Here is a 57,465-nt window from a genome sequence, read left to right on the forward strand (position 1 = left end):
CGTAGCGGTCGTGCCAGCACGCCCTCAAGCGCCTTGGAACATGCGCTGATCGCACGTTTTGGCACCTTGGGGCGAGTCGCCGAGCCATTTCTGCTCAGAAGCGACAATGGCCGGGTCTTCACGAGCCGTCGTTACACGGCGCTGGTACGTAGCTACGGATTGCGCCAGGAGTTCATCACCCCGCATTGCCAGCAGCAAAACGGCATGGTCGAGCGAGTGATTCGTACGTTGAGGGAGCAATGCGTGCACCGGCATCGCTTCGAGACATTGCAACACGCCAGCCGTGCAATCGCGGACTGGATTCAGTTCTACACCTATCGACGGCCTCATCAGGCGCCGAAGATGAAGACCCCGGCTGAGGCATTCGCTTTAGCCGCTTAACCTGTGCAGGTTTTGCTAGGTCAATACAGGGGGCGCTGCGGGGGCCGCTGCGATGGACGCTTCGGGGGCCGCTGCGCGGGCCGCTTCGGGGGCCGCTGCGATGGCCGCTGCGTGGGACTCTGTGAGGGCCGCTTCGGGGGCAGCTGCGGGGGACGCCGCATGGGCCGCCATTGAACCCACCGTTAAAACCTTGCAGATCAGCGCGCACGAGTTGTTCGCACGCATGATCGCCGCGGAGTGAGGTTGACATGAACGCACCCCTACCGCACCCCGCGGCACGACGCCCAGCGAGCTTCAAGCCGGTCATCCCAAGCCCGCAGTCTCCCGAATTCGCCGCGCTGGTCGATGAGCGTGTGTCGCTGATCGAGCGCGCGTGCCTCGTCGCTGACGTTGTCGAAGTGCTTGGCGCCCTTCCCGATCCGGCCGACATGACGGTGATCTGCTCGGCTTACCGCGCGGGTTGTCCTGACATCGCGCTTGGCCCGGTTTTGCCTCGCATTCTCGACCGCGAATGGAGGCAGCTTGCGGACAGCGAGATCACGGCCGAGCTGAACAAGCGCGCATCCGGCCTTGTCGCCGACGACTGGATTCCTGGGTATGTGACGGCCCGCGAGATCGCTATCGCGCAGATGGAGGTGAAGCATGAAGGTATGTCGCGCCGCGACTACTTTGCAGCTCAAGCACTCATCGGCTGGATGGCTTCGTCGGAGCCGCATCGAGACCTCACACGCAAAGCCGACGAAATGGCGAGGGCTTGCTTTCTGATAGCTGACGCGATGCTTGAGGCCAGCGAGGAGGCTGACGCATGAACTTCTTCCGCTACCTCGACCGATTCGCGGACCGTCGCCCGAAGACTGCGGGCACGCTCGCCGCAATCCTGCTCATCGTGCTGTATGGCGTGGTCGGCACCAATGACCTCGAAGACGCCATGCGCGCCGCGCAGCCCGTAGTTTTTCGGAGCGTCTGACCATGAATGCACCCCTGATCGCGGTCCCGGACCGTACGAAGTTCATCGGCGGTAGCGATGTCGCAGCCATTCTCGGCGTCAGCCCGTGGCGCAATGTCGTCGATCTCTGGATGGACAAGATCACGCCCCGCCGCGAGGACGGTCACAACGCGGCTGCCAAGCGTCGCGGTTCGCGCTTGGAACCGTACATCCTCGACATGATCCGCGAGGAGCACGGCCTGAATATCGTGGCTGCCAACGAACGCTACATCGATGCCGAATTGCCGTTCCTCGCGGCGGAGATCGATGCGGAATACGCTGACGGTGAAGCACGCGAAAACATCGAGATCAAGACCGTTCACCCGTTCAAGTCGAAGGAATGGGGCGAGCACGAGACTGATGAATTGCCGCTGCACTACGTTGCCCAGGTGCAGCACGGCCTCGGCGTGACAGGCCGCAATACCTGCCGCGTCTTCGCACTGATCGGTGACGACCTGAAGCCGTATGTCGTGCAGCGCGACGACGAACTGATCCGCGTGATGCGCGAACGGTCCGCTGAGTTCTGGACGAAGTACGTCGTCCCCAAGGTTCAGCCGCCCATCGATTACGAGGCGAAGAACGTCCTCGACACCATCAAACGCCTCTATCCGGGTAGCGACGGCACCGTGATCGACGCCACGGCCATGCATGAGCACTGGCGCGCTGTATTCGAGACGGCCAAGCGCATGCAGGCCCATTACGAGGCGTTGCAGGACGGCGCACGCGCACACCTGCTCGCAGAGATGGGCAAAGCCGCAGCCATTCGATTCGACGACGGTCAGGCGTTCATCCGCAAGGAGATCAGCAAGAAGGCCTACAGCGTCGAATATCCCGCCTCGAAGTACATCGATTTCCGTCTCGGCAAATTCAAGGAGTAAGCCAGTATGAGTACCAACGCACTCAAGGCAAAGGTCACCGGCACCGCCGTGGCCGAAGAGAAGAAAAATCCGGTCGACAAGGTTGCGACGATGCTCGCCAGCCCTAGCATGCAGGCGCAGATCAAGGCCGCGCTGCCGCGCCACATGACCCCTGAACGCCTCGCACGCATCGTCACCACTGAGATTCGCAAGGTGCCGAAGCTGGCCGAGTGCACGCCGGTGTCGTTTTTCGGCGCCGTGATCCAGTGTGCACAGTTGGGGCTCGAGCCGGGTAACGCGCTTGGCCACGCCTACATCCTGCCGTACGACCGCAACGTCAAGGATGGCAACGGATGGACAAAGGTCAAGGAGGCGCAGCTGATCATCGGATACCGCGGCATGATCGACCTCGCCCGCCGGTCGGGGCAAATCGTCAGCATCGACGCGCGTGCCGTGTACGAGGGTGACAAATTCGACTGTCGACTCGGGCTGGATGCTCACATCGAACACGTCCCGGACTGGAACAACCCGAACCGCGCCAACGCCGCGAAGCTGACGTTCGTCTACGCCGTGGCGAAGCTCAAGGATGGTGGCATCCAGTTCGACGTGATGAGCCGCGCCGAGGTCGAAGGCATCCGCGCGCGCAGCAAGGCTAAGGACAAAGGCCCGTGGGTCGACGACTTCGCTGCGATGGCGCTCAAGACTGTCGTGCGGCGCCTGTTCAAGTTCCTGCCTGTGAGCATCGAATTGCAGACGGCAGTGTCGCTCGACGAGCGCGCCGAGATCGGTCTGCCGCAAGACAACGGGGCGGTGATCGATGGCCAATTCTCCGTGGTCGACGAGGAATACACCGATGAACAGGGCACGCAGGACGCGCCGCAACTCGAAGGCCCGAGCATCGCGAATCTCATGAGCCAAGTGCAGGCAGCCAACACCGGCGACGAGCTAGACATGATCCTCGACAGCGGCCGCGATCTCAACGCGGAAGATAACCAAGCGCTGCGTGAAGCCATCGGCGAACGTCGCGACGCCATCAGCCAGTAACCCGCCACCTCCCGGAGATACCCACCATGTTCGAACTCGAAGCCCAACAAGCCAAGCTCACCAGCGTCAACCCGCGCGCCGAACTCCACGGCGAAGACAAGAAGCCGGCCGTCGATCTGAAGTTCGAAGTCGCGGCCGATAACGGCGTGCTGGCGAACTTCGGCGCGGATCTGCGAAGCATGCTCTACACGCTGCCGGACGCGCAGGACGATCTGATCGACAAGGACCGCCTGTCGAAGCTCAAATATCCGAAGATGTCGCCCTTCAAGTGGGAATTGGAAGGCGTCGGCTACACAGCCGAGATCGACTATGGCCTCGGCGGCGACAGCAACATCCTGCTCGACGATCTCAAGGTCGACGGCTTCCGCATTCAGCCAATGGAGGGAGGCACGGTGATCGTGTCCTTCCGCTGCATCGCGCATCCGGAAAAAGACGATATGGGCAAGCTGTGCGGCCTGATTCAGCGCGATGTCGAACTGACGCTGACCGCTCCGCCGCCGACCAGCGTCCACGACTTGCTCAAGGATGCCTGACATGCGCACCCCATCCACCACTGAAATGGTGAAGGCGCTGGAGGCGATCTCCGGCGACCTGACCGACGACGAGCGCGCGACCCTCGCGCCGATGGCCGAAGCCATGCACTCCGGCGTCGTCACCCAACTCACCGGCGAGCAAGTTGAAGCGCTCGACGACATGTATGCCGCGTACTTCGGGAGCATCGCAAATGTCTGAACTCAAGACCGTGACGTTTGATGCGAGCCAGTGGCAGATCGTGCCGAAGACCATCACCAAAGCGATGATCGAGAACGTCGCCGCTTTCGGGAAAAGCGACGGCATCGACGGTTACAACCTTCAGCGCGGCGCTGAATTCGCGAATAGCTGGAAAGACGCTCTCGCCGCTGCCCCCACGCCAGCCGCACAGGATAAAGGGCACTGCATGTGTCCTGCTTGTCGTGATGGCGTCATTCATGCCAGCGATTGCGCGGTACACAACGCCCCGGCGCTGCCGACTGGCACGTGTGACTGCGGAGCGGCGCCAGCCGCACAGAGCGCAGGGCAAGAGGCGGTGGCGTGGCAAGTCAAGTGGCCGAACGACAACTATGAAGTTTTCGTAGACGAGGACGAAGCACTTAACGCCGCCACGATACACCGCGCCGTACCAATCCCGCTCTACCGGAACGCCGCGCCCGTGAATGTCTCTGAGCAGAGCGCAGGGCAAGAGGCTGTAGGCGTGGCAGGCACGATGCCGGGTACGGAAGGTTTCACTATGGTCTGCTTCGAAGCGGCCAAGTTTCCAGTTGGCACGCGGCTCTACGCCGCGCCCGTGAATGGCGGCGAGCGCCCGAAGTCTGCACCGCTGTTCATGACTGGCTGGCAGCTTCTGGAAGCGCTGGATCTCGTCGCACCTGACCGCGACACCGACCGAGACCAGCTTGACTGCGAAATCGCATTACAGATGGGCGACGCGACAGGCCACAGCGGCGCCGGGCTGTACGCATGGGAAGCCAGCGAACCGGAAGAAGGTTCGTCATTCCTCGCGGGCGAGCGCACCGTAGGAAAGCCATCCGATTGCAGCGGCGAGCCAGAATGCTGCCCTCAGAACGAGGGTTACGGATGCCACTGTGGCACGCGCAATAGCGATGTGCAGCGCGGCGCAGATGCCTCGCCTACAGACTACGCCGCGCTTGAGCGCGAGCACTTCGGCGATCCTGACAAGCGCACTGGCATCTACGCCGAGCGCGCCGCAGATGCGCATCAGGTGGGCGGGGATATGCTTGAAGCGCTTGAATCGGTCTTGCGTGATGAAGGATTCAATGATGACACGATCGGTGAAGCTGATAAGGCTGCAATTTGCCGCGTGATACTTGAACAAGCCGCCCTCTCGTCTCCCCCGAAGGTGGGCGGGGATGAGAGGGAGGCGTTCAAGCGCGAGGAACGCTACATCGTAATCAAGCGCAAAAACCTGTCCGGCACGAAGGAGAAAATTTTGCGCGACCTTCTGCACGACAACCGCATCCCGACAGTGGAGTGCGTTGTCGTCGAAAGCGACTGGCCTGAATACGGATCCGTTTGGGCAATGATCGAAGCCCGCATGACCGGCCGCGCCGCGCTGTCGGCGGATGGCGGGGATCGCAAGGATGCGGGAGATAAAAATGCCAACTAAGCCAATGGACCAGAAAGTGAGAATTACCCGAAAGGTCCAAATTGATCAGATCTCAGGTTGTTGGAACTGGATCGGAACAAAAGACCGTGTGGGTTATGGGCGAATCAAAATATCTCTCGGATCGCGCGCCTTCTTTCGCTTCTCTTCGGCACATCGATATGCCTACGAATTGTGGATCGGCAGAATTCCCGAAGGCATGAACGTACTGCATCGTTGTGATAACAGGGCATGTTGTAACCCGGCCCATCTATTCATTGGAACACAACGGGACAACATGCTGGATATGCATGCAAAAGGACGAGGCCCACGAGGATACTCCCGGAATATCCGAGCCTCGCAGGCAGCGGAGGAGCGGAAATCGTGAGAACGCTCACCATTCCCGTGAAGGGCATTTACTTCGACCAGATCAAGGCCGGGACGAAGTCCTTCGAGTATCGCTTGCGCACGGGCTATTGGGTGAAGCGTCTCGTCGGGCAACAGTACGACCGTGTGGTCCTAACGCGCGGCTATCCGAAGGCCAATGACTTGGCGCGACGTATCGAACTGCCGTGGCGTGGCTACATCGAGAAGACCATCAAGCACCCTCATTTTGGGTCTGAGCCTGTGCCCGTCTTCGCCATTCGTGTGTCAGTCGTGAACAAGGGCTACTGCGTCGTCTGTGGGCATCCCCGCGAGCGGGCCGTCCATCTGCCGCCGCTAGGTTCCCCAGAAGGATCACCGGCCTGGGGCCATGAGTTCGTCGACCAAGACACCCTGAACGAGATCCAATCATGAAACTCATCATGACAGAAGCCGAGGCAATCGCTGCCGGGTTCACGCACGCGGGCACGCTCTACAGCGTCCCGGTATGGGTGGATATGCGTTGCGAGTCGTGCCCGAACATACATCCGAAATACCGCATCTCTGAGCCGTGGATATGGCTATGTGAACTCATGGCGATTCCCGTGAGCATGTGCATGTCGGAATCGTATTTCCGCATCACGCTCAAGCGCCGTATCGGCATCGAGGACCGCTCATGAGACAGAACGAGATCATTCTGGGCGACTGCCGAGTAGTGTGCGCGGCCTGCCGCTTTAGCAGTAACCCGCCCATGATTATTCTGGGCGCACGCCATTGGGATCCACGTATGCATGAGACGTTCGAGGCGCTTCAGCAACTCGTGTCGGCATCGATTATCGATCATGGGCGTTGGGAACAAGGCTTCATCGACCAGTTTGGCAAGTTCCTAAGCCGCACCGAAGCCTGGAAGGTTGCCGAGGCCGCAGGCCAGATCATCCGACGCTGCGGTGGCGACGAAGCCGACGGCGGCACGCTCTACAGCGAGAACCTTTACTGACGTGAGCAGCATGACCACCCACCCGGCCACGGCCGAAGCACTGAAAGAGATTCTGCGGGTCACCGCGAAGAAATGGAGGTTGATATGAGCCTTAGCGAATACGACAAGAAGATATTGGGAATTCTTGATGCGCGCGGAGCATATACCACAGCAGATGTGGCGAAGCGCGTCGAGCCACAATTCGGACACAATCGACGCACCCATTCAGGAGCGGTGCGTTCATGGCTGCTCAATCTTGAGCGCCAAGGTCTTGTCAGAAGGCTTGACGATCAGAAACCTGTTTGCTGGCTGAAAGTCGATCAAGCGGCGCAATAGAGATTTGGGAGTTGAACGATGGGAGCGATAAGCCTGCGTGAAGCCGCCGCACTGCTCGGCGTTTCCTACGGCACCGCATACGCGCACCGAATTGAACTCGGCTTTTTCCGAGTCGGCGCCGCGTGGCGGATATGGCCCGAGCAACTGAAAAACATCCCGGCGTACAATGGCAACCGACCGGCGCCGGCGGAGAAGGAGAAACTATGCCCATCCGTAAGCGCGGAGACGTCTATTGGATTGACATCCGCTTACCAGGCGGAGAAAGACTTAGACGTTCTGCTGGCACGAGCGACCGAAAGGAAGCTCAGGAATACCACGACAAGGTCAAAGCCGAAGCGTGGCGAGTAACAAGGCTCGGGGAAAAGCCGTCCCGGACGTTCGCAGAAGCCGCCGTAAGGTATCTGACAGAACAGTCCGGGTCGAAGGACTACGAGAGTAAGGAACGGCACATTTTGCATTTTCGTGAGTCGTTCCGTGGCGAGACTCTGGACAAGCTCACCCGTGACCGCATTATAGCTGCACTGCCTCGGACGTACATGCGCGGCAAGACGGAAACGCAAACGAGCAACGCAACGAAGAACCGCTATTTGGCGACGATTCGGGCGATGCTCAACGATGCCGCAGGCCCGTGGGAATGGATCAATCGAGCGCCTACGTTGGAGGATCTTGTTGAACCTTCGAAACGCATTCGGTGGATCACGCCGGACGAAGCCCGGAAGTTGCTCGATTCCATTAACACGCCATGGCTTCGAGATGTTGCGACGATGGCCCTTTCCACTGGCTTGCGGCGCGGCAATATCTTCGGTCTGGAATGGTCGCAGGTTGACCTAGTCAGGCGACGCGCTTGGATACACCCTGACCAGGCAAAGGCGGGTAAGCCGATTGGGGTGCCGTTGAACGACGAGGCCGTCGAAGTGATTCGCCGCCAGATCGGGAAGCACCAAACTCGTGTCTTTGTGAGGAATGGCGAACCGCTGGCGTATCTGGATAACGTCCAATGGAAAGGGGCATGCAAGCGTGCGGGGATCAGCGATTTCCGATTCCACGACCTGCGCCATACATGGGCAAGCTGGCACGTCCAGAACGGAACGCCATTGCAAACTCTGATGGAGATGGGGGGATGGGCGAGCTACGAGATGGTTCTGCGTTATGCCCACCTTGCGCCCGACCATCTGGCCGAGCATGCAAACTCGGTCACAATTTGGGCACAAGTGCCTCGGAGTTTTGAGGCACAGCAAAACAAAAAGGCCGGATAACCGGCCTTTGAGTCAAGCAGTATAAGGGTCTTGGCGGAGAGGGTGGGATTCGAACCCACGATACGGTATAACCGTATACCGGATTTCGAGTCCGGCGCATTCGACCACTCTGCCACCTCTCCAAGCGTTCTTTCTGCCTTGGTTCGCTGCCTGAGTGGCCTCAAGCAGCGAGAAAGAGATTATAGCCGAATTTCTTTTTCGAGCAACTCTTTTTTCGAAGTTTTTTACCTTGAATCGATGCCCTTAACCGGCGCCACTCCCGTCGCCACTCAGGCCGTCGGCTCCAGACGTTCGATGCCGCCCATGTAAGGGCGCAGCACATCAGGCACCGTCACCGAGCCATCTGCATTCTGATAGTTCTCGAGCACCGCCACGAGCGCGCGTCCGACAGCAAGCCCCGAACCGTTCAGCGTGTGCACCAGTTCCGGCTTGCCCTGCGCGTTGCGAAAGCGTGCCTGCATCCGGCGTGCCTGGAAGCTCTCCATGTTCGAACACGACGAGATCTCGCGATACGTGTTCTGCGCCGGAATCCACACCTCCATGTCGTACGTCTTCGCACTGCCGAAGCCCATGTCGCCCGTGCACAGCACCAGCGTGCGATAGGGCAACCCAAGCTTCTGAAGAATCGTCTCGGCATGGCCGACGAGCGTCTCGAGCGCGTCGTACGATTCGTCCGGGCGCACCACGTGCACCAACTCGACCTTGTCGAACTGATGCTGACGAATCATGCCGCGCGTGTCCTTGCCATAGCTGCCCGCCTCCGAACGGAAGCAAGGCGTATGCGCCACCATCTTCATCGGCAACGCATCGTTCGGCAGCAACTCGTCACGTACCAGATTCGTCAGCGACACCTCCGCCGTCGGAATCAGATAGAAGTTCTCGAGGCGCTCGCCCTCTTCGCCACCCACTTTACGCGGCACCTTGAAGAGGTCGTCCTCGAACTTCGGCAACTGGCCCGTGCCACGCATCGACGCCGCATTGACGATGTACGGCACGTACGTTTCCGTGTACCCGTGCTCACTCGTATGCGTGTCCAACATGAACTGCGCCAACGCACGGTGCAGACGCGCAATCCCCCCCTTCATCACCGAGAAACGGGCGCCGGCCAGCTTCGCCGCCGCATCGAAATCCAGCCCCAGCGCCGCGCCCAGATCAACGTGATCGCGCGGTGTGAAGTCGAACTCGCGCGGCGTGCCCCAGCGGCGCACCTCCACGTTCTGCGTCTCATCCGAGCCGACCGGCACGCTCTCATGCGGAAGGTTGGGCACCCCCAGCAGCAAATCCGACAGACGCGTCTGAATCTCTTCCAGACGCACCGACGACGCCTTGAGCGTGTCCGCGATGCCGCCGACTTCGGCGATCTCGGCCGAGGCGTCCTCGCCCTTGCCCTTCTTCATGCCGACCTGCTTCGACAACGCGTTGCGACGCGCCTGAAGCTCCTCGGTTTGCGTCTGAATCTGCTTGCGCTCCGCTTCGAGCGCCGCGAACGCCGCCACGTCGAGCGAATAGCCGCGCGCCTTGAGTCGCGCCGCAACGCCGTCGAGATCCTTGCGAAGAAGTTGAATGTCGAGCATGGTGGGAAATCTTTTGTGAGCGGCCCACATCGGCAGGCCATGAATTGGATGTTGGCCGCTGCCCGCGCAACTTTTCGCTGCGCGCAACGGCAATGGCGGGATTTTACCAAACGCGCAGCACGATGACGCGTTTTAGCAAGTCCGCCATGCTTGAGCGCGTGTATTTGCGGGATCCCCGAGAGCAAACGGTGTCAGGGGCTTCAGGGGCGTCCGGCCATCGACGCCTCGTCGACGCCACGGGCAGATCGATGCCTTATGCACTCACCGCGCGAGTCGCCGTCGACAGTCCCCGCTGCATCCACGACTCACGCAGACGCGTCGTCGCCGGTCTCGTCTGGCGATGCCTTTGCGGAGGAAGATGAGGAAGAGGAAGATGGGGACGAAGCTGCACCGCCGACGGCAGGCGCTTTTGCCTCGGCATCGGACGATTTGCGCCCCTTCGCATTGGCGCGCCGCCACTCGGCATCGAGCGTCTTCAGCCAGTTGAGCTTCTCGCCGATTTTCCCCTCAAGCCCTCGCGGCACCGGTCGATACCAGTTTTGTGCCCGCAGGTCGTCGGGGAAGTACGTCTCGCCGGCGGCATAGGCATCCGGCTCGTCGTGCGCGTACCGATACTCGTGGCCGTAGCCGAGTTCCTTCATCAGCTTCGTCGGCGCGTTGCGCAGATGGATCGGCACGGCGCGCGATTTGTCCTTGCCGACGAACGCACGCGCCTGGTTATAGGCGTTGTACCCCGCGTTGGACTTCGGCGCGGATGCCAGATACAACACCGCCTGCGCCAGTGCAAGCTCGCCCTCGGGCGTGCCGAGACGCTCGTACGTCTCCGCCGCATCCAGCGCGATACGCGCCGCGCGAGGATCGGCCAATCCGATATCCTCCCACGCCATTCGCACGATCCGGCGCGACAGATACCGCGGATCCGCGCCGCCGTCGAGCATGCGGCAGAACCAATACAGCGCGCCATCGGGCGAACTGCCGCGTACCGACTTGTGCAGCGCGCTGATCTGGTCGTAAAAGGCGTCGCCGCCCTTGTCGAAGCGACGCAGATTCTCGGCCAGCACGCTCGCGAGCAATGCCTCGTCGATCGTCTCCAGTCCCTGCGCCACCGCTGCCTGCGCCACGATCTCGACATTGTTCAGCAACTTGCGACCGTCGCCGTCGGCTGAGTCGATCAGGCCCTGACGCGCCTCATCGGTCAATCCGATATCGCCCAACTCATGCGCGGCGCGCGTGACCATCTCGCCCAGTTCTTCGTCGTTCAGGCTCTTGAGCACATACACCGCCGCACGCGAGAGCAATGCGCCGTTGACTTCGAACGACGGGTTCTCCGTCGTTGCACCGACAAAGATAAACAGGCCGGATTCGACGTGCGGCAGAAACGCATCCTGCTGCGCTTTGTTGAAACGGTGAACTTCGTCGACGAACACAACCGTCTGCTTGCCCTGCGCGCGCTGGATTTGCGCAGCCTCGACCGCGTCGCGAATGTCCTTCACGCCGGAGAGCACCGCAGAAAGCGCAATGAAGTAGGCCTTGAAGGCGTCCGCCATCAGACGTGCGAGCGTCGTCTTGCCCACACCCGGCGGCCCCCACAGGATCATCGAGTGCGGACGACCCGCCTCGAACGCCACGCGCAATGGCTTACCCTTGCCCAGCAGGTGACGCTGGCCAATCACATCGTCGATGGTATGGGGGCGCAGGCGCTCGGCCAAAGGCACCGAAGCCGACAAAGGGGCGTCGTTTGGCATGTTCTCAAGCAGCGCGGCCGGGGAATCCCCGGCCGCAGTCAGATAATCAGATGCCCCCATTATGCCAGCCTGACGGCCAGCTCGCCCGTATGGCGCTCATGGCGCTCATGGGGCAAGCGCGGATGGAGCGGACAAGAGGAAACAGGAGGAGACAGGAGGGGGCGAGAGACGGGGCGAAAGTGGGGGCAGAGACGGGAGGGCACGACCGGGCGTGCCCGCGAGGTCAGCCCTTGATGACGTCGGCCCCCTTGGGCACCGTGAACTTGAAGCGGTCTGCCGGCAGCGCCGGATTCTTCTGCATATTGCCGAACGTGAGCAGGGTCACGTTGCCGAACGCATCGTACAACTCCATCGCCGCCAGGTTGCCATCGCGAAAGCCAATACCGACTCGCTGGAACTGCGTGTCCTGCGACTTCGGCTTGAGTTCCACCCAGTCGATGCCGTTCTTCACGCCGGCATCCTTGAGCGTAAAGCTCTTCTCGATGTCGTTACTACCGAACAGAATCGCGGCCGGACTCGCGCCCAGCGAGTCGCCCAACTTGCGCTCGGTCACCTGATTCAGGTCCTTGTCGTAGACGTAAAGCGTCGTTCCGTCGGCCTGCAGCAGTTGATCGTACGGCTTGGTGTAATGCCAGACGAAGCGACCAGGGCGCGAAAACTCAAACGTGCCGGACGCCGTATTCGTTACCTTCAACGCGCCGTCCTGCTGGCCTTGCTGCTTCACCTGCTTCTGCTCGAAGTCGCCACGGGCCGTCTTGACCTGTGCCGCGAACGCCTTGAGTTGCGCCGTCCCGCTGGCATAGGCCGGCGCGACCAGCGCCGCCAGCGTGACACCGACGACGCCTGCCATGAACGGCAAACTGCGCTTGAATCCCAACATATCCCTTATTCTCCCTCGCGATTCGGCACCAGAATTTCCCGGTTGCCGTTGCTCGCCATCGCCGACACCACGCCGGACTGTTCCATCTGTTCGAGCAGGCGTGCCGCCCGGTTGTAGCCGATGCGCAAATGGCGCTGCACCAGCGAGATCGACGCACGGCGCTGCTTGAGCACCACCGCCACGGCCTGATCGTATAGAGGATCGGACTCGCCGCCCCCCTCGCCAGTTCCGCCGGCGGCGCCGTCGATACCGCCGTCTTCGCCCTCCGTCGCGCCTTCGAGAATGCCTTCGATGTAATTCGCCTCGCCCTGCTCCTTGAGTCGCTCGACCACGCGATGCACTTCGTCATCGGCCACGAACGCCCCATGCACACGCAACGGCAGCCCGGTGCCCGGCGGCATGTAAAGCATGTCGCCCATGCCGAGCAGCGTCTCGGCGCCCTGCTGATCCAGAATCGTGCGCGAATCGATCTTCGACGACACCTGGAACGCCACCCGCGTCGGCACGTTCGCCTTGATCAGGCCCGTGATCACGTCCACCGACGGACGCTGCGTCGCCAGAATCAGGTGAATGCCTGCCGCACGCGCCTTCTGCGCGATCCGGGCGATCAGTTCTTCCACCTTCTTGCCGACGACCATCATGAGGTCGGCCAACTCGTCGATTACCACAACGATGTACGGCAGACGCTGCAACGGCTCGGGCTCATCCGGCGTTAGCGAGAACGGATTCGGAATATGCTCTTCGCGCTTGGCGGCATCGTCGATCTTGTTGTTGTAGCCAGCCAGATTGCGTACACCCAGCTTGCTCATCAGCTTGTAACGACGCTCCATCTCGGCGACCACCCAGTTCAGGGCATGGCCCGCCTGACGCATGTCCGTCACCACCGGGCACAGCAGGTGCTGGATGCCTTCGTACATGCTCATTTCGAGCATCTTCGGATCGATGAGGATCAGCCGGACCTGCTCCGCCGTCGCCTTGTAAAGCAGCGACAGAATCATGGCGTTGATGCCCACGGACTTGCCCGAACCGGTGGTGCCGGCAACCAGCAGGTGGGGCATCTTGGCCAGATCGGCCACGACCGGCTTGCCGCCGATGTCCTTGCCGAGCGCCAGCGTGAGCAGCGACGAAGAACTGTTGTAGACCTCCGAGCCCAGAATCTCCGTCATGCGCACCGTCTGGCGGCGCGGATTCGGCAACTCCAGCCCCATGTAATTCTTGCCCGGGATGGTTTCGACCACGCGGATCGACACGAGCGAGAGCGAGCGCGCCAGATCCTTCGCCAGATTCACGATCTGGCTGCCCTTCACACCGGTGGCCGGCTCGATCTCGTAACGCGTGATGACGGGGCCGGGATATGCGGCCACCACACTCACTTCGACACCGAAATCCTTGAGCTTCTTCTCAATCAGGCGCGACGTGAATTCCAGCGTTTCGGCCGACACCGTTTCCTGCGCTACCGGCGCCGGGTCGAGCAACGCCAGCGGCGGGAGGATGGAATCGGGCAGATCGGCGAACAACGGCGCCTGCTTCTCCTTTTCGACCCGCTCGCTCTTGGGCACAACCTTGACCGGCGGCACGATCTGCACCGGTTCGTGGACCTCTGCGCGCACACGGTTCTGCACCACGGCGCCTTCGCGGGCAATGGCCGCCTCCTCGCCCAGACGCCGGTCCTGACGCGCCTCACGGCGGCGGCGAATGACGGTGCCGGTATCGAGAATCAGCGCGCCCAGCTTTTCGGCCACGGACAGCCACGAGAAATGGAACAGCAGCGACAGGCCGAACGCGAAGATCAGCAACAGCGCCAGCGTGCCGCCCGTAAAGCCGAGCGCATGCTGGAAGAAGCCCCCGACGGTTTCGCCGACGACCCCGCCCGACGCACGTGGCAACTGGGCCTTGAGACGGTACAGACGCAGGGATTCGATGCCCGCGCTCGAGAGCAGGACCATCAGGGAGGAGACGATCTCGACCCAGCCGCCGCTGGCGAGACGCTCCCGCAGCGGGGGGGCTTCTCGCCGGGCGGAGATCCGGCGGTAGCCCGAGACCACGCGGCGGGCGATGAACACCACCAGCCAGTAGGCGGACAGGCCGAGCATGAGCAGCAACATGTCGGCGACCCACGCGCCGACGCGTCCCGCCCAGTTGGCGATACGCTCCACGTGCGCCGCATGCGTCCAGCTGGGGTCCAGACGGCTGTAGGAGAACAACGCCATCAACAGGAACACCATCAGCGCGACCTGCGCCATCCAGCGGATTTCATGGAAGAGGTGCGTCACCCGATTGGGCAACGACGATCCGGCACCAGCAGAGTAGGAAGATTTCGTCGTCATCAAGCCATGCGGTTGGGCGGGCAGACGGGCGGCCTGCCGCGCGGCAAGGCTCCATTGTAAACAACTATTACATTCATATTTGAACGAAAAGGTGACAAGCGGTAACGCCAGTGTTTTCGGCCTGTGCACCAACGCCAAGCCGTGCCCGAACGTCTGCAGGACATCGTGTCGGCCCGTCTGCGGCCCAGCCGCCTCCCATCCGCCCCCAAATTCCGGTCACGCCCCGTCATTCCGGTGGTTCGGCGCGGCCGAAGGGGCTTCAAGCCTCCCCCTTTACTGACGGATTTGCCGACGGGTTTGCCGCAGTGGGCGTGCGCCGACGGCTATCGCTTCGATTGTGAGGCTCCATCAACGAAACGACGGCGGCCCTTTATAATGTCGGCTTGCGCCGTCTCCCTGCCGCCCGCCGTCTGCCGTCACCGGCGCAGGGTCAAGCGCCAGCCCCTTCTTTTTCCGGTGAGCAAGTCCATGTCTGCTGCCAAGCACGCCAAAGTCCTGATTCTCGGTTCCGGCCCCGCCGGCTATAGCGCCGCCGTGTACGCCGCGCGCGCCAACCTCAACCCCGTGCTGATCACGGGCATCGCCCAGGGCGGTCAGTTGATGACCACCACGGACGTCGAGAACTGGCCCGGCGACCCGACCGGTGTGCAAGGCCCCGAGTTGATGGCCCGTATGCAGGCCCACGCCGAGCACTTCAACACCGAGATGATTTTCGATCACATCCATACGGTGCATCTGAACGAGCGCCCGCTGCGTCTGATCGGCGACTCCGGCGAATACACGGCCGACGCCCTGATCATCGCAACCGGCGCCTCGGCGCAATACCTCGGGCTACCGTCCGAAGAAGCGTTCTCGGGTCGCGGCGTCTCCGCCTGCGCCACCTGCGACGGTTTCTTCTACCGCGGCAAGGAAGTCTGCGTGGTCGGCGGCGGCAACACGGCGGTCGAAGAAGCGCTTTATCTGTCGAATATCGCCAGCAAGGTCACGGTGATTCACCGCCGCGACAAGTTCCGCGCCGAGCCGATCCTGATCGACCGTTTGCTGGAAAAAGCCAAGCAGGGCGTGGTCGAACTGAAGTACGACAGCGTGCTCGACGAAGTGACCGGTGACGACAGCGGTGTGACCGGCGTTCGCATCAAGAACACCAAGACGGGCGCACACGAAGACATTTCGCTGCACGGCGTGTTCATTGCCATCGGCCACAAACCGAATACCGATATCTTCGAAGGCCAGTTGGAGATGAAGAACGGTTACATCGTCACGCACAGCGGCCTGAACGGTAACGCCACGGCCACCAGCGTGCCGGGCGTGTTCGCCGCCGGCGACGTGCAGGACCATATCTATCGCCAGGCCATTACCAGCGCCGGCACGGGCTGCATGGCCGCACTCGACGCGCAGCGCTACCTCGAGAACCTCGACCAGTAAGCGCGCAAGCGGCATCGGCTGCCCGGCGGCGGCGCCCTCGCTGTGTGATCGTTCATGCAGCGAGGGCGCCGTCTTCGCTTTGCTGCCCCCTCGTGGATGTCGCGACTTGCCCAGCGCAATCGTGCATCGACCGAATCGATGTCATTGACGTCATCGATGTCATTGACGTCATGCGCGTCATCGGCTCGACCGGCTTGCGTCGCCGTTCAGTCCCGTTATCATCGGCTCTGCCCTCCACCTTGTTCGCACGACCATGAGCAAGAAGCCTCCGAAACTCAGTCTCAGCGATCTCAACGGCCTGCGCGACGCGCTCGCCAGAGAGACTGCCGCCCGCGAGGCCGAACGCCTCGCCGCCGCAAAGCGCGCCGCACAGGCCGAACGCGACGCCAATGTGTTCCGTGACAGTATCGGCGATATCGCGCCGCTGACCGGTAAGGGATCGACCAATCGCGTCGAGCACCCGCGCCTGCCGCCCGAACCGGTGGCCCGACAGACACAGGAAGACGAAGCCGCCGTCCTGCATGAATCGCTGTCGGACGAATTCGATCCCGAAGCGTTGCTCGATACGGACGATCGGCTGTCATACCGTCGCCCCGGCATCAGTCACGACGCGGTACTCAAGCTTCAGCGCGGCGACTGGGTGGTGCAGGCGCAGATCGATCTGCACGGGATGCGCCGGGACGAAGCGCGTGAAGCGCTCTCGGCCTTCCTGCACGACGCCGTCAAGCGAGGCCTGCGCTGTGTGCGCGTGATTCACGGCAAGGGGCTCGGCTCGGTGAATCGCGAGCCGGTGCTCAAGGACAAGGTACGCGGCTGGCTCGCGCAGAAGAATGAAGTGCTGGCGTGGGCGCAGGCGCAAGGACGCGACGGCGGGGGCGGTGCGCTGGTAGTATTGCTCCAGGCTTCGCAGTCCAGAACGTCGCGTGCAGGCGACTGACGCTTTGCTTTGCTCGCTTTGCTGTCATTTGCCGTTCGCGGTGCTTCCGCTCCACCGGCTTCGCTGATTTCTACCGCCTCACCTGCTTCACACGCTTCACCTTCGTTTTTCCCGTTTTTCCCGTTTTTCCCGTTTTTCCCGTTTTTCCCGTTTGCCACCCTGATCGCCGCTGACAGGATTCGCCGATGATTAACGAGATGAGCGCACAACTGCATACGATCCTGGCCATCATGGAGGCCATCGCCGTATTGTCGTGCGCGATCTCGGGTTTCGCCGAAGCCCGCAAGCAACACCTCGATCCCGTGGGCGCCTTCGTGCTGGCTTTCGCGACCGCCTTCGGCGGCGGCACGTTGCGCGACGTCCTGCTCGACCACCGGCCCTTCTACTGGGTCCAGCACCAGTGGTACTCGGTCATCATTCTCGTGCTCTCGCTGTCCACGTCCGTCGTGCTCAAGCTCGTCTCGCGCGTGGCGACAGAGCGCGTGTTGCTCATCACGGATGCGATCGGACTCGGGTTCTTCAGCGCCTCCGGCACGTCGCTGGCGTTACAGACGGACATGTCGGCGTTCATGTCCGTGATGATGGGCGTGATCACCGGCGTGGGCGGCGGCGTGATCCGCGACATTCTCTGCAACGAGGTGCCGCTGGTGCTGCGTGACACACGTCCTTACGCCGTGTGCGCCTTTATCGGCGGATGGATCTATATCGCGCTCACTTACGCGGATCTGGACCCGGTCTACACGCTGTCGATCAGCGCGTTTTCCGTGATTTTCGTGCGCCTGATCACTGTCGCGTTCGACGTACGGCTTAAGTCCTGACGTCGGTCGCCGCCAACGCTACAGAGCAGCCACCGCCAGCCACCACCGACCGCCGCAAGGCGGCCTGAAACGCCAAAGGGCGACGCCGCTCGCGCAGCCGTCGCCCTTCGTCGTCGTGTGCCCCGGGAATGCGCCCCGGGCGGCCATCAGACTGCCTGCTCGCCCTCTTCGCCCGTACGGATACGAATCACGCGCTCTACGTCGGTCACGAAAATCTTGCCGTCGCCGATCTTGCCGGTGCGCGCCGCTCCCAGCACGGCATCGATGACCTGCTCGGCCTGCGCCGCGCTCACCACGACTTCGATCTTGATCTTCGGCAGAAAGTCGACCACATACTCGGCGCCACGATACAGCTCGGTGTGGCCCTTCTGACGGCCGAAACCCTTCACTTCGGTGACGGTCAGCCCCGTCACACCGACTTCGGCCAGCGCCTCGCGGACTTCGTCGAGCTTAAAGGGTTTGATGATGGCAGTTACGCGTTTCATTGTCGCCTCGATACCTTGGTTGGATTGTTCTGAAAATTCGCCGGCCTATTGTACCGGTCCGGGGACGGCACGCCGATGACAGCGCGCCCGCCCCCACGAAGGCTCAGGCATGCGGATCGTCCGGCACGGTGTCCAGGTCCGCGAGCCACACCACGGACTCCGAGTCGCTCGGCGCACGCCAGTCGCCGCGCGGCGAGAGCGAGCCGCCCGTGCCGACCTTCGGTGCGTTCGGAATGCAGGAACGCTTGAACTGGCTGGTGCGGAAGAACCGGTCCAGGAAGATACGCAGATTGCGTTTGATGACGACCAGATCATACGCATTTCGGGCCTGATGCTCCTCGTCCGGCCAACGTCCCCGGGACGCGTCGTGCCAGGCGCTCCACGACAGGAACGCCACCTTGCGCGGTGCGTAACCGAAGCGCAGCGTGTAGTAGAGGTTGAAGTCCTGCAATTCGTACGGCCCGATGAAATGCTCGGTGCGCTGCTCGGGCGCGCCGTTCGCCTTGCCCGGCACGAGTTCCGGGCTGATTTCCGTCTCGAGAATATCGATGAGGACGTTGCGCCGCTGCCCCGCGTCCTTGCCGCCCCTGGCGGGTTTGGCCGACGCGGCACCGCCCAGTTGCCCGGTCTCGGCCACCCAGCGTACGAGGTGCATGATGAGTGTCTTGGGCACGCTGGCGTTCACGTTGTAGTGCGACATGTGGTCGCCCACGCCGTAGGTGCACCAGCCCAATGCCAGTTCGCTCAGATCGCCCGTCCCGATCACGATCGCGCCCATATGATTTGCGAGACGGAACAGGTGATTGGTGCGCTCGCCGGCCTGCACGTTCTCGAAGGTAACGTCGTAGACGGCCTCGCCCCTGGCGAACGGATGATCGAGGTCATTGAGCATCTGCATGCAACTCGGACGAATATCGATCTCGCGCGCGGTGCAACCGACCGCCTCCATCAGTTCGCGCGCCTGACGCAGCGTGCGCTCGCTCGTGGCGAAACCCGGCATCGTGTACGCCAGAATATTCGTACGCGGCAGCCCGAGCCGATCCATGACCTTTGCGCAGACGAGCAGCGCATGCGTCGAGTCCAGCCCGCCGGACACGCCGATCACGACCTTCTGAATCTTCGATGACGCCAGGCGTTGCATCAGCGCCTGCACCTGAATGTTGTAGACCTCGTGGCAGCGTTCGTCGCGACGCTGCGCGTCGGACGGCACATACGGGAAGCGGCCGATGGCGCGCGCGAGCGGCAGCTCGGCATCGCGTGGCAGCGTGACATCCACCTTGATCGTGCGAAAGCGCGCAACCTCGTCGGCATGGCGCCGCACCGACACGCCGAACGTCGTCTGATGCATGCGCTCGCGGGCGAGCCGCTCCAGATCGACGTCCGCGAAAATCAGGTGCGACTCGCTGGCGAAGCGCTCGGACTCGGCCAGCATGTCGCCGTTCTCGTAAATGAGTGCCTGCCCGTCCCAGGCGAGATCGGTGGTCGACTCGCCCTGCCCGGCCGAGGTGTAGAGATACGCCGCAAGGCAGCGCGCCGACTGCTGACCGACCAGTTGGTGTCGATAGGCCGACTTGCCGACGACCACGTTCGAGGCCGAGAGATTGACGAGCACCGTCGCGCCGGCCAGCGCCGCGAACGACGACGGCGGCACCGGCACCCAAACGTCCTCGCAAATCTCGCAATGAAAGCGCAGCAGCGGTTGGTCGGCGGCCTCGAAGATCAACGCGCCGAACGGCACGTCCTCTCCGAGCAGCGTGACCGTTCCGACGCCCGCATCGTCCGCCGCATTGAACTGACGCGCTTCGTAGAACTCGCTGTAGTTCGGCAGATACGTCTTGGGCACGACACCATGAATGCGTCCGCGCGCGACGACGACGGCGCAATTGAACAATCGCTGCTGCACGCGTACCGGCATGCCGACGATGAGCGCCGCCCCCAGGTCGTGGCTCGCGGCCACGATCTCGGCCAGCGCAGTGTCGCAAGCGTCTTGCAGTGCGCGCTGCTGGAACAGGTCTTCGCAGCTATAGGCGGGGATCCCCAGTTCAGGGAAGGCAACGAGCACGGCACCTTCGGCATCGGCCTGTCGGGCCAGCGCAATCGTCTGCGCGGCATTGAACGCCGGGTCGGCGACGCGGCACTGCGGCACACCGACGGCCACTCGCGCGAAATCGTGATTGTAGAGATTTAGGAATCGGTTGGTCATGTCGACGGCTATCGGGCTTCGTCCATGTGCCGTGCCGTCGATGCCCGACGCGCGCGGCGGGCCAGAACGACGGGCAGGACGTGGGGACGGGAGAATCGCCAGTATATTACGCGCGCCCCTGCCGTGCCGGGGCGCGTGCGGGTTCGGTCGACGAACCGAAGGCTCGACGGTGTCCGCGTCATGTCGGTCGGCGACCGGCACCGTCACCGGCTGGTGTCGTTCTCCTCAGAACGGATTCAACGGCGAGATGGCCGAATCGTCACTGCCGTCGTGCTTTGGTCTGCGCGTTGGTCCGCGCTTTTGTCCGCACTTTGTCACGTCTTCGGGCCGTCCGCCGCCGGCCATCCGCGCGCACCGCCCGAACGCCTCGGCCAGCGGCTTGCCGTCCCATGCGCCCTCGCCGAACCGCTTTGCCGTTTCGCCGAACAGCCGGCGCTCCAGCGAGACGACGCTGTCCCCGAGCGCGACGTCGCCCGTTGCACGCGCCCATGCAGGCAGCCCCATCCCGACGACGTACCGGCTCCACCGGTCGGCAGCACGGTAGGCAGTGTCCGGATCCGACGCCAGACAGGCGCGCACGACCATGGCGTGAAGCGCCCGTGCCTGCACAGCGGGCCGTGTCCGCCACGCGACATAGCGTTGGCGCACTGCCGGCCATAACCCGCGAGCGCGCCACAGGGCGTACGCCACGACGCTCAGCATGGCCAGCATCGCAATCCCCTCTAGAACCGCGCCGACCCGCCCGTCATCGCCTCGCGAAAACCACGCGGTCCCGCCAGGCGCCATACCGCCCGTCGGTGCGCCTGGCGCGACGACGACCCGAAGCGCGGGAGCTTCCGAGCGTTCGCGCTGTCCGGACGCCGGATCGATCCAGTCGAGCGTGATGGCCGGCAGCGTGTAGGTGCCCCGACGCTCGAAGACGTATGAAAACGTATCGACGCGCAAGCCGCCCGCGACCGGGTCCGCGACGTTCGGCGACACGCCGTCCGAGAGCTTCGGATCGGCGGCGAACACCCGAACGCCGCGCGGCGCCTGCGCTTTCGGTGGCTGAATCCGCATGGCCTGCGTGTCAGGTGCGAACGTCGTCACCGTCCGGACCAGGGTATCGCCCGCGCGAAGCTGCACGCCGTCCTGGCCGGCAGCCGGGGTAAGCGACTGCGTAACGGTCAGCTTCGCGACCGGCAGCGTCGCCCTCTGCCCGCCCTCCCCTGCCTTGCGTGCCGGCGATGTGAGCGCCGGCGTGCCCCCGGCCCCGACCCGGATGCGCGTCGTGGGGAGCGTGACTTTCGCGTGTTGCGCCGCGCCGTCGTCACCGGCGTACGTCACGTCGATAGCAACGGGAGGCAACACGTAGTCGCCATCCTGATCGGCGGCGAACGCGTAGGTCCGGGTGATGGCGGCGAAGGTGGCGCCGTCGAGGGTCTCCGTGGCATTGAGCGCGCGGGCATCCGGCATCGTCACGACCGCACCCGGCACCTGAAACAGCGGAAAATCGGGCGCCGCCATGAAGAAGTTCGGCACGAGCACGGTAACGTCCACCGTCACCTGCTGTCCGGGACGAATGGGCGACGACGTGCCCAACACCACGCGCGCCATCGGCTCGGCCGCCATTGCCGCCCCCGTCGCGACGAGGCACAGCAGTACGACAACCCCCACGGTAACGCTGACTAGCCACCGGCGGCAGCGGTTGTCCGACATGCTGGCGTCCCTGGCCTTCCCGGTGCCCCTCCCGTCGTTCTTCCCGTCGCCCATTGCCTTCCTTCGGCGCAAGGATCGCGCGTCGCCACCGCCAGCGATCGGACAGACGTGAGATCGACGGGAAGCCAACGTCATGCCGGGGGTCATGGCGCACGCCCTCCCGGACGCCCTTGCTGAAGCGCGAATTCGCGCTGTAGCAAGGCCGTCGGCGTCGTCTGAATCGTGCGCATCCACATCTGCGTGTCCTGCGACGGTCCGGGCTTCGTCGCCGTCTCGCCCGGGCCTTGGGGCTTTGGCGCGTCATAGCGAATCTCGTCGGGCGCAATGTCCGGCGCGATCTCGTCGTCGTCGGCAGACGGCTTGCGGGGCTTCGGCAATGCCGCGATCAGACGCCCCATCAATGCAAGATTGGCCTGTGCGGCGGGCCAGTCCGGCTTGCGCCTGAGCGCCGCGCGGTAGCGCGCCTGCGCCCCCTTGTAATCGCCAAGACGCGCCAGTGCGTTGCCCTGATCGAAGTCGCTCTCGGGCGAATCGATCAGCGCGAAACTCTGCGCCGCCTGCGCGTATTGCCCCGCACGATACTGCGCCACGCCGCGCCACATCGGGTCGTCGAATCGCTCGGCCGCTTCGGCGAAATCACCGCGCTCGAACGCGCGACGGCCCTGCTGATCGCGCGTGAGCCACAGGTCGACGAATCGCCAGCGACGCGGCGTTTGCCCCGCGTCGGCGGACGCCGCCGCCACCCCCTCGCCGCTCGCCCGAACGGAGGTCTGCGCGAACGCGGGCGGGGCAGGCATGGGCAACGACAGCGCCAGCAGCACGCCGACGATCCAGCGCACCGTCCAGCCCTTGCGGAACCAGAACGCGCCGAGCACGACGAGCGCAATCGTGCCCCACCAGCCTTCGTCGCGCCAGCGCGCCGCTGCGCCCGTTTGCGTCTGCTCCAGATGAGACTGCACGTGACGCAGCACCCAGTCGATGTCGTCGTCGCCATCGGCCTTAAAGGTCGCCACGGGCACGCCGCTGTCGTCGGCGAAGCGCTTGAGCGCGCGTTCGTCCAGACGTGCGAATACGCGTGCACCGTCGCGTTCCACATAGCTGCCGTCGGGCATGCCCGGGGGATGTAACGGCCCGCCTTGCGTCGTGCCGATGGCCAGCACGACCGCCTGACTGCCCGTGTGTGCGCGCAGTGCCTGCGCGGCGGCCACGTCGACGGCGTCGGTCATGAACAGGATCGTGCCCGGCGTCGGTTCGCGCCGCAGATCGTCGTCGACCACGCGCAGCACCTGCCGCATGTCTCGCCCGGGCACCGGCATGATGCTCGTCTGCAATGCATCGACATAGGTGCCGAGCAACGCGCTGTCGTCGGTGAGCGGCAGCACGCGATGCGCCGAACCCGAGTAGGCGTAAAGCGCCGTGCGCGCGCCTTCGCGACGGGCCAGCAACGCCTTGACCTTGAGTTTCGCGCGCTCGAGCCGCGTCGGCGTCACGTCGACCGCATCCATCGTGGGCGACAGGTCGATGGCGATCGCCAGCGGCGCCTTCTCGTCGAGAAACGGCGGCAGTTCCCGTTTCCACGACGGCCCCGCCATGCCGATCCCGCCGAGCACCAGCACGAGCGCGATCAGATGCACCGGACGCAGCCGTCCCCGCGGCTGCGCCTGAATGACCAGCGCATCGAGCAGATGCGGCGCAATGACGCCGCGCCAGCGCCGCCGTACATCGGTCTGACGCTGGACAGCCCATACGATGGCGAAGGCGACCGGCACAAGACACAGCCAGAACGGCCGGAGGAAATGAAAGTGGGCGAGATCGGTCATCGCGCGCCCCTCGCCTCGGAAAGCGGCGTCGCTGGCGCTACCGCCGAAGCGGGCGTGCCGGCGCTTCGGGCGGGTGCCGCCGACGGCTCGCCGGACACCCCGTCGACGTGATGGGCATCGTCGGCGCCCGCCATCGCCGCTTTGCGATTGACATACGCCGCGTAGCCCGCCAGCGCGATCTCGTACAGCAGCACGATCAGCAGCGCGGCACCAAGCGGCCACAGAAACAACTCGCGGCGCGGACGCCACGACAGCGTCTTGTGATCGTGCGGCGTAATGCGGTCGAGCGTGTCGTAAATCGAAGCGAGCGCCGTTTGATCCTCGCCAAAGAAGTAACGCCCGCCGGTGCGCGTCGCGATGCTTTGCAACACGTCGAGATCGACGCGCACCTCGCCTTGCGCCGCCGGGTCGCCGATACCGACGGTGTGCACGGTCACGCCGCTGTCGTGCGCCACCCCCGCCGCCAGCACCGGTGGCATGCGGCTGGCCGTGTCGTTGCCGTCGGTGAGCACGATCATCACCTTCTGGGGCGCCTCGCTGTGCTCGAACATCTTCGCCCCGAGGCCGATGGCGTCTCCCAGCGCGGTGCTGTTGCCGGCCATGCCGGGCAGCATGTCGTCGAGCAACGTGTGAATCAGCGCGTGGTCGAGCGTGAACGGGGCGAGCGGATAGGCTGCGTCGCCGAAAATGACGAGCCCGATGCGATCGTCCGGGCGATGCGTCACGAAATCGCCGACAACGGTCTTGACCGCCTGCACGCGCGCAATGCGCGTGCCGGTGTGATCGGGGAAATCGGGCGTGTCCATCGATTGCGACAGATCCAGTGCCAGCAGAATGTCGCGCGTGGGCTGCACTTTCTCGATGGGCGCTTCGAGTATCTGCGGACGGGCGAGCGCTGCGACCAGCAACGTCCAGGCGACAGGCGCGAGCACGTGCTGCACCCAGTTGCGTCGCGGCACGACAGCGCCCGCCGCCGGCTGCAATCCCGCCGCGCTCGCCACATCGCCGAAGAACGGCAGACGCACGGACGGACTCTCCTCTCGATAAGGCGGCAGCAGCCACCACAGCAGAAGGGGCAGCGGCAACAGCGCGAAACACCACGGATAGTCAAACTGGAACATGATGGCGCTCGATCCAGACCCGACAGGCGCTCACGAGCACCTCGACGCGATGATGCCTTGGGTCATGCCCCTCCCAGCAGCGGCTCAGCGAGGCGTCAGGCTGATACTCCGCATACGCGACCAGCGCCGAGAGCGCATCGGGCACCTCCGGCGATGTCCCTGTGCCATCGAGACTGCGACGCAGCAACGCCGCCCAGCCGTCACCGCTCAGCCGCGCCACGCTGTCCCTCGGCCACGCCGTCAGCGCGACGCGCTTGAGCAATTCCGCCATCTGACGCAACGCGTGGGCGCGGTCCGCGTCGCCGGCGTCCGGCCGACGAAGCACCGCCGCCCACTCGCGCAATCGCGCCACCGCTTCGCGACGATACCGATTGGCCCGATACCGCCGCCAGGCGCGCCAGCCGAACCCGATCACCCCTAACGCCAGCAGCGCCGCGAGGATGGGCCAACCGATGGTCTGCGGCGTCCACGGCGGCGGGGCAGGCACGGCGATATCCGCGAGCGAACGAAGTGTCGGCATGTCGGCGACGGGTGCCGAAGCGGCGGAGGTGGCGGAGGTGGCGGAGGTGGCGGAGGTGGCGGAGGCGCCAGATGATGCTGCCGATGCGGCAACCGGCGCGGCGCTGGCGGAGAGCGTCATCGTGCCGCCCCCCCTTTCGCGCGACGGTAGCCGTTCCCGTACGCAGGAGCGCCGCCGAGAAAGCGACGGATCTGCCCCGCAGTCTCTTCGGCGGCGGACAGCGGAAACATCGGCACGCCGATCGCCCGGTGCCAGTCCACGAGATGCTTGCCGTGCCCGCTGAAGAATTCGCGAATGCTGTGCCGCATCGACGTGTCGCCAAAGCTGAGTTCGACTTGCAGTTCACCGTCGCTCACAACGAGGCTGCCCGACTGCGGCAGTGCACTGAGAAACGGGTCGTGCACCAGCACGGTCAGCACGTCGTTACGCGCCGCAATGCTCAGCAGCCGCTGCCGCGTGGTCGCGTCGTGTCCGTCGAAATCGCTGATGACGACGACCAGACAGTCGTGCGTTGCCATGCGGGCGCATCGCTCCAGCGCCAGGTTCAGTTGCCCGGGCACACGTCGGGCGCTCACATCGGCCCGCAATCCCGCGTTGCACTTCACGACCCCGCCGAGAAACTGCTCGACCGCCGCCCGGCTGCGCTTCGGCGCGAAGGTCGCCATCGACGTGTCGTCGAACACGATGCCGCCCACACGATCGCCGTCGGCCAGCACGCGCCACGCGGCCAGCGCCGCCGCCTCTGCGGCCGTCACCGACTTCATCGCGCGGCGGCTGCCGAAGAACATGTTGATGCGCTGATCGACGACCAGCAGCACCGGTCTGTCCTTCTCCTCGGTGTACACGCGCACATACGGATGACCGGTGCGCGCGGTCACGCGCCAGTCCATGCTGCGGATGTCGTCGCCCGCCACATACTGACGAAGCTCCTCGAAGGCCAGTCCCCGCCCGCGTACCCGAGATCCGTGTCGGCCCGCCAGCACGCTATGCACCGGTTGTCCCGGCGTGAAATGGAAATCCCGCGCCGCACTCTCGAGGGCGTTCAGTTGGGCGATATCCACGCTGACGCCCGGCACGGCGGGCCGGTCGGGCGCACCGATATCGAGCGTGGGCGCCGATGCAGGGCGCGGCGTGGCGGGCGACATCGGTGTCCCCGCACGACGTCCCCACTGACGTAAGCGTTGCCTCAAGGACAGGGCCATGTCCGCGCACCGCCTCAGGCAAGCGCTACGCGCTCGACGAGCCTGTCGATGGCGGCGTCCGCGCGCACGCCAGCGGCATGCGCCTCGTAGGAGAGGATCAGCCGATGCCGGAAGACGTCGTGCACCACGGCCTGCACATCCTCGGGCGTGACGAAATCGCGTCCGCGCAGCCACGCTTGCGCCCGCGCCACTTTGTCCAGCCCGATCGAACCGCGAGGGCTCACGCCGACCTGAATCCAGCGGGCGAGATCGTCGTCCACCTTTCCGGGAGTGCGCGTCGCCTGCACGAGCGCCACCAGATATTGCTCGACGGGGTCGCTCACATGCACGGCATGCACTTCGGTGCGCGCGCCGAGGATGACGTCTTGCGAAAGCCGCAACACCGTGCCGGACGTCGATGCCTGCGCCTCCTCCGCTCGTGCGAGCCGCACGATTTCCCGCTCGGCGTCCGCCTGCGGATAGTCGACGCTCACGTGCATCAGGAAGCGGTCCATCTGCGCCTCCGGCAACGCATAGGTGCCCTCCTGCTCGATAGGGTTCTGTGTCGCCATGACGAGAAAGAGCGGGTCGAGCCTGTGTGTCGCACCGCCCACGGTCACTTGCCGCTCCTCCATCGCCTCCAGCAACGCGGCCTGCACCTTCGCAGGCGAGCGGTTAACTTCGTCGGCCAGCACGAGATTGGCGAAGATGGGGCCCGGCTGAAAGCGGAATTCGCCCTTGCCGCCGTCCGAGAAATAGATCTCGGAGCCGGTGATGTCCGATGGCAGCAAGTCCGGCGTGAACTGGATTCTCGAGAGCTTCGCTTCGAGATGGTGCGCGAGCACCTTGATCGCTCGCGTCTTGGCGAGCCCGGGCAACCCTTCGACCAGCAAATGTCCATTGGCGAGCAGCCCGAGCAACAACCGCTCGATCATCGCCTCCTGCCCCACGATGGCTTCGCTCATCGCCCGACCGAGCGCCAGCACGTCGTCGTGACGGCTCATATTTGCCCTCCCGGCTGAGAACAGGTGGCCGACACCGCCGGCCACCTGTTCGAGACTACGAGGCGCGAATGGCGCGCCTCATACAACGCTCGCAACGCATGCCACTCACTTCTGCGCCTTCTTGTTCAACGCCGCTTCGATCTGCTTGTCGACCTGCTCGCGCACCTGATCGACACTGAAGCTCGCCGGACGCTGGCTCGGCGGATACTCGACGAACGTCTGGAGGAACGCACTGGCCTTGGCGGTGCCGAGGACCATCAGATAGTCGTTCTTCGTCAGCCAGTCGTTGTACTGATTGGAGACGATGTCCGCACGCTCGTAAGGATCCATGCGCAGGTTGAACACCTTCGGCACACGCAGGCAGACGAACGGCTCGCGCCAGACGGCGAAACCGCCGGGCTCCTTCATCTCGCAGAACACGATCTTCCAGTTGCCGAAGCGTGACGCCACCAGTACGCCGTCGTCATTGAAGTAATAGAACTCGTCGCGTGCGCTCTTGTTGGTCTGACCCGTCAGGTACGGCAACTGGTTGAACCCGTCCAGGTGCACCTTGAACGTCTGGCTGCCCACCGATGCGCCTTTGAGCAACTTGTCCTTGATGCCGGTGTCGCCCGCCGCCGCAACCAGCGTCGGGAACCAGTCCATCCCCGAGAACATCTCGTTGCTCACCGTTCCCGGCTTGATCCTGCCCGGCCACCTCACGATGGCCGGCACACGGAACGCGCCTTCCCAGTTCGAGTCCTTCTCGCTGCGGAACGGCGTCGTTGCCGCGTCGGGCCAGGAGAACTGGTTCGGACCGTTGTCGGTCGTGTAGACGACGATGGTGTTATCTGCGATTTTCAGATCGTCGAGCGTTTTGAGCAGTTTGCCGACGTCGCCGTCGTGCTCGATCATGCCGTCGGCATATTCGTTGCCCGGCATGCCGCTTTGCCCTTTCATCGAATCGCGCACGTGCGTGTACATATGCATGCGCGTGGTGTTCATCCAGACGAAGAACGGCTTGTTCGCCTGCACTTGCTTGGTGATGAAGTTCTGTGCCGCCGCCGTGGTCTCGTCGTCGATGGTTTCCATGCGCTTGGTCGTGAGCGGCCCGGTGTCCTCGATCTTGCCGTCGGCGGTCGAGTGCAGCACGCCGCGCGGCGTCACCTGCTTGACGATCGGGTCGTTCTTGTCCTTCGGCCAATACGGGCGCTGCGGCTCTTCCTCCGCGTTCAGGTGATAAAGGTTGCCGAAAAACTCGTCGAAGCCGTGTTTGGTCGGCAGATACTCGTCGCGGTCGCCAAGGTGGTTCTTGCCGAACTGGCCAGTCGCGTAGCCCATGGACTTGAGCACCTGCGCCATGGTCACGTCGCGCGCCTGCAACCCGACCGTCGCGCCCGGCACGCCGACTTTCGACAGCCCGGTGCGCAGCGGCGATTGTCCGGTGATGAACGACGAGCGGCCTGCCGTGCAACTGTTCTCTGCGTAGTAATCGGTGAACATCATCCCTTCGCGGGCGATACGGTCGATGTTCGGCGTGCGGTAGCCGACCAGCCCCATGCTGTACGCACTGATGTTCGTCTGGCCGATGTCGTCGCCGAAGATGACGAGAATGTTCGGCTTCGCGCCATTGTTGCTCGCGGTCGTCGCCGGTGCGGCGGCAGTGCCGTCCGACGCCCCGCCGGCGGGGGCGGGCAGGTTCGATTGTGCGGGCGGTTGGGCGGGGGCCGTATTCGTCGCCGACGACGTACCTGACGAGTCGGCCGGCGTCGCAGGCGCCTGCGACGACGCAGCGGCGCTCGATGACGCCGACGGCGCCGGTTTATCGCCCGACTTATCGCAGCCGGCGAGCGCCACCGCAGCGAGCACCAATGTCAACGTCGCCAGGGTGCTGCCAGGGAACCTTGCCTTCCCGCCAATGTTTCGCAGTGAACTCCGCAGTGCACTCATTACTGCCTCCAGGGAATTTGGGACGAACTGAGACGCCGTACAGACAGAACGATGATGTTTTCACCGCGAATGCGGCGCAATCAGTAGTCGGGGCAATGCCATTGCCCCTTGGAGCAATCGCATTACCCCGAAGGGCAATCCGTGTCGGCGCCGGCGTAGCCTGCCCCGACGGCAGCGCTCGGCCGGGATTTGTAGCAGAATGCTCGTTCGGGCGATCAAGCCCGGCCCCCTGAAAACTTCTCAAAGGTTCTCCGAAGCGTGACTTCGAGCGTCGAAATCCACGTAGTCGACTCCATCGCAGACGTACCGGCCGCAGACTGGAACGCCCTCGCCGGCAGCAACCCCTTCGTCGGGCATGCGTATTTCTCGGCCTTGCACACGTCGGAATGCGCCTGCGCCCGGACCGGTTGGCAGCCCCGCTTTCTGCTGATGCGCCGCGAAGGCGCGCTCGTCGGCGCGATGCCCCTCTATCTCAAGAGCCACTCACGGGGGGAATATGTGTTCGATCATGTCTGGGCAGACGCCTTCGAGCGCCACGGCCTGCGCTATTACCCCAAACTGCTGAGCGCGGTGCCCTTCACGCCGGTCACCGGCCCGCGACTCCTGGCCAGAACGCACGAAGACCGTGTCCTGCTCGCTCGCGGGGCGATTCAGTTCGCGCGTCAGGCAGACGTCTCGTCCCTGCATGTGCTGTTCTCCGAGCCGGACGATCTGGCCGCCTTGTCCGACGCAGGCTATATGCAGCGCGAAGGCGTTCAGTTCCATTGGAAGAACGAGGGTTACGCCGACTTCGACAGCTTTCTGGCGTCGATGAACCAGCAAAAGCGCAAGAAGATCCGGCAGGACCGCCGTCACGTGATTGACGCGGGCGTGACCTTCTCCTGGCTGCGCGGCGCCGAGATCGACGATGCGGCGCTGGACTTCTTCTACGCCTGTTACGAGAACACGTACCGCGAGCACTGGAATGCGCCGTACCTGACGCGCGAGTTCTTCGCCCAAGTCCATCGCGACATGCCCGATGCGCTGCTGCTGGTGATCGCGCAAGCCGAAGGCGAACGGCTGGCGTGCGCGCTCAATGTCGTGAGCGACGGCGTGATGTACGGGCGCTACTGGGGCACCCGGAAATTCGTGTCAGGCCTGCATTTCGAAACCTGCTACATGCAGGGCATCGAGTACTGCATCGCCCACGGACTCAAGGCCTTCGAGGGCGGTGCACAGGGCATCCACAAGATGTCGCGCGGGCTGCTGCCCACGCCCACATGGTCTGCGCACTGGATTGCCGACGACCGCTTCGCGCAGGCCATCGGCGATTTTCTGGACCGCGAGACGGCCGCCATGGACGAGCATATCGTCGAGCTTGAGGCGCATACGCCGTTCAAGCGTCGCAGCGGATAACAGCCTCAACAAACGGATCGCGGCCGCGCCACGGCGGGCACGGACAACAAAAAACCCGGCACGGAGCCGGGTCTTTCTGGCGTCGACGTCCGACGCCCCTGCCGCGGGGCAATGCTTACTTCTTGGCGTTGGCCACGCCGTCGAGGATTTCCTTGTGGGCGGCGTCGATACCTTCCCAGCCCTCGACCTTGACCCACTTGCCCTTCTCGAGCGCCTTGTACTGTTCGAAGAAGTGCTTGATCTGGTCCTTGAGATAGCCCGGCACGTCGTCGATCGACTTCAGGTGCGCCGTCATCGGGCAGATCTTGTCGACCGGCACGACGACCAGCTTGGCGTCCACGCCCGACTCGTCGGTCATGTTGAGCATACCCAGCGCACGGCAGCGAACCACCGAGCCGGCCAGCAGCGGGAACGGGGTGACGACCAGCGCGTCGACGGGGTCGCCGTCGCCCGCCAGCGTTTGCGGAATGAAACCGTAGTTGGCGGGGTAGCGCATGCCCGTACCGATGAAGCGGTCAACGACCAGCAGGCCCAGATCCTTGTCGGCCTCGTACTTCACCGGATCGCTTTGCGCCGGGATCTCGATGATGACGTTGAAGTCGTTGGGGAGGTCCTTACCGGCAGGCACGTTGTTGAAGCTCATGATGGCATTCCTGTATATAAAAAAAGGCATGCCGTCGTGTGGCGCGGACCGGCATCGTCCGGGCGTCGTCCGTCTGTCGTCAGGCGATCGACCCGCCGCTGTGCGCGCCGCCCGACGGCAATCGGGCGCGGAACATTATAGCGGGTTTGGACGCTTCGACCGTCTCGACCGACCTGTCAAAGCGAAGGCAGCTTCGCCAGCCGCTGCGGCGTGAGATCGTCCACACTCGCGCACCCAAGCAGTTGCAGCGTCGTGCGCAACTCGCCCAGCAGCAGATCGAGCACGCCGCTCGCGCCCCGCCCGCCGCGCGCCGCCACGCCATACAGCGGTGCGCGCCCGAGCAATACCCCCTTCGCCCCCAGGGCGACGGCCTTGGCGACGTCGGCGCCGCGCCGCACACCGCCGTCGAGAAAGACCGACATGGGCGGCCCGCTCGCATTGACCGCTTCCACGATCATCGGCAACGCCTCGACGGGGGCGAGCGTGCTGCCCAACTGACGCCCGCCGTGATTGGAGACGACGATGCCGTGCGCCCCATGGGCTTGCGCCTGACGGGCATCGTCGACCGTCAGGATCCCCTTGACGAGCACCTCACCGGGCCAGTGACGCCGCACCCAGTCAAGGTCGTGCCAACCGAGCGACACGTCCATCTGACGGCTCAGCATCGCCGCGTGACGCGCCAGATCGGCCCGCTCGCCCACGCTTTTCGCAATGTTGCGCAGTTGCGGCGCGCCGCCCACGAGCATCTGCCAGCTCCAGTGCGGATGCCGCACGCAGTCCGCCAACAGGCGCGGCGTAACGCGCAACGGCAGCTTGAAGCCGTTGCGCGTGTCGTGATCGCGCTTGCCGTGCATCGGCGTATCCACCGTCAGCATCAACGTGCGGAACCCCGCCTCGCGCGCCCGGCGCATCATGCTCTCGGCAATCCGCCGATCCTGCTGCACGTACAACTGAAGCCACAACTCGCCGTCGGGCACGGCGGCGCGAACGTCTTCGAGCAGGGACGTGGATGCCGTCGAGAGGACGAAAGGCAGACCGGCGTCGGCGGCCGCACGGGCGAGGAGTTCGTCGGCACGGGGCCAGAACAGGCCATTGAGCCCCGTGGGACCGACGGCCATCGGGGCGGCGGCATCTCGCCCCCAGAAGGTCGTCCTGCTGGTCGTTTGCGACGTGTCCTGCATCACACGCGGCGCGAACCCCCACTGCCCGAACGCTGCGCGATTGCGGCGCAACGCCTCGCCGTCTTCCGCCCCGCCTTCCAGATAATCGAACGCCAGTTTCGTCAGACGGCGGCGCGCCGCCAGACGGTAATCCTCCACGCAGGAAAACGCGTGCATTGCTCCCCCTGTCCTCATGTCCCGATCATGTTTGTGGTCTTTCGCCAGCAACGTTGCCATTAGGGAAAGTTTGCTACTTGGGCACAAACAATTGCATTACAATCAGAATCATTACAATCCGAACACACTCGCACACCCCATGCCGCGCTCACCCGCCGGGTCGTCGCGCTCCACCGCCGACACGCCTGCAAGCTCTGCCAAGTCCGCTACGGCGCCGCGTTCCTCGCTCTTCGTCGGCTCGACGGAGAAGACGTTTCAAGTGCTGCACGCGTTCGATGGTCCTGCGCGCTACATGACGCTCGGCGACATCGCCAAGGCGGCCGGGCTCGATCGCAGCGCCACCCAGCGGCTCGTACACACGCTCGAAGCGCTCGGCTATCTCTACCGCGTACCGGAGACGCGCACCTACGGGCTGACGACCAAGGTGTTGCAGTTCTCGTACAACTACATCCGGGCCAACGAACTGGTCGACAAGGCGTCGCCGTATCTGCTCGACATCAGCCGCCGCGTGGGCGAGACGACCAACCTTCAGGAGCTCGACGGCCACGAGATCGTGTTCGTGGCGCGCTTTCCCGGCCAGCATCTCGTGAACATCGATATCGTGGTCGGCGCACGCCTGCCCGCGATGTTCACGGCGTCGGGCATTGCGATCCTGTCGCGCCTGCCGGACACGCGAGTGCGCGAAATCCTGTCGGGCACGGCGCTCGAACCGATGACGCCGTACACGCTGATCGACGAAAAGAAGCTGATCGAGCGGATTGCGCTCACCACGCGTCGCGGCTACGCCATCGTCGAGAACGAGACCGTGATGGGCGACATCTCGGTCGCCGCGCCGATCACCGATCACGACGGTCACGCCGTGGCCGCCATCAACATCTCGGTGCCGACCTCCCGCTGGACGCGCGAGCGCGCGGAAGCCGAACTCGCCCCGCACATTCAGGTCGCCGCAACCTCGATCTCGAAGTCGCGGCTGTCGACCTTCCGGCGCTAAGCGCAAGCGTCGCGTCCGTGCGGTGCCGGGCGGGGGCGAAGCGCCACCGCCCGAGCCGGATCAACGTCCCTCGAAAATCGCCAACTGACGCTTCACTTCCTCGCGCAACTCGGACGACAGGGCGGGCGCGGGCGGCACCAGCGGGGCGAGCATCGCCGGCGCGTTCACGCCGATCAGATCCATCACCGACTTCATCGGGCCGGGGTTCGTCTCGGCGAACGCGAGATTCATCAGCGGAATGAGCGAACGGTGCAGTTCCAGCGCTTCGGCCGTCTTGCCTTCCGAGGCCAGAGCGAAAATGCGTTGCCATGCCGTGGGCAGCAGCGACGCCGTTACCACGATCCCCCCGCGCGCACCGGCCGCGACATGCAGCGGGAACAGCGTGTCTTCACCGCTGAGCACCGCGAACGACGCGTCGACGCCGGCCACCGTGCGCAGGAAATGCCACATGTCGGTGTTGCACGCCTTCATGCCGATGATGTTCTCGTGGCGCGACAGTTCGTGCAGCACTTCCGGGGCAATCGCGATACGCGTGCGATACGGAATTTCATAAACCAGGATCGGCAGCGGCGACTCGTCGGCATAACGCAGGAAGTAGTCGCGGATGCCGGCTTGCGTCGGGTTCGTGTAGTAAGGCGTGAGCACCAGCAGCCCGTCGGCGCCGGCGGCAGCGAAGTCGCGGCCGGCGCCAATGGCGTCGTGATACCCCGGGTCGAGCACGCCGGCGATGACCGGCACGTCGCGACCGTGCGCCTTCACTTCCTGCGCCGTGAGTTCGGCCATGCGCACGCGCTCGGCGCGTGAGAGCGCGCCGTATTCCCCGGTGCCGCCCAGCGGCACCACACCGTCGATGCCCTGCGCCAGCAAGTAGCGCATGAGCGCGCGGGCGGCGTCGGTATGAATCGTGTCGTCGGCGTTCACCGGCGTGGGGATCGCCGGGAAAATGCCCTTGAGTTGTTCGGAGCGAAGCATGAATTAAACGTCCGTGAATCGTAGGTTCGTGGAAATCGGATACCGCATCCGGTCAGGCCGTCAGACTGCGACGGCGCAGACGCTCGGCCACCCAGATGAGCGCGGCGATGAAAAGGAACAGGCACGTGGAGACCGCGGCGATCACCGGCGAGATCTGCATCGTGATTTCGTCCCAGAATTGCTTGGGCAATGTGGTCGACAAGCCGCCCGACGTGAACAGGGCAATCGTCAGTTCGTCGAACGACGTTGCGAACGCGAAAAGGAACGACGAGAGCAGCCCCGCACCGAGAATCGGGAACGTCACGCGGCGCAGCGTCGCCCACGGACGTGCCCCAAGGCTGTATGCCGCCAGATCGAGACGCGTGTCGTAGTTGCGCAGCACCGCCATCATCGTGATGACGACATAAGGCACGGCAACCACGGTGTGGGCGAGCGTGAGCCCCACGCTGGAGCCGACCAGCCCGACCTTGGCGAAGAAATAGAACACGCCGACGGCCAGAATCATGCGCGGCACGACGATCGGGGCGAGCACGAAGGCGAGCATCGCCGACTTGCCGCGCATACCGCCGCGCACCAGCAGGAATGCCGCAGGCGTGCCGATCAGCATCGACAGCAGCCCCGCGCCGATCCCCACGAGCATCGAACGCGTGACGGCCTGCATCCACAGCGGCGAATCCCAGATCTGCTGATACCACTGAAGCGAGAAGCCCTTCGGCGGCCATGCCAGCCCGGATGCCGAATCGAACGACATCGGAATCATCAGCAGCGCGGGGGCCGCGAGGAACACGACCAGCAGGAAAACGATCACGCGCAGCAGCGGCCCGTCGCCCTGCTCGCCCTTGTGACGCGGCAACACGCGCAACAGCAGATCGGTGGCGCTGCCGAGCGTGGCGAGGACCTTCTCGCCCAGCGAGCGGCTCCAGCCGCCACGGCGCTTGCCCGTCTTCGTGTCGCCCGCGCCGCCGGCCATCGTCGAGAGACCGACCATGCGGTCGTAGACGAAGAACACGGCCAGCACCACGGCGAGCAGCAGCACGGAAATCGCCCCGGCGAAACCCCAGTTCAGCGCCTGCATCACCTGATCGATGATCAGTTGCGTGATCATGGTCTCGTGACGGCCGCCGAGCAGCGTCGGCGTAATGAAGAAGCCGATCGCGGTGACGAACACCATCAGCGCGCCGGCGGCCACGCCCGGCAACGACAGCGGGAAGTACACGCGCCAGAAGACCGTGCCGGGACGCGCCCCCAGGGTCGACGCCGCACTCGGCAGGCGACGGTCGATGTTTTCCATGACGGAGAGCATCGTGAGCACGGCCAGCGGCATGAGCGCGTGCACCATCCCCAGCACCACCGCCGGGAAGCTATAGAGCAGCGAGAGCGGCTGATCGATCAGACCGAGATCGAGCAGCGTACGGTTGACGACACCGTTGCGCCCGAGCAGCACCACCCATGCGAACGTACGCACGAGAAAGCTCGTCCAGAACGAGAGCAACAGCCAGAACAGCAGCCGCTGCTTGCGCGCGCCGGTGAGCGTGGAGAGCCGGTAGGCGATCGGATAGCCCGTGAGTACCGCGAAGAAGGTCGTGTAGAGCGAGACCTTCAATGTGATGAGCAGCACCTCGACGTACACCGACGAGGCGAACAGACGCTGGTACTCGGCGAAAGTAAAGCCACTCTCGCCGCGAATGCTCAGCAGCAGCAACTGGCCGACCGGATAGATCAGCATCACCGCCAGCAAAATGACGATGGGCGCGGCCATGAGCAGCGGGCGCAGACGCGCGCGCCACGGCGAGCGGCGCGGCGTCGGCTGCGCGGGCTGAGAGGGTTGGGAGGACGAAGGACGAACCACGGCAGATGCACTCATGGCTTACCCCGCGATCGCCACGGCGTCGTCGGCATGCCAGGCGAGGCCCAGCGTCTGACCGATTTCGTAGCGGTTGCCCTGACGATGCGTCGGGAACGCCGCCACGAGCGACTTGCTCGCGTCCGCGCCGGTCACCGCCGATTGCAGATACAGCTTCGTCATGCCGCCGGTGACCATGATGTCGGTGAGCTTGGCGGAGATCGTTGCCACACCATTCGCGGCCGAGGGTCCGGCATCGACGTGCTGAACGTGCAGGTTCTGCGGACGCAGCATGAGCTTGACGGGTCGGCCGCGTTCGATCTGCGCGTCGTAGACCATCGCGCCTGCGCCGCCGGCCGCGTCCACGCCCGGCATGGCCACGCGCACCTGATCGCCCGCGCGTTCGAGCACGGTGGCGTCGAGCAGGTTGGACTCACCGAGGAAATCGGCGACGAACACGCTCTTCGGACGGAAATACAGGTCGTCCGGCGTACCCAGTTGCGCGATTTCCCCGGCGTTCATCAGGCAAATGCGATCGGACATCGTCATCGCTTCTTCCTGATCGTGCGTCACGTACACGATGGTGGTGCCGAGCTCACGGTGGATGCGCTTGATTTCGAGCTGCATGTGATCGCGCAGCTTCTTGTCCAGCGCGCCCAGCGGCTCGTCCATCAGAATGATCGACGGCCGGTAGACCATGCAGCGGGCGAGCGCGATGCGCTGCTGCTGCCCGCCCGAGAGTTCGCGCGGATAGCGCTCGGCCACGTGAGGCAGATGCACCATCTCCAGCGCATTCATGACCATCTTGCGAGCCTCGGCGGCATCGGTGCGACGCATCTGCAACGGGAACGCGATGTTCTCCGCCACCGTCATGTGGGGGAATAGCGCGTAGTTCTGGAACACCATGCCGATGTCGCGCTCGTACGGCGCACCGTACGTGACATCGGCCCCATTGATGCGGATAGCGCCCGCATCGGGCTGCGACAAACCGGCGATGAGCGAGAGCAAAGTGGTCTTGCCCGAGCCGCTGGGGCCGAGCAAGGTCAGGAATTCGCCCTGTGCGACATCGAGATCGGTCGGCGCCAGCGCGACGAAATCGCCGTAACGCTTGGACAGGCCCGAGACTTGAAGATTGGCAACGGTCATGAGATCAGCACCCCAAGAAACATGAAACGGAACAGCAGGTGAGGATCAGGTCAGGATCCAGCGGTTGAAACGTTCGAGCGCAACGCTCTGGTTCTGCTGCCAGAACTGGGCGTCGATGTGCACGCCGCTCTTCATGTTGTCCGGGAACGTCGGGCAATGCTTGGCGACTTCCGGTTTCACGAAGTTGAACGCTTCGGGCTGCGTCAAGCCGGCGGGGAAGTACTTGACCAGTTCCGCCTGACGCTTCGGATCGCTCGCGAACTTGATGAACTCGCGGCAAGCGGCAGCGTTCGGCGTGCCCTTGAGGATCGACCAGTTGTCGACGCCCCAGATGTTCTGATTCCAGACGATCTCGACCGGCACGCCGTTGGCTTGCGCCGCCTGCGCACGCGAAGCCCACGTGGCGACCAGATCGACTTCGCCCGAGCCGAGCATCTGCTCGACCTGCGCACCGGTCGTCCACCACACGGCGACTTGCTTGGCGATCTTGTCCAGGCTCTTGAACGCGCGGTCGAAGTCGCACGGATACACCGACCCCGGCGCAACGCCGTCGGCCAGCAGCGCCTGCTCGATGGTGTCGAACGGATACTTGCGGATCGAGCGACGGCCCGGGAAATCCTTCACGTTCCACAGGTCGGCCCACGATGTCGGCGCCTTGCGGCCCTTGAACGCGTCGGTGCGATAAGCGAGCACTGTCGAGTAGACGTTGGTGCCCACGCCGAACGGCGACATGTACTGCTTCGGAATCTTCGCGATGGTCGGGTCCGATTCGAGCCCGTGACGCTCCAGATACTCCTTGCCGCCCGAGGTCAGCAGGAGGATGGCCGGCTGGCTGATCTTCGCCATGTCCCACGTGTAGCTACCGGCTTCGACCATGCTCTTGATCTGCGCGGTCGGTTCGGCGTTGGCCTGCACACCGACGACCTCGATGCCCGTCGCCTTGGCGAACGGCTTGTAGTACACGGCGTCGTACGCCTTCGTGTAAATACCGCCGTCGTCGCGCACCACGATGCGCTTGGTCGCGGCGCGCGAGGGCGTCCACACGAACGGGAAGGCAACGGCGGCCGCGCCGACGATGGCTGTCTTCATGGCCGTGCGGCGGCCCGGTTGTGCGAGCGTCGCTGCGTGGTTATCGGCGGAATCGAGCGGGCTTGCGGAGGTCTTGCGTTTCATCATGGTCTCCGGTCTTGACTGGGAGGGTGGGCGCGGCGACGGAAGCGATTTCGGCACAGCCGCCGCGCGCGCAGTTATGGCAAAACAAACAGCAAAACGTGAAAAACGAAAATCTCGGGAATGGACGGGTGATGCGTGATTCGTGCGATATGTTCGATTTGTTCGATATGTCCGCTACTCAGGGAACGAGACGTCCCGGATTGAACAACTGGTTCGGATCGAGCGCCGCCTTCACAGTGCGCATCAACGCGAGTTCCGCCGAGGCCTTGTAGCGCTGCATCAGCGGCAAGCCCGTCTGGCCTACGCCGTGCTCCGCGCTGAACGTGCCCGACAGACGCGCGGCCACGTCGTTCACGCACGCACGCATCGCGTCGCCCATGGCTGCGCTGTCGGTGAGCGCCGCCCACGCGGCGAACGAGAACATCGGAATGAAGTGCACGTTGCCGTCGCCCATGTGGCCGACGATGGCGATGTCCAGACCCGGCACGATGGCGTGCACCGCGCGCGTCGACGCTTCGATGAATTCGGACACGCTCGACACCGGCACGGCACAGTCGGTCGTCAGCCCGATGGCGGCCTTCTTGTTCGCCTCGCTCACGCTGTGGCGCACTTCCCACAAATCGGCGCGCTGCGTTTCGTTGGCGGCAATCACGGCGTCTTCCACCAGCCCCTGTTCGATGGCTTCGCCCAACGTTTCTGTCAGTACGGCCTCGAGTCCCCCGGCATCGCGCGTGTCGCCCAGTTCGACAAGCACGTGCCACGCGTGAGCGCCCGTGAGCGGATTACGGCGGTTCGGCACGTTGGCCAACACCAGATCGAGCTGGTGGCGATTCATGATTTCGAACGCGGAAAGACGCGAGCCGCACGCGTTCTGGAACATGCCGAGAATCTGCTGCGCGGCGGCCGGATCGCGCGGGGCGAACCAGGCCAGCGCGTGATGCGTGGGCAGCGGATGCAACTTGAGCGCCGCCGCCGTGATGATGCCCAGCGTGCCTTCGGCACCGATGAACAGATGCTTGAGATCGATGCCCGTGTTGTCCTTGCGCAGCGCCCGCAGTCCATCCCAGACCGTGCCGTCGGCCAGCACGACTTCGAGGCCGAGCACGTTCTCGCGGGTGTTGCCGTAGCGCAGCACGCTGGTGCCGCCCGCATTGGTCGAGAGCGTGCCACCGATCTGACACGAGCCTTCTGCGCCCAGACTGACCGGATAGAGACGCCCGACGTCGGCCGCCGCATCCTGCACGGTTTTCAGAATGCACCCCGCTTCGACGACCATCGAGCCGTTCGCAGCGTCGATCTGACGGATGTGACGCATGCGCGCCAGATTCAGAATCACCGGCGCCGGGCCGTGCGTTGGCGGCACCGCGCCGCCGCACAGGCTCGTATTACCGCCCTGTGGGAGGATCGGCACCCTGGCAGCCGCGCACAGCTTCACAATGTCGCTGACCTGAGCAGTGGACGACGGCAACACCACGCACAGGGCGTCGCCCCGATAGCGCCCGCGCCAGTCTTCCGTGTAACCGGCGGTGTCGGGCTCGCTCGTGAGCACGGCGTCCGCACCCAGCGCCTCCTGCAACCGGTTCAACAGCGTCTCTTGCGTGACTGCGTCGTTCATTGCCTGCCTGCTCCTGAATGCCTGCGTTTGACCGCTGCGCTGCGTTTGCGGCGTCTCCCACTGAGACTGTACGCAACAAGCGGTATTGCCATACCAGACGCCCGTCTGGCGATTTCTTGTGATCAAGGATAGGCGATAAAAAATTGCAATAAAATATCTTTAATTGCAATGCGCTCATTTTAGGTGTTTATGCGGATGTCACCGATACGACGGTCAACGCGCCCGTGAGTTAAGTGATAATGGCCCCACCCTTCATACGAGGTGCCGTCGACATGCCCGAAGCTGCACACTTCATCGGCAATCAGTGGCTCGCCCCCGCCCGGCGCGCCGGGGTCTCAGCCGCCGCATCCGCCAGCGCGGCGAACACCGTCATCGCCGTCATCGATCCCTCCGACGGACAACCGTTCACCGAAATCGCCCGGGGCGACGCCGAAGACATCGACCGCGCGGTGCGCGCGGCGCGCGCCGCCTTCGACGGCGAGTGGGGACGCACCGCCGCTGCCGAGCGCGGGCGCACGCTATACGCCTTCGCAACGCTGCTCGCAAAGCATCAGGAAGCCCTCGCGCAACTCGAAGCCCGCGACACCGGCAAGCCGCTCAGGCAGGCACGCGCCGACGCTGCGGCCATCGTCCGTTACTTCGAGTTCTACGCCGGCGCCGCCGACAAGCTGCATGGCGAGACGATTCCCTATCAGCAAGGCTTTACCGTCTTGACGATGCGCGAGCCGCACGGCGTGACCGGACACATCATTCCGTGGAACTACCCGCTGCAAATCTTCGGACGCAGCGTGGCCGCCGCGCTCGCCACCGGCAACGCCTGCGTGGTCAAGCCGGCCGAGGACGCCTGTCTGTCGTTGCTGCGGGTAGCCGAACTGTCGAAGGAAGCCGGTCTGCCGCCCGGTGCACTCAATATCGTGACGGGCTTCGGTGCGGAGGCCGGTGCGGCGCTCGCGCGGCATCCGGGCATCGATCACATCTCGTTTACCGGGTCGCCGGCGACCGGCACGCTGATCTCGCAGATGGCCGCCGAGCACCACACACCGGTCACGCTGGAACTCGGGGGCAAGTCGCCGCAGATCGTCTTCGCCGATGCCGACATGGATGCCGTGCTGCCGGTGGTGGTCAACGCCATCGTGCAGAACGCGGGGCAGACGTGCTCGGCGGGGAGCCGCCTGCTCGTGCAGCGCGATGCCTACGAGACCGTGCTCGCGCATCTGGCCGATGCATTCGCGCGATTGCGCGTAGGGCCGTCACAAGACGATCTCGACCTCGGCCCGCTCATCAATGCGCGCCAGCAGCAGCGCGTGTGGGACTTCCTGTCCGAGGCGCAGCACGACGGCATTACCGTCATGTCGCAGGGCGAAGTCGTCGGCAGCGCGCCGGAAGCCGGGTTTTATCAGGCGCCGACGCTGCTGCGCGACGTGCCGCACATGCACCGTCTCGCCCGTGAAGAGGTGTTCGGGCCGGTGCTGGCCGCCATGCCGTTCACCGACGAGGCCGACGCGGTGCGTCTGGCCAACGACACGCCATATGGGCTGGCCGCCGGGGTGTGGACGCGCGACGGCGGGCGGCAGATGCGCCTCGCGCGCAACATCCGCGCAGGACAGGTCTTCATCAACAACTACGGCGCAGGCGGCGGCGTGGAGTTGCCGTTCGGCGGCATGAAACACTCCGGCCACGGCCGCGAGAAAGGCTTCGAAGCGCTCTACGGGTTCACGACACTCAAGACGGTCGCCATCCGGCACGGTTGATTCGTACCCTCCAGCACTTTCCGGCACTTTCCGGCAACCTCCGGCCGCCGTTGGAGATACCGCGCAGTACCTGGCATCGCACCACCTGAAACCGATCGCAGCGAAGCGCCGAAGGCCCCCTGAGCGCAGGGCGCTTCGCGTAGAAAAATGCACATCAGGGACCTTTGGAGACAAGGCATGCGTTTGCAAGAGAAAGTGGCCATCGTCACAGGCGCCGGGTCGGGATTCGGCGAAGGCATCGCAAAGACGTTCGCGCGCGAAGGCGCCGCCGTCGTCGTCAACGACCTGAATCGCGAAGCCGGCGAGCGAGTGGCCGGCGAAATCGTCGACGCCGGTGGGCGCGCGGCGTTCGTGTATGGCGACGTCTCGCGCGAGGACGATCACGTCACGCTGCTCGACGAAGCCGTCACGCGTTTCGGCCATCTCGATATCGTGGTCAACAATGCGGGCACCACGCACCGCAACAAGCCGCTGCTCGAAGTCACGGAAGCCGAGTTCGACCGGGTCTATGCGGTCAACGTCAAAAGCCTCTTCTGGAGCGCGCGCGCCGTCATCCCTTATTTTCAGCGGCGTGGCGGCGGCGTGATGATCAACATCGCCTCGACGGCCGGCGTGCGCCCGCGCCCGGGCCTCGTCTGGTACAACGGCAGCAAAGGGGCCGTGATCACCGCGAGCAAAGCGATGGCCGCCGAATTCGGCCCGCAGAACATTCGCGTGAACTGCGTCAATCCGGTCATCGGCGACACGGGCCTGACCGCAGAATTCATGGGCGTACCCAACACGCCCGAGAACCGCGCCAAGTTCCTCGCCGGCATTCCGCTCGGACGCTTCTCCACCCCACAGGACATCGCCAACGCTTGCCTGTATCTCGCAAGTGACGACGCCGCGTTCATCACCGGCGTGTGCCTCGAAGTCGACGGCGGACGTTGCATCTGACGGGATCTGCCAATCCCGCGCCGACGCCCGCGCCCACACCCGCGTACATTCCGTTTTCAGCAGTCCGTAGCACCCGTAGTTGTTACACACACCATAACTAGACAATACCTCGTCAAACCGGAGGAGATTCCGCATGAACAGCGTTCCGACGCCCCCCTCGCCAATGGCCGGCACACCGCCGGCGGACTTCGAAGCGGCCACCTACCGCAAGGTCGGCTGGCGGCTGATTCCGTTTCTGCTGCTGTGCTACGTCGTCGCATATCTCGACCGCGTAAACGTGGGATTCGCCAAGTTGCAGATGGTTGGCGACCTGCAATTCTCCGAGACGGTGTTCGGCCTCGGCGCCGGCATCTTCTTCATCGGCTACTTCATCTTCGAAGTGCCCAGCAACGTGATCCTGCATCGCGTCGGCGCGCGCGTCTGGATCGCGCGCATCATGATCTCGTGGGGCATCATCTCGGGCGCGACGATGTTCGTCACCACGCCGTCGATGTTCTATGTGATGCGATTCCTGCTCGGCGTGGCCGAAGCGGGATTCTTCCCCGGCATCATCCTGTACATCACCTACTGGTACCCGGCCTCGCGGCGCGGGCGCATGACGGCGTGGTTCATGACGGCCGTGGCGCTCTCGGGCCTGATCGGCGGGCCGATCTCGGGCTGGATTCTGAAGGACATGAGCGGCGTGAGCGGGCTGGCCGGCTGGCAGTGGATGTTCCTGCTCGAAGCGATTCCGTCGGTGGTGATCGGCATCGCGGTGCTGTTCGTGCTCAACGACCGCATTCGCGACGCAAAGTGGCTCAGCGACGACGAGAAGTCGCTGCTCGAACGCAATATCGCGAGCGACGTGCTCACCAAGGAAGACTTGCCGCTGCGTCGGGTGTTCTCCAGCGCACGCGTGTGGATGATGAGCCTCATCTACTTCTCGTTCGTGATCGGCCTGTACGGCGTCGGCTTCTGGCTGCCGACGATCATCAAGAGCACGGGTGTGACCGATCCGTTGCAGATCGGGCTGCTCACCGCCATTCCGTACTTCTTCGCGGTGATCGCGATGGTGCTCGTCGGACGCCGATCGGATCTGCGCGGCGAGCGTCGCTGGCACATTGCGATTCCGGCATTCATCGGCGCGATCGGTCTGTTCCTGTCCACGGTGTGGAGCCACAACACGCAACTCGCCATGGTCGCGCTCACGCTCGCCACGATGGGCATCATGATCGTGTTGCCGCTGTTCTGGAGCCTGCCCACCGCATTTCTGGGGGGCACGGCCGCAGCGGCGGGCATCGCGATGATCAACTCGCTAGGCAATCTGGCTGGGTTCGTCGGCCCCTATTTGATCGGTTTTCTCAAGGACACGACCCAAAGCACCAACAGTGGCATGTTCCTGCTCACCGTCTTCATGATTCTCGGCGGATTGCTGACGCTGGCGGTCCCGGCGCGGCTGGTGAACCAGTAACCTGCCGCATCGGTTTGTCTGACGAAACACCGTCTTGATCACCGGGACCGAGACGCCACGGGGCGACTGGCCGGGTCGCCACGGTGGGAGTACCATGACTTGACGAATCAGGCCGTCCCCACCCCGGGACGGCTTGTTTTTTCCCCCCTGGCTGTTGCCCCCTGAGCTTCACGGATTCGCATGCCCGCCAACGACTCACAGACGACGCCGGCCGGCGTCTCGCTCTCCCCCGCCGAGATCAAGTCGATCCTCACCGGCTTGCTCCTCATCATGTTTCTCGGCTCGCTCGACCAGACCATCGTCGCGCCCGCCTTGCCGACCATCGCGCGAGATCTCGGCAGCTTCGACGCCGTCTCCTGGGTCGTCACCGCTTACCTGCTGTCGTCCACGGCCATCACGCCCATCGTGGGCAAGCTCTCCGATCTGTTGGGGCGACGTGTCGTGATCGCCGTGAGCGTCACCGTCTTCCTCGTGGGATCCGTGCTGTGTGCACTCGCACCGACAATGCTCGCGCTGATTCTCGCGCGCGGCGTGCAGGGGCTGGGCGGCGGCGGGTTGATCGCGCTGTCGAATACGGTGATTGCGGACATCGTGTCGCCGCGCGAGCGCGGCCGCTATCAGGGATACATCTCCGGGATGTTCGCGGTCTCCGGCGTGGCCGGCCCTGTCACGGGCGGTGTGTTCGCGCAGTACCTCAACTGGACGCTCATCTTCTGGATCAACATTCCGCTCGGCCTGCTCGCGATCTATCTGAGCGACCGCGCGCTGCGACGTCTGCCGCGTCGCGCCGGCAAGCCGAGCATCGATTATCTCGGTTCGCTGCTGCTGATCGTCTCCACCGTCTGTCTGCTGCTCGCGCTCACGTGGGGCGGGCATCGTTACGCATGGGTGTCGCCGGAAATCGGCGGGCTCATGGCGGTCACCCTGGTGATCGGCGCGGTGTTCCTGCGTCACCAACGCACGGTGCGCGAACCGTTGTTGCCTGTCGCGTTGCTCGCCAATCCGGTGTTTCGCATGACGTCGACGATGGCCGTGCTCGTGATGATGGTCAATATCAGTATCGGCATTTATGTGCCGCTCTATCTGCAACTGCAACGCGGCGAGTCGGCGAGCCGCTCAGGCCTGATGCTGATTCTGCCGCTGCTGGGCATCGTGGTCGGTGCGCTGAGTTCAGGGCACTACATGCGCAAGACGGGGCACTACAAGCGGCCGCCACAGATCGGCCTGCCGGTCGCGCTGGCCGGGCTGGCGATCATCGCCGCCGGTGTGCAGTCGCTGCCGCTCGGGGTAATCGGGCTGTGTCTCGGGCTCGTGGGCATCGGTTTCGGCTCCGCCATGCCGGTCATGACGGTTGCCACGCAGAACGCCGTCGCGCCGCGCGACATCGGTATCGCCACGGCGGCGCACGCATTCTTCCGCGCGCTGGGCGGCATGATCGGCGTCGCGATGTTCGGAGCGCTGATCGTCGGCTTGCTGGTCTCGGGCGACGACGGCAGCACAACGCGTGAACTCACGGACTTCCTGCGCCCCGGCGGCGCGCCGGCAGGGATGACGGAACATCTGCGTATCGCCTTCGGGGCGTTCTTCGGCGGCAGTGCGCTGATTACCGCACTGGCCGTCGCGGCGCTCAGCCGTCTGCCGGAAATTCCCTTGCGCCAAAGCTCCGGGAACGAGGCGACCGCCGTCGAGTAAGGCGAAACCCGGCGCCTCGGATCGTTGCTGGCGGTCCATCCGGGCGGCATTCCAGGCGGACAATCGAGGTGACCCACCGCGTTCCGACCGTCACGGGGATTTGCAGCTTTCGCTCATCCCCGTGCCGTTCCCCGCAATTGACTGACGTTCCCCAAAGTGCACAACCGATAGTGGCCCCACTGTAGGAACTCCTTCCAACGCCATAAGGAGTTCGTCATGGGCGGCACTGAACCACTGTCGAAAGCCCTACCGCCGAATCAAACGCAGTATTCGACGTTCGCATCGCAGTCACCGACGTCGTCAACGGCCTCGTCGCCGCACGCGTCCGACGCGACGCAACGCCTTCCGCAAGACCTCACCACGGTGCGAAGCACGACGCAACGCCCATCGGAGACGAGTAACTTCATCGCGACTTTCGCCAACCGCCTCTTCCCCCCGAGAGTCGCGCCGATCTGCACGCCGACCTCGCCGCCGAGCGCCATACAGGCGGCTCGGGCGCGGGGCGCAGCGGCATTGGCGAAGCTGCCCCCCGTCGCCTGTCAGTCGGTCCACACGGCGTTGGCGCCCGCCGTCGCGCCGCCGGTCTCGCGCCTTGCCGACTTGCCCAATGTGGCAAATGCGGATGAGCGCTACAGCGCGTGGATCAAGCTGCTCTATGACGAAGCAAGCACAACCGCGCGGATGACACCCCGTCAGCTCTCCCCTTTCGCCGATGCGCTCGACGACTTGCACGAAAGGCATCGACCGTTCGCGGCCGAATTCTTGATCGTGTTCCTGAGGGACTTCTATGTCAGCAACAAGCCAGGCGAACTGGCAACGTATGTCGGTGAGGTTTTCGATGCCATGAAACGGCCGGCATGCGCCACGGCATTGGTGCGCGGCTTTTTCGATTGCACCGCGACCGTATTCGGCGACAAGCAGCACCTCGTTGCGACAGGGATCCTGACCCATCTCGATCGCCGCATGCAAAGCGATGCCGATCGGCTCTGGCGCGCTACGGCCATCTGGTCGCTCGGGTTCATGCGCCCCGAGCAACGCTACGATGCCTGGGAGAGCGCCTTCACCCGGCTGCGCCACCGCTTGTCGACGGCGTGCGTTGCCGACATCGGACTCCATGCCAGCGCAATCGGGCTGATCCCGGCGGGCGACCAGCAGCAGCGAGCGGCCGGTCAGTTGGTCAGGTTCATCGTCATGTCGCTAAAACGACTCGACGCTCGCGACGCCAGAATGACGTTTGTTTGCGATGCGCTGTCGGCCATCAGCGACAAGGCGGTCCGGGCGGACATTGCCGAAAGACTGATGGAGCGCGCCAGTGCGGATAACAGTGCATCACGGGACGAAGTGACTCGCGTTATCTCCGAACGGCTCGACATGTTCGATCCGGGTACCGGCTTCCATTTCCTGAGCCTGCTGAGTCGCACGGGCAAGTCGGCCCAATCAGAAAAGTCCTGACGCGAGCGACAAAGTGGACTGCCGGACAACCCGGCAAAGTGCGGACTCCTTTATCGATGTATCTCCTGCAAGGAGTCCGCATTGTTCCCTTCTTCACGCTACACGCACATCGTCCCGGCAACCGGGACGACCGCTGCCGACAACCCGGCGACGACTTCCCCGCCGCTTTCCCCCCCGACTTGCGGCCCAAGTTCCAGCGCTTGCGCGACGACGGCGACAACATCGGCGCTGTCAGCCCAGTCGACCCCATCGACCGTATTGCGCACCACCTTTCTCAACGATTTCTGGCAGACGTCCCAAGCCCCGCTAAGCCCGTCGATGGCGATGGCGATGCCCGGCTTCGGCCCGGGCGCCGCCGAGGAGACGCTCCCCTCCTTGCCGTCGCCACCGTCGCCACCGTCGCTGCCGTCATCGCTCATGACCGCCACCGAGTTTTGCATCGACTTCTCGGGCTTATTCGAACACCCCTTACCGTGCGGGGCCACCGCACGGGTGCCGCCCGCACCGACAGGCAAGCGCAGCGTCTCGACGGCATTCGATGAGGACGCCACCGCGAACGCCGCACGATGGAAGCGCCTGGCCGCTCTGCGCGAGATTCCGACGCTCGAACCGAAGCCGTCGACCTCGGGCATGGTCGCTCGCACCCGCCCGCCGATTCCGGATCACGTGTTGCGCAAAGCGCTGCTCATCCTGGGCGAGCCCGCAACGCAGGCGTCTGACGGGTTCGCCACGCTCGAATCGCGGGCCATCGACGTGGTGCTGGAAAAAGGGCGCTACGCCGATGCGCATCATCTGCTAGAAGGGTTGCTGCGACGGCTTGAGACCCATCAACATCACCCGAACTGGACGACGGCATTCGAGCGCGTCGTGGCTCTCGCCCTGCGGTTCGAGGCCCGCACGGAGCAAGCCGCGCGGGCAATGCTGCTCACCTGCGACAACACTTCCGGCGACGCTGCGCAAGCGCTGGCGCACGCATCGACGCATGCCAGCATCGAGCATCTGGTGGCGCACCGGCTGCATGCGATCGCCGATATGCCCGCCGAAACACGCGCCGGCGAATGGCGCAACCTGCTCGCCGGCATGCAACGATCGAAGGCGTGTACGACGGCGCAACGTCTGGTGCCGCTCGCGCGATTCATCGGTTTGCTCGCCGAAGCGGAGCAAACCCCCGCAGCGTGCGCCGTCGTCGAGGCGGCGTGCACGTTCACCGGCCACGGCGGTTGGCGCGAATTGGCGTCGCAACTGCTTGGTGCCGTGCCCCGCGGTGACACCCCAACGATTGCGCAAAGCCTCACGAGCAGCAACCGGCGCATGTATGGCGACGACATGAAGGCCATCGTCGAAGCGGTCTCGGATCGCATCGATCGCATGCCTGACGCAGCCGCACGAGCGCTGGTCGGCCATCTCGAGACGATCGTCATGATGCGGGGTGACTTCGACTATCTGGTCTTCGGGCCGGACGAGTGCGCGCAAATGCTCGACGATCTGCGCTCGACCTGTCGCCGCAGCGGCTTCGACGATCTGGCCGCCGGACTGGACGCAACGCTGGAGGAAGTCTGCGACGAATACAAGCGGACGATGATGGACTGACGATTCGACAGCGCAGAAACGCCCCCCAACGACAACACCCGCATCGAGCGGGTGTTGTCGGTCGAACGGCTGCTTCCGGCGCCAAGCGCCTCGGGTCAGGCCGTCGCGCAGGCCCGGTAGTGACGATTGGCCTGATCCATCTGACCAAGACCTTCGAAGAGTTGCGCGAGCGACAGATGCAGTCGCTGCTGGAGATGCCGGTCGTCGGTGTGACGCAGCGCGCCTTCGAGGAACGTTTGCGCCTTGCCCCACAACCGCTGGTGCTGGCATAGCTTGCCCAGCGCGTAGAGCAGATCGGGATCGTTCGGATGGCGTTGCTGCCACGCTTCGGCTTTCTGGATGAGCGGCAAGGCGTCACCGCCCGCACACTCGGCGTAACGGCGCAGCAGACGCGCATCCCAATGCTCCGCCAACGCGGCTTCCACAATATCGCGGGCTTCACGCGGACGGTCCAGCGCGATCAGCAATTCGGCGGCGACATCGGCGATTCGCGCCGACGTGCGTGCGTCCGCCGGCAATTCATGCCAGCACTTGAGCAGCGCATCCGCATCGTGACGATGGTCGCGCAGAATGCCTTCGCTGGCCGTCTGCTTGAGCTTGGCCGCCAGCGCCGGGTGCAAGGCTTCCCGCTTTTCCAGCACCTTGAGCAGCGTCAGCACTTCAGGCCAGTGTTTGAGATGCTGATGCGCACGCAGCGCCACGAGCTGCGCCTGCATACGACGCGCGCCCTGCGCGCGCATCTCGGTCAGCGCTTCGAGCGCGCCTTCCGCATCGCGATTGTCGACGCGAAGTTCCGCCGTCTGCAGCAGACGCGCTTCTTCGAGATTCGCCCCCTGCGCTTCGGCCAGCCACGCGTCGCGACGCGCAAACTCGCGCATGCGATGCGCCGCACGCGCGCCGATGATCGCGGCCACACCGCGGTTATCGTCCTGCTCCGCGGCTTCGCGGGCGGCCTTCTCCGCACGCGTGTAGCGCCCCGCGAAAAGGTTCGCCACGGCGTCGCGCAGGGCGATGTTTGCGCGGCGACTGCGTTGGCGATTGCGATAAGCCGCCACGCGTTCCGGCATCTTGTAGATGTTGCGCAGAATCCGAATGATGACGTACAGCGCAACGAACAACGCCAGCAGCGCCAGCACGAACAGGTTCAGCGATACGTCCACGCGGTATGGCGGCACCAGCATCACCACCTGCCCGTGATTGAACGTGGCCAGCACGGCGAAGCCGGCCGCCACCGCAAACAGGAGCGTCAACCAGATCAATCCTCGCATGCCCGGCTCCTTACGGCTTTTCCTTGACGTCCTTGACCTGACCGATGGCGGTCAGGCTGGCGTCAAGGGTCGGCAGTTCGATGGTGCGCGAGCCCGAATCGACCTGATCGAGCAACGTTTTGACCGCGGCGATACGGCGCGACTTGGCATCGAAGTACTTGTCGAGCGCGGCCTGAGCGACCAGCACGTCGCTATGCACGGCGGACGCGTTGCGGGCGAGCAGCGCCAGACGCGCGTTGAGCAACCGCAGCTTCAGGTTCGCCCGCAGGAATGCACCCTGCTCGGGCGCAACGAGCATCACGTCCGGATCGTCGAGACGTCTGACCTGCACCAGTTGTTTGAGACTGCCGAGCATCTCACCGGACAGCCGGTGCCACGTGGCAGCCCAGCCCGCCTCGCCGGCGCCGCTCGGGCCGCTGGCGTCCGTCTTCGGAGCAACGCGCTGCTCCTCGGCCTGAAGCGGCAGCGTGTCGATCATGGCGATGGCCTGATCGAGCTTGCCCGTGAGTTGCGGCAGGTCGGCGGCCGGCACGGCCTTGAGGCGGTCGATGTCCTTCTTCAGTGCGTCGCGCACACCGGCGAGTTGCGGCGCGCCGGTGCGGGCCAGCCGCGCGTCGGCGCCTTCGAGCGCAATCAGCGCGCCACGTACGTTGCCCGTCAACTGCAATTGTTGATTCGCGCTCGTGACGATCTGTTCAGTTTCGGCGAGCACCCACTCGTCGCGGTTGTGCGCGAGCTCCTGATAGAGCTGTTCGAGCGCGGCCTGCTGACTGCGCGAGTCGGACACACGGCCTTCCAGCGCCGTGAGCCGGTTCTGAAGATCGCGTTGATTGTCGAGCGCCTGCGCGGTGCGCACCTGCGCCTGCATGACCTGCGAGTCGCCCGCTTGCTGACGGCGCGCCATTTCCTGCTGCACGCGGTCGAGCTTCTGGTTGAGCGACCAGCCGCCGATGCCGGCGCCCGCCGTCACGAGCACGAAGAGCAGCCAGGGCAGCGCCGCCCCCGAGCCGCGACGCTTCTGCGGTGGCTCGGGCGGTTGCCATGCGGGTGGGACGCCTGCGGTGCCGTAGGCGGCGCCGGTTGCGGTTGAATGCGCCGTCGGGCCGGTCGACGCCGACGGGTTCTGGGAAGACTCTGGAACGCGATTATCTGTCGTCATGCTTGACTTGAATGGGATCCGCCCATGTTTTGAGTGCCGCCAGCAAGTTCTCGTCACCGGGCGCGCACTGCGTAATCCTATCAAACCCCGCCGATCGCGCGGCATCCGCGATGCGGGTATGCGAAGTAAAGCACGTTGCGGCAAGGATCTGCGCGAGCACTTGCGGGGTGCCCGGCGTGTGAACGCCATCGCGCGTACCGTAACGCGCCGCGAGCAACGTGGCGAGATGCCGGACAGCCTCGGAGCTGGTCAGCACCCAGGCGCAACGCGCCGGCGAGACCAGCCGGGCTTCGAGCGCGGCCCATGCCGCCGTGTCCGGCTCAGGCGCGCGACGCGTGTACGCGCTCACGACATCGAGCTGCGCCCCGCTGGTCCGTAGTGTGTCGGCCAGCAACTCGCGGCCACCGTCGCCGCGCACCAGCAGCACGCGCTGCCCGGCGAGCGCTGGCAGATCGAGTTGCGCGAGCAGCGCCTCGGAGTCGAAACGCGCCTCGGGGCCGCCGGGCGGCACGATGACGCGATGGTCGGGCGGCGCGATGCCTGCGTCGGCCAGCGCCTGTGCACTGCCCGGCCCGACCACGGCGACGGGCAAAGCGGCGGGCCACAGCGCCCCTGCGCCGCTCAGCCCGCCGCCATCGCTTCCATCGCTTCCATCGCTTCCATCGCTCCCCTCTTCAGAGGATTGCGAGCGTGGCTGACGCGACAGGTGCAAAAGCCGGGCGAGCGCATGGGTCACGGCATTGGGCGAGATGAACACGGCCAGCGCGTACGACGTCAGCGAGCGCAAGGCGTCGTCGAGCGCCGTCAGCGCCACCGGGTCGGCCTGCGCAGCGATATGCAACAGAGGGAATTCGAGCGTATCGATACCTTGGGCGTTCAGCGACCGGGCAAGCGCTTCGGCCTGTCCGTCGGGACGCGTCAGGATCGCGCACGGCGCAACGGCAGCGGCCACGACGCGTTTGGGCATGCCGTCCTCACGCCGGCCACCGCCAGCGCCGTCGGCCATGGGGGTGGCCGCTCCGGTCACTCCGGTCGCTCCGGTCGTTGTGACCGTCACGCCCGTCGGTGTCGGCGGCGTCGGCGTGCGCGGCGTCAAACGGCAGCGTCCTTCGGCTCGGACGGTGGCACCAACGCCAGCCCGCCCGCGTCGATCAGTTCCTGCGCCACGCGCCGGCCCAGCGCCTCGGCGCCGGCCACGTCGCCCACCGCCACCTTGGCGGCGCCTTGCGCACGAAGCACCGTCGCACCGTCCGTCGAGGCGATAAAGGCACGCAGCGCCAGATCGCCGTGCGACGACCGTTCGGCATACGCGCCAAGAGGCACCTGACACGAGCCGCCGAGCGCTCTCGATACCGCACGCTCGGCGCTCACCGCCAGCGTAGTGTTGGCATCGTGCAACGGTGCGAGCCATTGCAAGATTTCGGGACGTCCGGCGCGCACTTCGATGCCGAGCGCCCCCTGACCGGCTGCCGGCAGGCTCGCATCCGTCGGAATGATCGCCCGGATACGCGCCGCCAGCCCAAGGCGCTTCAGGCCGGCTGCGGCCAGAATGATGGCCGCGAAGTCGCCCCGGTCGAGCTTGGCCAGACGCGTGTCGAGATTGCCGCGCAACGGCGCGACCTTGAGATGCGGATAACGTGTGCGCAGACTCACTTCGCGTCGCAGGCTCGACGTGCCGACGACCGCCCCGGCCGGCAAGGCGTCCAGGCTGTCGTAGTCGTTGCTCACGAAAGCGTCGCACGGGTCTTCGCGTTCGAGCACGGCAGCCAGCGCAAAACCGTCCGGCAACTGCATCGGTACGTCTTTGAGCGAGTGCACGGCGAGATCGGCGCGGCCGTCGGCCAGCGCCAGTTCGAGTTCCTTGACGAACAGCCCCTTGCCGCCGACCTTCGCGAGCGAACGGTCGAGAATTTGGTCACCGCGAGTGGTCATTCCGAGAATACTGACGTGACACTGCGGATATAATTTGTGCAGCGCGTCACGAACGTGTTCGGCTTGCCACATGGCGAGGCGGCTCTCGCGTGAAGCGATCACCAGGGTTTCAGGAGAAGCGAAGTTCATTCAGCAACCGCGTGAAGACCAAAAGAAAAAATGGTAACACGCTTGACCGGCCCGAACGGCTGGTCTCGAGAGGAGCGACATGAAGAGCAGCGCAAAGGCAAAAGCCCCGAAAGAGGGCCTGGCCAAGTCGGTCGGCAAGACGTCCCCCGCGAAGGCAGCAGCCGCGGTTTCATCCACCCCAGCCGCCTCAGCCACGCCGCCGCGCCCATCGCGGTCGCCCCGCTCGGGCCCGGCCGCCAACGGGACGGGCAAGGTCCTGCCCTCCGCAGCAACGCCCAAAGCCCGCCGCTCGCGCGAGGACAAGGACGCCCCGCTGCGTGAGGACATCCGCTTCCTCGGCCGCCTGCTCGGCGACGTGCTGCGCGAGCAACAGGGCAGCGCCGCCTTCGATCTGGTCGAGACCATTCGCCAGAACGCCGTGCGCTTTCACCGCGAAGGCGACCGCAGCGCCGCCAAAGCGCTCGACTCCCTGCTCAACGGGCTGACCAACGAGCAAGCCATTCAGGTTGTGCGGGCGTTCAGTTACTTCTCGCATCTGGCCAACATTGCCGAAGATCGCCATCACAACCGCCGTCGTCGCGTGCATGCACTGGCCGGCAGCCGCCCCCAGCCGGGCAGCCTGAGCGCCGCGCTGCAAAGCCTGAAGGACGCCGGGCGCGACGATCCCGCCACATTGCAAGCCTTCTTCGCCAGCGCGCTCATCGTGCCGGTGCTCACCGCCCACCCGACCGAAGTCCAGCGCAAGAGCATTCTCGACGCCGAACGCGAAATCGCCCGACTGCTGGAACATCGTGACGACGCGCTGACGGAGCGCGAGTCGTCGCGCAACACGGAATCGATGCGCGCCTACGTCACGACCCTCTGGCAGACGCGCATGCTGCGCAGCTCGCGCCTGACGGTGGCCGACGAAATCGAAAACGCGCTGTCGTACTACCGCAGTACGTTCCTGTCCGAGATTCCTGCGCTGTACGACGATGTGGCCGCCGAGTTGCACGACGCCGTGCCCAGCGTACGCTCCGAAGGCCTCGGACGCTTCCTGCAAATGGGCAGTTGGATCGGCGGCGATCGCGACGGCAACCCGAACGTCACTGCGCAGACGCTGCAACTGGCAATCACCCGGCAGGCCACGGAAATCTTCGCTCACTACCTCGAAGAGGTGCACTTGCTGGGCGCGGAGCTGTCCGTCTCGCAACTGCTCGCCGGCGCCAGCGACGCGCTGCTCACGCTCGCCCGCCGCTCGCCGGACGACTCCCCGCATCGCACCGACGAACCCTACCGACGCGCGCTGATCGGCGTGTACGCGCGACTGGCCGCGACCGCGCGCGAGTGGGTCGGTCACGTGCCGCATCGCGGTGCTGTCGGCAACGCCAGCCCTTATCTCGACGCCAGCGAGTTCATCTCCGATCTGAACACGGTCGTCGCGTCGCTCATGGCGCATCACGGCAGCGCACTCGTCTCGCAACGCCTCGGACCGCTCGTGCGCGCCGCCGAGGTGTTCGGCTTCCATCTCGCGAGCATCGACCTGCGTCAAAGCTCGGACATCCACGAAGCGGTCATCGCGGAGTTGTTCGCAAAAGCCGGCGTGGAAACGAATTACGCAAAGCTCGACGAGGACCAGAAGCTCGCGCTGTTGCTGCGCGAACTACGCGAAGCGCGTCCGCTCTTCTCGCCGTATCTCGAATACTCGCAACGCACACGCGACGAGTTGGCCGTGTTTGCCGCCGCACGCGACATCCGCGCCCGCTTCGGCGCGCGAGCCGTACGCAACTACATCATCTCCCACACGGAAACCGTGAGCGATCTGGTGGAGGTGATGCTGCTGCAAAAGGAGACGGGACTCTTTCAGGGCGCACTCGGCGGCGAAGGGACGAAAGCGCTCGAGCCCAGGGTCGGCGCGATGGTCATCCCGCTGTTCGAGACGATTGCCGACTTGCGCAACGCGCCGGTCATCATGCGCGAGTTCTTCGACATCCCGGGTATGTCGGGTGTCGTGACGCAGCAAGGCGGTGAGCAGGAAGTCATGCTCGGCTATTCGGACAGCAACAAGGACGGCGGCTTCCTCACCTCCAACTGGGAACTCTACAAGGCCGAACTGGCGCTGGTGCGTCTGTTCGAGGAGAAAGGGATCCGCCTGCGCCTGTTCCACGGCCGGGGCGGCACGGTCGGTCGCGGCGGCGGCCCGACCTATCAGGCCATTCTGTCGCAGCCGCCGGGCACCGTGAACGGGCAGATCCGCCTGACGGAGCAAGGCGAGATCATTGCCAGCAAGTTCGCCAACCCGGAGATCGGACGCCGCAATCTGGAGACCATCGTCGCCGCCACGCTCGAAGCCACCCTGCTGCCGAGCCGCAATCAGCCGCCACGTCTGGCGGCGTTCGAGGCCGTCATGCAGACGCTCTCCGACACCGCGTTCGACGCCTATCGCGATCTCGTGTACGAGACGCCCGGCTTTACCGACTACTTCTTCTCGGCCACGCCAATCGCGGAGATCGCCGAACTGAACATCGGTTCGCGTCCCGCGTCGCGCAAGTTCTCCGATCCGAAGCATCGCCGCATCGAAGACCTGCGCGCCATTCCGTGGGGCTTCTCGTGGGGGCAGTGCCGCCTGCTGCTCACCGGCTGGTACGGCTTCGGCAGCGCGGTAAGCGCCTATCTCGACAGCGACAAGGCGGGGCGCGACAAGCGCCTGGACACGCTGCGTCAGATGGTCAAGCGCTGGCCGTTCTTTGCGAACCTGCTCTCGAACATGGACATGGTGCTCGCCAAGACGGATCTTGCCGTGGCCTCGCGTTACGCCGAACTCGTGCCGGACGAAAAACTGCGCAAGCGTGTGTTCCACCGTATCGTCGCCGAGTGGCAAAGCACGTCGCAGGCGCTGGCGCTGATCACCGGGCACGAAGAGCGTCTGGCGGACAATCCGATGCTCGCGCGCTCGATCAAGAACCGCTTTCCGTATCTCGATCCGCTCAATCACTTGCAGGTCGAG

Annotated in this window: 51 protein-coding genes and 1 tRNA gene (1 of these 52 only partly in view); 26 read left to right on the forward strand and 26 right to left on the reverse strand. The window is 64.6% G+C overall.

What is annotated here, in order from left to right; translation table 11 throughout:
* The 14 genes from PAN31108_RS22285 to PAN31108_RS22345 form a co-directional block, all read left to right on the forward strand.
* Positions 1–381: integrase core domain-containing protein (locus PAN31108_RS22285; RefSeq protein WP_150670954.1), on the forward strand; the 381-nt coding region annotated here is incomplete at its 5' end.
* Between the two features lie 248 nt (positions 382–629).
* Positions 630–1,190: a hypothetical protein gene (locus PAN31108_RS22290; protein WP_150670955.1), complete on the forward strand. Its 561-nt coding sequence runs from the start codon at positions 630–632 to the stop codon at positions 1,188–1,190.
* Positions 1,187–1,348 (forward strand): hypothetical protein, encoded by a 162-nt coding sequence (locus PAN31108_RS26495; protein ID WP_174995102.1) that lies wholly within the window; start codon positions 1,187–1,189, stop codon positions 1,346–1,348. Before PAN31108_RS22290 ends, PAN31108_RS26495 begins: the two co-directional genes overlap by 4 nt.
* A gap of 2 nt (positions 1,349–1,350) precedes the next feature.
* Positions 1,351–2,244, forward strand: a complete 894-nt coding sequence (locus PAN31108_RS22295) for a YqaJ viral recombinase family nuclease (protein ID WP_150670956.1) — start codon at positions 1,351–1,353, stop codon at positions 2,242–2,244.
* A gap of 6 nt (positions 2,245–2,250) precedes the next feature.
* Positions 2,251–3,267, forward strand: a complete 1,017-nt coding sequence (recT, locus tag PAN31108_RS22300; protein WP_150670957.1) for a recombination protein RecT — start codon at positions 2,251–2,253, stop codon at positions 3,265–3,267.
* A 26-nt stretch (positions 3,268–3,293) separates the two neighbouring features.
* Positions 3,294–3,800: a hypothetical protein gene (locus PAN31108_RS22305; RefSeq protein ID WP_150670958.1), complete on the forward strand. Its 507-nt coding sequence runs from the start codon at positions 3,294–3,296 to the stop codon at positions 3,798–3,800.
* A 1-nt stretch (position 3,801) separates the two neighbouring features.
* Complete coding sequence (locus PAN31108_RS22310) at positions 3,802–3,999, forward strand: hypothetical protein (protein ID WP_150670959.1); 198 nt, start codon at positions 3,802–3,804, stop codon at positions 3,997–3,999.
* Entirely contained in the window at positions 3,992–5,431 is a 1,440-nt protein-coding gene (locus PAN31108_RS22315) for a hypothetical protein (RefSeq protein WP_150670960.1), read from the forward strand. Before PAN31108_RS22310 ends, PAN31108_RS22315 begins: the two co-directional genes overlap by 8 nt.
* Before the next feature lie 4 nt (positions 5,432–5,435).
* Complete coding sequence (locus PAN31108_RS27205) at positions 5,436–5,795, forward strand: HNH endonuclease signature motif containing protein (RefSeq protein ID WP_150671015.1); 360 nt, start codon at positions 5,436–5,438, stop codon at positions 5,793–5,795.
* A complete protein-coding gene (locus tag PAN31108_RS22325) occupies positions 5,792–6,205 on the forward strand; it encodes an ASCH domain-containing protein (RefSeq protein WP_370819713.1) in 414 nt (137 codons plus the stop codon). Before PAN31108_RS27205 ends, PAN31108_RS22325 begins: the two co-directional genes overlap by 4 nt.
* On the forward strand, positions 6,202–6,450 hold the full coding sequence (locus tag PAN31108_RS22330; RefSeq protein ID WP_150670961.1) for a hypothetical protein: 249 nt from the start codon (positions 6,202–6,204) through the stop codon (positions 6,448–6,450). The genes PAN31108_RS22325 and PAN31108_RS22330 overlap by 4 nt, the downstream gene beginning before the upstream one ends.
* Positions 6,447–6,767: a Y16D family protein gene (locus PAN31108_RS22335; RefSeq protein ID WP_150670962.1), complete on the forward strand. Its 321-nt coding sequence runs from the start codon at positions 6,447–6,449 to the stop codon at positions 6,765–6,767. Before PAN31108_RS22330 ends, PAN31108_RS22335 begins: the two co-directional genes overlap by 4 nt.
* 84 nt (positions 6,768–6,851) lie before the next feature.
* A complete protein-coding gene (locus PAN31108_RS22340) occupies positions 6,852–7,082 on the forward strand; it encodes a hypothetical protein (protein ID WP_150670963.1) in 231 nt (76 codons plus the stop codon).
* A 203-nt stretch (positions 7,083–7,285) separates the two neighbouring features.
* Positions 7,286–8,338: a tyrosine-type recombinase/integrase gene (locus PAN31108_RS22345; RefSeq protein WP_150670964.1), complete on the forward strand. Its 1,053-nt coding sequence runs from the start codon at positions 7,286–7,288 to the stop codon at positions 8,336–8,338.
* Positions 8,339–8,369: 31 nt separating this feature from the next.
* Here the strand turns inward: PAN31108_RS22345 and PAN31108_RS22350 are convergent.
* From PAN31108_RS22350 to PAN31108_RS22370, 5 genes are all read right to left on the reverse strand, one after another.
* A tRNA-Ser gene (locus tag PAN31108_RS22350) sits at positions 8,370–8,460 on the reverse strand.
* Positions 8,461–8,607: 147 nt separating this feature from the next.
* Positions 8,608–9,912, reverse strand: a complete 1,305-nt coding sequence (gene serS / locus PAN31108_RS22355; RefSeq protein WP_150670965.1) for a serine--tRNA ligase — start codon at positions 9,910–9,912, stop codon at positions 8,608–8,610.
* A gap of 305 nt (positions 9,913–10,217) precedes the next feature.
* Positions 10,218–11,657 (reverse strand): replication-associated recombination protein A, encoded by a 1,440-nt coding sequence (locus PAN31108_RS22360; protein ID WP_174995103.1) that lies wholly within the window; start codon positions 11,655–11,657, stop codon positions 10,218–10,220.
* 223 nt (positions 11,658–11,880) lie between these two features.
* Positions 11,881–12,537: an outer membrane lipoprotein chaperone LolA gene (gene lolA, locus PAN31108_RS22365; RefSeq protein ID WP_150670967.1), complete on the reverse strand. Its 657-nt coding sequence runs from the start codon at positions 12,535–12,537 to the stop codon at positions 11,881–11,883.
* A 5-nt stretch (positions 12,538–12,542) separates the two neighbouring features.
* Positions 12,543–14,864, reverse strand: coding sequence for a DNA translocase FtsK (locus PAN31108_RS22370; RefSeq protein WP_150670968.1), 2,322 nt, complete (start codon positions 14,862–14,864; stop codon positions 12,543–12,545).
* Positions 14,865–15,332: 468 nt separating this feature from the next.
* Here PAN31108_RS22370 and trxB point away from each other — a divergent pair, with 468 nt between their 5' ends.
* The 3 genes from trxB (at position 15,333) to PAN31108_RS22385 (ending at position 18,044) form a co-directional block, all read left to right on the forward strand.
* Complete coding sequence (gene trxB / locus PAN31108_RS22375) at positions 15,333–16,289, forward strand: thioredoxin-disulfide reductase (RefSeq protein WP_150670969.1); 957 nt, start codon at positions 15,333–15,335, stop codon at positions 16,287–16,289.
* Positions 16,290–16,542: 253 nt separating this feature from the next.
* Entirely contained in the window at positions 16,543–17,226 is a 684-nt protein-coding gene (locus PAN31108_RS22380) for a Smr/MutS family protein (RefSeq protein WP_150670970.1), read from the forward strand.
* A gap of 197 nt (positions 17,227–17,423) precedes the next feature.
* The gene (locus tag PAN31108_RS22385; RefSeq protein WP_370819717.1) at positions 17,424–18,044 is read left to right on the forward strand and encodes a trimeric intracellular cation channel family protein; all 621 of its coding nucleotides are present in this window, start codon (positions 17,424–17,426) and stop codon (positions 18,042–18,044) included.
* Between the two features lie 146 nt (positions 18,045–18,190).
* On the opposite strand, the gene PAN31108_RS22390 is transcribed toward PAN31108_RS22385, so the two are convergent.
* The 9 genes from PAN31108_RS22390 to PAN31108_RS22430 all read right to left on the reverse strand — a co-directional run bounded on the left by PAN31108_RS22390 (position 18,191) and on the right by PAN31108_RS22430 (position 30,005).
* Positions 18,191–18,529 (reverse strand): P-II family nitrogen regulator, encoded by a 339-nt coding sequence (locus tag PAN31108_RS22390; RefSeq protein ID WP_010805431.1) that lies wholly within the window; start codon positions 18,527–18,529, stop codon positions 18,191–18,193.
* A gap of 103 nt (positions 18,530–18,632) precedes the next feature.
* The gene (locus PAN31108_RS22395; RefSeq protein WP_150670971.1) at positions 18,633–20,732 is read right to left on the reverse strand and encodes an NAD(+) synthase; all 2,100 of its coding nucleotides are present in this window, start codon (positions 20,730–20,732) and stop codon (positions 18,633–18,635) included.
* A 225-nt stretch (positions 20,733–20,957) separates the two neighbouring features.
* A complete protein-coding gene (locus PAN31108_RS22400; protein ID WP_174995104.1) occupies positions 20,958–22,430 on the reverse strand; it encodes a BatD family protein in 1,473 nt (490 codons plus the stop codon).
* Between the two features lie 143 nt (positions 22,431–22,573).
* Positions 22,574–24,250, reverse strand: a complete 1,677-nt coding sequence (locus PAN31108_RS22405; protein WP_150670973.1) for a VWA domain-containing protein — start codon at positions 24,248–24,250, stop codon at positions 22,574–22,576.
* Positions 24,247–25,371 carry a vWA domain-containing protein gene (locus PAN31108_RS22410; protein ID WP_150670974.1) on the reverse strand — a complete coding sequence of 375 codons (1,125 nt, stop codon included), beginning with the start codon at positions 25,369–25,371 and terminating at the stop codon, positions 24,247–24,249. Before PAN31108_RS22410 ends, PAN31108_RS22405 begins: the two co-directional genes overlap by 4 nt.
* Positions 25,358–26,011 (reverse strand): DUF4381 domain-containing protein, encoded by a 654-nt coding sequence (locus PAN31108_RS22415; RefSeq protein WP_246184093.1) that lies wholly within the window; start codon positions 26,009–26,011, stop codon positions 25,358–25,360. The genes PAN31108_RS22410 and PAN31108_RS22415 overlap by 14 nt, the downstream gene beginning before the upstream one ends.
* Positions 26,008–27,036 carry a DUF58 domain-containing protein gene (locus PAN31108_RS22420; RefSeq protein ID WP_150671017.1) on the reverse strand — a complete coding sequence of 343 codons (1,029 nt, stop codon included), beginning with the start codon at positions 27,034–27,036 and terminating at the stop codon, positions 26,008–26,010. The genes PAN31108_RS22415 and PAN31108_RS22420 overlap by 4 nt, the downstream gene beginning before the upstream one ends.
* A 71-nt stretch (positions 27,037–27,107) precedes the next feature.
* Positions 27,108–28,076 (reverse strand): AAA family ATPase, encoded by a 969-nt coding sequence (locus PAN31108_RS22425; protein ID WP_150670976.1) that lies wholly within the window; start codon positions 28,074–28,076, stop codon positions 27,108–27,110.
* Between the two features lie 105 nt (positions 28,077–28,181).
* Positions 28,182–30,005, reverse strand: a complete 1,824-nt coding sequence (locus PAN31108_RS22430; protein ID WP_246184095.1) for an arylsulfatase — start codon at positions 30,003–30,005, stop codon at positions 28,182–28,184.
* 258 nt (positions 30,006–30,263) lie between these two features.
* Between PAN31108_RS22430 and PAN31108_RS22435 the strand changes: the two genes are divergently transcribed.
* Positions 30,264–31,400 (forward strand): GNAT family N-acetyltransferase, encoded by a 1,137-nt coding sequence (locus tag PAN31108_RS22435; RefSeq protein WP_150670977.1) that lies wholly within the window; start codon positions 30,264–30,266, stop codon positions 31,398–31,400.
* Positions 31,401–31,515: 115 nt separating this feature from the next.
* Here PAN31108_RS22435 and ppa read toward each other — a convergent pair whose 3' ends face one another.
* Together ppa and PAN31108_RS22445 are read right to left on the reverse strand one after the other, a co-directional pair.
* The gene (ppa, locus tag PAN31108_RS22440; RefSeq protein WP_150670978.1) at positions 31,516–32,043 is read right to left on the reverse strand and encodes an inorganic diphosphatase; all 528 of its coding nucleotides are present in this window, start codon (positions 32,041–32,043) and stop codon (positions 31,516–31,518) included.
* 176 nt (positions 32,044–32,219) lie between these two features.
* Positions 32,220–33,380 carry an alpha-hydroxy acid oxidase gene (locus PAN31108_RS22445; RefSeq protein ID WP_150670979.1) on the reverse strand — a complete coding sequence of 387 codons (1,161 nt, stop codon included), beginning with the start codon at positions 33,378–33,380 and terminating at the stop codon, positions 32,220–32,222.
* 139 nt (positions 33,381–33,519) lie between these two features.
* Here PAN31108_RS22445 and PAN31108_RS22450 point away from each other — a divergent pair, with 139 nt between their 5' ends.
* Positions 33,520–34,371, forward strand: a complete 852-nt coding sequence (locus tag PAN31108_RS22450) for an IclR family transcriptional regulator (RefSeq protein ID WP_150670980.1) — start codon at positions 33,520–33,522, stop codon at positions 34,369–34,371.
* A gap of 60 nt (positions 34,372–34,431) precedes the next feature.
* Here PAN31108_RS22450 and PAN31108_RS22455 read toward each other — a convergent pair whose 3' ends face one another.
* From PAN31108_RS22455 to PAN31108_RS22475, 5 genes are all read right to left on the reverse strand, one after another.
* Positions 34,432–35,343 (reverse strand): dihydrodipicolinate synthase family protein, encoded by a 912-nt coding sequence (locus PAN31108_RS22455; RefSeq protein WP_150670981.1) that lies wholly within the window; start codon positions 35,341–35,343, stop codon positions 34,432–34,434.
* A 52-nt stretch (positions 35,344–35,395) separates the two neighbouring features.
* The gene (locus tag PAN31108_RS22460; protein WP_150671019.1) at positions 35,396–37,102 is read right to left on the reverse strand and encodes an ABC transporter permease subunit; all 1,707 of its coding nucleotides are present in this window, start codon (positions 37,100–37,102) and stop codon (positions 35,396–35,398) included.
* A 108-nt stretch (positions 37,103–37,210) separates the two neighbouring features.
* Positions 37,211–38,332: an ABC transporter ATP-binding protein gene (locus PAN31108_RS22465; RefSeq protein ID WP_150670982.1), complete on the reverse strand. Its 1,122-nt coding sequence runs from the start codon at positions 38,330–38,332 to the stop codon at positions 37,211–37,213.
* A gap of 45 nt (positions 38,333–38,377) precedes the next feature.
* Positions 38,378–39,421 (reverse strand): ABC transporter substrate-binding protein, encoded by a 1,044-nt coding sequence (locus PAN31108_RS22470; protein WP_174995108.1) that lies wholly within the window; start codon positions 39,419–39,421, stop codon positions 38,378–38,380.
* Between the two features lie 262 nt (positions 39,422–39,683).
* Positions 39,684–41,120: an FAD-binding oxidoreductase gene (locus PAN31108_RS22475; protein WP_150670984.1), complete on the reverse strand. Its 1,437-nt coding sequence runs from the start codon at positions 41,118–41,120 to the stop codon at positions 39,684–39,686.
* A gap of 272 nt (positions 41,121–41,392) precedes the next feature.
* Here PAN31108_RS22475 and PAN31108_RS22480 point away from each other — a divergent pair, with 272 nt between their 5' ends.
* From PAN31108_RS22480 to PAN31108_RS22500, 5 genes are all read left to right on the forward strand, one after another.
* A complete protein-coding gene (locus PAN31108_RS22480; protein WP_150670985.1) occupies positions 41,393–42,871 on the forward strand; it encodes an aldehyde dehydrogenase family protein in 1,479 nt (492 codons plus the stop codon).
* A 177-nt stretch (positions 42,872–43,048) separates the two neighbouring features.
* Positions 43,049–43,807 (forward strand): SDR family oxidoreductase, encoded by a 759-nt coding sequence (locus tag PAN31108_RS22485; protein ID WP_150670986.1) that lies wholly within the window; start codon positions 43,049–43,051, stop codon positions 43,805–43,807.
* 133 nt (positions 43,808–43,940) lie between these two features.
* Positions 43,941–45,257, forward strand: a complete 1,317-nt coding sequence (locus tag PAN31108_RS22490) for an MFS transporter (RefSeq protein WP_150670987.1) — start codon at positions 43,941–43,943, stop codon at positions 45,255–45,257.
* Positions 45,258–45,437: 180 nt separating this feature from the next.
* Complete coding sequence (locus tag PAN31108_RS22495; RefSeq protein WP_150670988.1) at positions 45,438–46,949, forward strand: MDR family MFS transporter; 1,512 nt, start codon at positions 45,438–45,440, stop codon at positions 46,947–46,949.
* 558 nt (positions 46,950–47,507) lie between these two features.
* Positions 47,508–48,401 carry a hypothetical protein gene (locus PAN31108_RS22500; protein WP_150670989.1) on the forward strand — a complete coding sequence of 298 codons (894 nt, stop codon included), beginning with the start codon at positions 47,508–47,510 and terminating at the stop codon, positions 48,399–48,401.
* Between the two features lie 98 nt (positions 48,402–48,499).
* Here PAN31108_RS22500 and PAN31108_RS22505 read toward each other — a convergent pair whose 3' ends face one another.
* Positions 48,500–48,841: a hypothetical protein gene (locus PAN31108_RS22505; protein ID WP_150670990.1), complete on the reverse strand. Its 342-nt coding sequence runs from the start codon at positions 48,839–48,841 to the stop codon at positions 48,500–48,502.
* Between PAN31108_RS22505 and PAN31108_RS22510 the strand changes: the two genes are divergently transcribed.
* The gene (locus PAN31108_RS22510) at positions 48,819–49,991 is read left to right on the forward strand and encodes a hypothetical protein (RefSeq protein WP_150670991.1); all 1,173 of its coding nucleotides are present in this window, start codon (positions 48,819–48,821) and stop codon (positions 49,989–49,991) included. The two genes, PAN31108_RS22505 and PAN31108_RS22510, sit on opposite strands and share 23 nt — an antisense overlap.
* Before the next feature lie 95 nt (positions 49,992–50,086).
* Here PAN31108_RS22510 and PAN31108_RS22515 read toward each other — a convergent pair whose 3' ends face one another.
* The 4 genes from PAN31108_RS22515 to hemC form a co-directional block, all read right to left on the reverse strand.
* Positions 50,087–51,259, reverse strand: a complete 1,173-nt coding sequence (locus PAN31108_RS22515; RefSeq protein ID WP_150670992.1) for a heme biosynthesis HemY N-terminal domain-containing protein — start codon at positions 51,257–51,259, stop codon at positions 50,087–50,089.
* A gap of 10 nt (positions 51,260–51,269) precedes the next feature.
* Positions 51,270–52,418, reverse strand: coding sequence for a uroporphyrinogen-III C-methyltransferase (locus PAN31108_RS22520; protein ID WP_174995105.1), 1,149 nt, complete (start codon positions 52,416–52,418; stop codon positions 51,270–51,272).
* Positions 52,405–53,424: a uroporphyrinogen-III synthase gene (locus tag PAN31108_RS22525; protein WP_174995106.1), complete on the reverse strand. Its 1,020-nt coding sequence runs from the start codon at positions 53,422–53,424 to the stop codon at positions 52,405–52,407. Before PAN31108_RS22525 ends, PAN31108_RS22520 begins: the two co-directional genes overlap by 14 nt.
* 86 nt (positions 53,425–53,510) lie before the next feature.
* Positions 53,511–54,479, reverse strand: coding sequence for a hydroxymethylbilane synthase (hemC, locus tag PAN31108_RS22530; RefSeq protein WP_150670995.1), 969 nt, complete (start codon positions 54,477–54,479; stop codon positions 53,511–53,513).
* A gap of 79 nt (positions 54,480–54,558) precedes the next feature.
* On the opposite strand from hemC, the gene ppc reads away from it, so the two are divergent.
* Positions 54,559–57,465, forward strand: the 5' portion of a protein-coding gene (gene ppc, locus PAN31108_RS22535) for a phosphoenolpyruvate carboxylase (protein ID WP_150670996.1). The gene runs 102 nt beyond the window's last position; only the first 2,907 of its 3,009 coding nucleotides appear in the window; the start codon lies at positions 54,559–54,561; its stop codon lies off the right edge, out of view.

Origin of the sequence: Pandoraea anhela (genome assembly GCF_902459655.1) — a bacterium.
GTDB classification, from domain to species: Bacteria; Pseudomonadota; Gammaproteobacteria; order Burkholderiales; family Burkholderiaceae; genus Pandoraea; species Pandoraea anhela.

Excerpts from the sequence above, each read along its gene's own strand:
- PAN31108_RS22495 (WP_150670988.1), top strand. The coding sequence starts at position 45,438 with ATGCCCGCCAACGACTCACAGACGACGCCGGCCGGCGTCTCGCTCTCC.
- recT (WP_150670957.1), top strand. The coding sequence starts at position 2,251 with ATGAGTACCAACGCACTCAAGGCAAAGGTCACCGGCACCGCCGTGGCC.
- PAN31108_RS22360 (WP_174995103.1), bottom strand. The coding sequence starts at position 11,657 with ATGCCAAACGACGCCCCTTTGTCGGCTTCGGTGCCTTTGGCCGAGCGC.
- PAN31108_RS22510 (WP_150670991.1), top strand. The coding sequence starts at position 48,819 with ATGACCGCCACCGAGTTTTGCATCGACTTCTCGGGCTTATTCGAACAC.
- PAN31108_RS22295 (WP_150670956.1), top strand. The coding sequence starts at position 1,351 with ATGAATGCACCCCTGATCGCGGTCCCGGACCGTACGAAGTTCATCGGC.
- PAN31108_RS22330 (WP_150670961.1), top strand. The coding sequence starts at position 6,202 with ATGAAACTCATCATGACAGAAGCCGAGGCAATCGCTGCCGGGTTCACG.
- PAN31108_RS22485 (WP_150670986.1), top strand. The coding sequence starts at position 43,049 with ATGCGTTTGCAAGAGAAAGTGGCCATCGTCACAGGCGCCGGGTCGGGA.
- PAN31108_RS22520 (WP_174995105.1), bottom strand. The coding sequence starts at position 52,418 with ATGACGACAGATAATCGCGTTCCAGAGTCTTCCCAGAACCCGTCGGCG.
- PAN31108_RS22400 (WP_174995104.1), bottom strand. The coding sequence starts at position 22,430 with ATGTCGGACAACCGCTGCCGCCGGTGGCTAGTCAGCGTTACCGTGGGG.
- trxB (WP_150670969.1), top strand. The coding sequence starts at position 15,333 with ATGTCTGCTGCCAAGCACGCCAAAGTCCTGATTCTCGGTTCCGGCCCC.
- PAN31108_RS27205 (WP_150671015.1), top strand. The coding sequence starts at position 5,436 with ATGGACCAGAAAGTGAGAATTACCCGAAAGGTCCAAATTGATCAGATC.
- PAN31108_RS22505 (WP_150670990.1), bottom strand. The coding sequence starts at position 48,841 with ATGCAAAACTCGGTGGCGGTCATGAGCGATGACGGCAGCGACGGTGGC.
- PAN31108_RS22335 (WP_150670962.1), top strand. The coding sequence starts at position 6,447 with ATGAGACAGAACGAGATCATTCTGGGCGACTGCCGAGTAGTGTGCGCG.
- PAN31108_RS22480 (WP_150670985.1), top strand. The coding sequence starts at position 41,393 with ATGCCCGAAGCTGCACACTTCATCGGCAATCAGTGGCTCGCCCCCGCC.
- PAN31108_RS26495 (WP_174995102.1), top strand. The coding sequence starts at position 1,187 with ATGAACTTCTTCCGCTACCTCGACCGATTCGCGGACCGTCGCCCGAAG.
- ppa (WP_150670978.1), bottom strand. The coding sequence starts at position 32,043 with ATGAGCTTCAACAACGTGCCTGCCGGTAAGGACCTCCCCAACGACTTC.
- PAN31108_RS22415 (WP_246184093.1), bottom strand. The coding sequence starts at position 26,011 with ATGACGCTCTCCGCCAGCGCCGCGCCGGTTGCCGCATCGGCAGCATCA.
- PAN31108_RS22310 (WP_150670959.1), top strand. The coding sequence starts at position 3,802 with ATGCGCACCCCATCCACCACTGAAATGGTGAAGGCGCTGGAGGCGATC.
- PAN31108_RS22430 (WP_246184095.1), bottom strand. The coding sequence starts at position 30,005 with ATGAGTGCACTGCGGAGTTCACTGCGAAACATTGGCGGGAAGGCAAGG.
- hemC (WP_150670995.1), bottom strand. The coding sequence starts at position 54,479 with ATGAACTTCGCTTCTCCTGAAACCCTGGTGATCGCTTCACGCGAGAGC.
- serS (WP_150670965.1), bottom strand. The coding sequence starts at position 9,912 with ATGCTCGACATTCAACTTCTTCGCAAGGATCTCGACGGCGTTGCGGCG.
- PAN31108_RS22405 (WP_150670973.1), bottom strand. The coding sequence starts at position 24,250 with ATGACCGATCTCGCCCACTTTCATTTCCTCCGGCCGTTCTGGCTGTGT.
- PAN31108_RS22390 (WP_010805431.1), bottom strand. The coding sequence starts at position 18,529 with ATGAAACGCGTAACTGCCATCATCAAACCCTTTAAGCTCGACGAAGTC.
- PAN31108_RS22515 (WP_150670992.1), bottom strand. The coding sequence starts at position 51,259 with ATGCGAGGATTGATCTGGTTGACGCTCCTGTTTGCGGTGGCGGCCGGC.
- PAN31108_RS22345 (WP_150670964.1), top strand. The coding sequence starts at position 7,286 with ATGCCCATCCGTAAGCGCGGAGACGTCTATTGGATTGACATCCGCTTA.
- PAN31108_RS22420 (WP_150671017.1), bottom strand. The coding sequence starts at position 27,036 with ATGTCGCCCGCCACGCCGCGCCCTGCATCGGCGCCCACGCTCGATATC.
- PAN31108_RS22340 (WP_150670963.1), top strand. The coding sequence starts at position 6,852 with ATGAGCCTTAGCGAATACGACAAGAAGATATTGGGAATTCTTGATGCG.
- PAN31108_RS22385 (WP_370819717.1), top strand. The coding sequence starts at position 17,424 with ATGAGCGCACAACTGCATACGATCCTGGCCATCATGGAGGCCATCGCC.
- PAN31108_RS22465 (WP_150670982.1), bottom strand. The coding sequence starts at position 38,332 with ATGACCGTTGCCAATCTTCAAGTCTCGGGCCTGTCCAAGCGTTACGGC.
- PAN31108_RS22445 (WP_150670979.1), bottom strand. The coding sequence starts at position 33,380 with ATGCACGCGTTTTCCTGCGTGGAGGATTACCGTCTGGCGGCGCGCCGC.
- PAN31108_RS22490 (WP_150670987.1), top strand. The coding sequence starts at position 43,941 with ATGAACAGCGTTCCGACGCCCCCCTCGCCAATGGCCGGCACACCGCCG.
- PAN31108_RS22305 (WP_150670958.1), top strand. The coding sequence starts at position 3,294 with ATGTTCGAACTCGAAGCCCAACAAGCCAAGCTCACCAGCGTCAACCCG.
- PAN31108_RS22370 (WP_150670968.1), bottom strand. The coding sequence starts at position 14,864 with ATGACGACGAAATCTTCCTACTCTGCTGGTGCCGGATCGTCGTTGCCC.
- PAN31108_RS22450 (WP_150670980.1), top strand. The coding sequence starts at position 33,520 with ATGCCGCGCTCACCCGCCGGGTCGTCGCGCTCCACCGCCGACACGCCT.
- PAN31108_RS22460 (WP_150671019.1), bottom strand. The coding sequence starts at position 37,102 with ATGGCCGCGCCCATCGTCATTTTGCTGGCGGTGATGCTGATCTATCCG.
- PAN31108_RS22290 (WP_150670955.1), top strand. The coding sequence starts at position 630 with ATGAACGCACCCCTACCGCACCCCGCGGCACGACGCCCAGCGAGCTTC.
- PAN31108_RS22425 (WP_150670976.1), bottom strand. The coding sequence starts at position 28,076 with ATGAGCCGTCACGACGACGTGCTGGCGCTCGGTCGGGCGATGAGCGAA.
- PAN31108_RS22315 (WP_150670960.1), top strand. The coding sequence starts at position 3,992 with ATGTCTGAACTCAAGACCGTGACGTTTGATGCGAGCCAGTGGCAGATC.
- PAN31108_RS22455 (WP_150670981.1), bottom strand. The coding sequence starts at position 35,343 with ATGCTTCGCTCCGAACAACTCAAGGGCATTTTCCCGGCGATCCCCACG.
- PAN31108_RS22470 (WP_174995108.1), bottom strand. The coding sequence starts at position 39,421 with ATGAAGACAGCCATCGTCGGCGCGGCCGCCGTTGCCTTCCCGTTCGTG.
- PAN31108_RS22395 (WP_150670971.1), bottom strand. The coding sequence starts at position 20,732 with ATGACCAACCGATTCCTAAATCTCTACAATCACGATTTCGCGCGAGTG.
- PAN31108_RS22410 (WP_150670974.1), bottom strand. The coding sequence starts at position 25,371 with ATGTTCCAGTTTGACTATCCGTGGTGTTTCGCGCTGTTGCCGCTGCCC.
- PAN31108_RS22525 (WP_174995106.1), bottom strand. The coding sequence starts at position 53,424 with ATGGCCGACGGCGCTGGCGGTGGCCGGCGTGAGGACGGCATGCCCAAA.
- PAN31108_RS22380 (WP_150670970.1), top strand. The coding sequence starts at position 16,543 with ATGAGCAAGAAGCCTCCGAAACTCAGTCTCAGCGATCTCAACGGCCTG.
- PAN31108_RS22475 (WP_150670984.1), bottom strand. The coding sequence starts at position 41,120 with ATGAACGACGCAGTCACGCAAGAGACGCTGTTGAACCGGTTGCAGGAG.
- lolA (WP_150670967.1), bottom strand. The coding sequence starts at position 12,537 with ATGTTGGGATTCAAGCGCAGTTTGCCGTTCATGGCAGGCGTCGTCGGT.